Raw genomic sequence first — 55760 nt, 5'->3', positions numbered from 1 at the left:
AACGGCGGACTGATCACCACGCTCGGTGACGAGAAGGTCCGCGCCGGCATCGTCGTCCTCGACCGGGAGCGCCGGGAGGTCACCCGCAACGAACAGTGCCCCGGCGTGCACGGCGAGGCCACGGCCGCGAACGGGGTCGTCGTGTTCGGGTGCCAGGACGGGGTGCTCGTCTACCGGGACGGCGCGGTCACGAAGATCTCGAGCCCGGACGCCTACGGCCGGATCGGCAACCAGGCAGGCGCGGACAGCTCCGACGTGGTGCTGGTGACTACAAGACGGACCGCGACGCCGAACTCGAACGACCGCAGCGAGTGATGCTGGTCAACACGACGACCGCCGTGATGACGCCCGTCGACCTCGGCACCAGCTACACCTTCCGGTCCCTCGGCCGCGGCCCGCGCGGCGAGGCGCTGGTGTTGGGCACCGATGGCATCCTGCACGTGATCGACCAGAACACGGGGGCTGTCATCAACCGGATACCGGTGCTCGGTGCCTGGTCCGAGCCGGAGAAGTGGCAGTCGCCGCGGCCCGCCCTGTTCGTCGACGGCGGCACGGCCTACATCAGCGATCCGGCCGCGAGATCGATCCATGCGGTCGATCTCGCGGCCGGTGCCGTGGTCCGTTCGTCGGTGCTGCCGCAGTCGCCGATCGAGCTGACCGGCGTCGGCGGCCAGCGGTACCGCCTGCCGCCGCGCGGTCGGTCAGCCCGCCGCTACCCAGCTGTCCGGGCCGAACACCTCGTAGTGGATGTGCTCGGCCGGGACCTGGCGTTCCATCAGCGTCTCGCGGACGGAGAGCATGAACGGCAGCGGCCCGCACAGGTAGACCTGGGTGCCCGGCTCGATCCAGATGGCGGACAGGTCCGCCCTACCGAGGTGCGTGGTGTCGCCCGCGGCCCGTGTGCCCAGGTCCTCGTACCACTGGTGCATCATCGCGAACGGGATCCGCTGCACGAGCTCGGCCAGCTCCGCCCGGTGCGCGTGCTGGGCGGGGGAGCGGTCGGCGTGCAGCACGGAGACCGGGCGCGGGTCGCCGGTGGTGGCGAGGTGGTTGAGCATCCCGATCATCGGGGTGCAGCCGATCCCGGCGGACACCAGCAGCAGGGGAGCGTCGTCGTCCTCGAGGACCAGGTCGCCGAAGGGCAGCGACACGGATACCTCGTCGCCCTCGAAAAGGTTGCGGTACAGGTGGTTCGAGACCTCGCCTGCCGGCGCCGCTGAGCCGTCGGGCAGCGTCTGCGCCGGGACCGCCTTGACGCTGATCTGCCACTCGGACTCCGACGGTGCCCCGACCAGGCTGTACTGCCGGATCTGGCGGGCGCCGTCGGGCAGCCGGACGCCGACGGAGACGTACTGTCCCGGCCGGTACGCGGGCAGGGGTTCGCCGTCGACCGGCTCGAGGATGAAGGTGACGGTGTCCGCGGACTGGAGGACGCGTCGGCCCACCACCATCCGGCGCCAGACGTCGCCCGCCTCGACCCCGGACGCGGAGTAGAGGTCCGCCTCGAGTCCGATCAGGGTGTCGGCCATCAGCCAGTAGACCTCGTCCCAGGCGGCCGCGACCTCCGGGGTGACGGCATCGCCGAGGACCTCCACGATCGCCTGGAAGAGGTACTTGTGCACGATCACGTACTGGTCCGCGGTGATTCCGAGTGAGGCGTGCTTGTTCGCGATCCGCGACATGATCAGTTCCGTGCGCGGGGCGTCGGGGCTGACCTGCAGCGCGGCGAACGCGGCGATCGCGCCTGCGAGGGCCTTCTGCTGCTGGCCCTGCTTCTGGTTGCCCCGATTGAACAGATCGCGTTCGAGTTCGGGATGGGCGGCGAACATCTTCGGATAGAAGAGCGCGGTGATGTCCTCGATGGCAGCGCCCACGGCGGGGAGGGTCGCCTTGATGACTTCGGTGGATGCGGGGGAGAGGGTCATGACCCGACGGTATTTAACTTGCATCTGAGATGCCAGTATTGTGACGCACTCCACTACGATGCGTAGTAGGCCGCCTACCTGTGGGTTCGCCGGTATCTCAGGCCGCGTCCGGCAGATCCGTCAGGCAGGACGCGGCGTGTGCGGCCAGGAACAGGTCGGCGTCCTCGTCGTGGCCGGTGGTGGTCAGCAGCTCGGCGAGGGTGTGGGCCTGGCGGAGGTTCGCGGCCCGCGCGACGGCCTCGAGGAAGTCGCGATCCGTGAAGAGGTTCGCGGTGTCGTCCGCGCGCTGGAGGATCATGCAGAGGTCGGTCATCTCGGGCTCCGATCGGTGTGCGGATCCGTCGGGGTGTCCGGCGGTTCGGGTTCTTCCGATATACCGATGGTGGCGGAGATCTGTGAGCGCACGGTGTGCGCTCCTTGGCAATTCGCTAAGGGTTGGGTGGGCCGGTCCGCTCCCAGGCGGACAGGCGCCGCTCGCTGACGAAGCGTCTCGTCTCGCCTGTGTGCGGGTCGGCGAATTCGACCGAGCGGGCCAGGAGTTGCAGCGGGTTCGAATAGTCCTCCGGCGCAACGTCATACAGCAGTGGGTAGAAATTGTCGCCGACGATCGGGATGCCGAGTGAGTTCAGGTGAACCCGCAGTTGGTGCATCTTCCCGGTCCTCGGCAGCAGCCGATAGCGGGCCAGGTCGCCGCGGGCCTCGAGCAGCTCGATGCGGGTGTGGGCGTTCGGTTCTCCCGGTGCCTCGCTGCACTGGAGCATCCCGCGTTCCTTCACGATGCGGCTGTGCACGGTCCGCGGCAGCGTCAGTGCTTGGTCGAATCCGGCGATCGCCTCGTACTCCTTGGTCACCAGTCGCTGTTCGAACAGCAGTTGGTACGCGCGCCTGGCCTCCTGCCGGACCGTGAACACCAGCACGCCCGCGGTCACGCGGTCCAGGCGATGCGCGGGGGTGAGCTCGGGGAGATCCAGGTCGCGGCGCAGCCGGACCAGCGCCGACTCCACGATGTGCCTGCCCCGCGGAGTGCTGGCCAGAAAGTGTGGCTTGTCCACGACCAGCAGGTCCCGATCCCGGTGCAGGATCTCGATCTCGAACGGCACCCGGGTCTCGACCGGAGGGTCGCGGTAGAGGTACACGAACGAGCGGGGCGCGAACGCGGTCGAGGCGGTGACCGGGACCCCGTCCCCGCCCACCACCTCTGCCAGCGCGACCTTCTCCCGCAACCGAGCCGCATCGTCGGGGAACCGGGCGAGCAGATACTCCATCACCGTGCTCCATGGGCCGCGCTCGGGCAGCCTCAGCCGGGTGGGGTTGAGGCCGTCGCGAACGGGGAGTGGGGCAGCGGACACCCCTCGGAGGGTAGGCGGTCGCGCGGTGGCGGGCCAGGATCGGCCGGCTAGGGGGCCTCGACCAGGACGGACCGCCCCTCGCGTGCCGAGCGGCGAATCGCGTCCAGCACAGCCTGTCCCGCGACACCGTCGTGGAAGGTCGCCGCCGCGGGCTCGTTCGGGTCGGGGGCCTGCCCGAGGATGCGCCTGCGGAACGCGTCGGCGAGCCGGGCGTACGGGGCCCGATCCAGTCCGGTCGAGTGCATCCAGTCGTAGGTGGTCTGGAAGAGGTCGTGCGGCGGCGGCTGTGGGGCCGGGTTGGTCAGGTCGGCGGGCATCGGAACCTCGCGCTCGCCCGTCGCGTCGGCGTGAAATACCTTGTCGCCGTTGATCGACAGGGTGCCGAGCGTGCCTGCGATGCGGGTGGTCATCAGCAGCGACCCCCATGCGCCGACCGTGCTCTGCAGCACACCGTCGACGCCGCTGGTGGTGCGGAAGTGCACGGTGAAGGAGTCCTCCGCGCTCTGGCCGCGGTCGGCGACGACAGGGAGCCCGGCGCTGACCATCTCGAACTCGCCAAGGGTGCTGCGGATCTGGTCGATCATGTGGGTGCCCTGCGCGCCGAGCCAGCCGCCGCCACTGCTCGCGTCGGTCCACCAGCCGGGCGCCTCACTGCCCTCGGCGGCGAACAGTGGCAGGTGCATGAGGAAGGTGGCGAGGCGCGGGGCACCGATCGCGCCGCTGCGGATCTGCCGGGACAGCAGCGCCTGGGGGCTCGCGTACCGGAACTCGGTGCCGACCATGTGTACGACGCCGGACTTCTCGGCGGCGGCCAGCATCGCCCTTGCCTCGGTCAGGTCCGCCGCGAACGGCTTCTCGCACACCACGTGCAGGCCGCGCTCGGCGGCCTCGACGGCCAGTGCCGCATGGGTGTGCGGGGGTGTCGCGATGGTGACGGCGTCGATGTCCGCGACCGAGAGGGCCTCGTCGAGGGAGGTCGCGGCGTGCGGTATCCCCATGCGCTCGGCACGGTCCGCCGTGCGGGCCCGATCGCGGCCGACGAGCGCGCGTACCTCGAATCCGGCGTCCCGGAACGCCGGTACGTGGGTGATGCAGCCGAAGCCGGTGCCGATCACGGCCAGCCCAAGTGTCTTGTCCGTCATGCGTTGGCACGATAGTGCGTCGGTCTCCCGGTCGCCGGAACATTCTCGTGGAGCAGGGGCGGACGCGACAGTAGTCTGGCGGTATGGGGAAATGGACAGCTCGCGACATCGCGGACCAGACCGGCCGCACCTTCGTGGTGACCGGCGCCAACAGCGGGCTGGGCGAGGTCGCGGCGCGCGCCCTCGGAGCCGCGGGCGCCTCCGTGATCCTGGCCTGCCGCAACGTCGACAAGGGGGGTGCCGTCGCCGCCCAGATCGGCGAGAACGCGCAGGTGCGGCGCCTCGACCTGGCGGACCTGGCGTCGGTACGCGAGTTCGCCGCCGGCCTCGAGAAGGTCGACGTGTTGATCAACAACGCCGGTGTGATGGCCGTGCCGAAGGGCACCACCGCCGACGGGTTCGAGACGCAGTTCGGCACCAATCATCTGGGTCACTTCGCATTGACCGGGCTGCTGCTCGACCGGATCACAGACCGCGTCGTCACGATGTCGAGCCTCTTTCACCGGCTCGGCAGCATCGATCTCGACGACCCGAACTACCAGCGCCGCACCTACCGCCGCTGGCCGGCGTACGGACAGTCGAAGCTGGCCAACCTGATGTTCGCGTACGAGCTCGACCGCCGCCTGTCCCAGTCGGGATCGGGTGTCAAGTCCGTTGCCGCCCACCCCGGTTACGCGTCCACCGGCCTGCAGGGTCATACCCAGTCGATCTGGGACCGGCTGATGGTCGTCGGTGACCTGATGGCCCAGAGCGCGGAGATGGGCGCCCTGCCCGAGCTGTATGCCGCGACGGCCCCGGACGTGTCGGGTGGCACCTACTTCGGGCCCGACGGGCCCTTCGAACAGCGCGGCTACCCCAAGGTGGTCGGTTCCTCGACGAAGTCGCGCGACAAGACGGTGGCCCGGGCGTTGTGGGGCGAGTCCGAGCGTCTCACCGGCGTCACCTACTCATTCGAAAGCTGAGCACACACATGGCGATTCGCCGACTGAACCATGCCGTTCTGTTCGTGTCCGACCTCGAGCGCAGCCTGGCGTTCTACCAGGACGTACTCGGATTCCGCCCGCTGTCAGGGGGATTCCCGGGTGCGGCCTTCCTGCAGGCCGCGAACTCGGCCAACGATCACGACCTTGGCCTGTTCCAGAGTCCGAGCGGGCCGAACCGTGCCCGCCAGGGCGACGTCGGGCTCTACCATCTCGCCTGGGAGGTGGACACCCTCACCGACCTGGCGTCGATGCGCGAGAAGCTCATCGAGGCGGGGGCGCTGACCGGTGCGAGCAATCACGGGTCGACCAAGGCCCTGTACGCGCGGGACCCGGACGGCATCGAGTTCGAGGTGTGCTGGCTCGTTCCCGACGACCGGGTGGAGGAGGAGCTGGTGCCGGGCATGCCGCCGACGCGCCCCCTCGACATCGACGGCGAGATCGAGAGGTACGGGTCGGACACCCCGAGCGGTCCGCGCACCGATCCCGCCGTGTGGGAACGGATCTTCGCCCGCCGGTCCTGATCTCCTTGCCGGCGAGGACTATTCGTCGGCCTCCGCCACCACGAGGGTGACCTCGATGTTGCCGCGGGTGGCGTTCGAGTACGGGCAGACCTGGTGTGCCTTCGCCGTCAGGTCCTCGGCCTCGGCGCGAGCCAGGTGCGGCAGCGACACCTCGAGGGTGACCTCGAGCCCGAATCCGCCGCCGTCGAGCGAGCCGATGCCGACCCGGGCACCGACCGCCGAGTCGGCGACGTTCGCCTTGGCCTGGCGGGCTACCAGCTGCAGCGCGGAGTGGAAGCAGGCCGCGTAGCCGGCAGCGAACAGCTGCTCGGGGTTGGTGCCGTCGCCGGTGCCGCCCATCGCGGCCGGGATGGCGAGATCGAAGTCGAGCCTGCCGTCCGAGGAACGGGCGTGGCCGTTGCGTCCATCGCCGGTGGCAAGGGCTTCTGCGGTGTAGAGCGCCTTCATCTTTTTCTCCTTGGGGTGGGGTGGGGGAACGGGTTGGTTGGGGTCAGTTTCGGGTGCTGTCCTGCAATGCGTGGGTGACCCGGACCAGGGCCTCCCGGAGGGCTGCCAGCTCGGACTCGGACATTCCGGTGGAACCGGCGAGCCGGCGGGGGATGTCCTGTGCGCGGCCGCGCAGGGCCGCTCCGGTGGCGGTCAGGTGGATCTCCACACGGCGCTCGTCGGTGCTCAGGCGCCTGCGCTCGATGAGTCCAAGGCCTTCGAGCCGCTTGAGCAGGGGCGAGAGGGTGCCGGTGTCCAGGCCGAGCTCCGCGCAGATCTCGCGGACCCCGCGGCCGTCGCGTTCCCAGAGCGTCAGCATCACCAGGTACTGCGGGTAGGTGAGGCCGAGGTCCTCCAGGAGTGGGCGATACGCCGCGGTGGCGGCGCGCGAGGCCGAGTACAGGGCGAAGCACACCTGGCGGTCGAGGGCGAGTTCGTCGGTCACGAGACTGAAGGTAGTGCACAGTTAAGTTGTGCACAACCAAGTGTGACGCGGCTCAAGCGGCTCTCGGAATGTCGGTGGCCGCGCGGTCGTGACTCGGGTATCGTTCGCGTCCGCAGTAGTCGTCCGACCGAGGAGGTGAGACCGGTGTTCGTTGTGGCAACCCGGGTGCTCTCACCGTGTGCGGTCCGACCGGCGTAGGTGATCGCGAGAGCGCCCATCGGCATTCCGAAAGGCGTTCCCATGTCTGCAATCTCATCGCTGTGCCCGCAATCCCTCATCGTCGCCCGGCTGCGCGCCGCCGGCTGCGTCTTCGCGGAGGACGAGGCGCGCCTGCTCGCTGCCGCCGCCGCGACCCCCGACGAGCTCGCGGCCATGGTGGACCGCCGCGTCGCGGGCCTGCCCCTCGAACAGATCCTCGGCTGGGCCGAGTTCTGCGGGCTGCGGATCGCCGTGGACCCGGGGGTCTTCGTGCCCCGCAGGCGCACCGAGTTCCTCGCCCGTCAGGCGACCGCCGTCGCCAACAGTCGGGCGGTCGTCGTCGATCTCTGTTGCGGGTCCGGCGCGGTGGGCGTCGCGCTGACCGCGGCCAGGGGTGACATCGAACTGCACGCCGTCGACGTCGATCCGGCGGCCGTCCGATGCGCGCGCCGCAATGCCGCGGAGGCCCGGGTGTACGAGGGCAATCTCTACGAGCCGCTGCCCCGGTCCCTGCGCGGGCGGGTCGACGTCCTGGTGGCAAACGCGCCCTACGTGCCAACCGGCTCGATCGGGATGCTGCCACCGGAGGCCCGTGACCACGAGCCGATGGTGGCGCTCGACGGTGGTACCGACGGCGTCGACATCCAGCGCAGGGTCGCCGCCGAAGCCACCCGCTGGCTCGCGCCGGGCGGGCACCTGTTGATCGAGACGAGCGACCGGCAGGCGCCGTTGACACTCGACGCCTTCGTCCTCGGTGGACTGACACCCCGGGTCGCCCGCTCGGACGAGACCGGCGCCACCGTCGTGATCGGCACCAGGTGCCCCGACTGAGGGCGCGAGGGTTCGGTGCACCGTCGGTGCTCGATCGTAGGGTCGGCACGACGGGCGGAGCAGCCCGCGGATCAGGAGGAGTGAGGAATGGGGACTTGGGGTTCGGGACCGTTCGAGAACGACGGTGCGCTCGACCTGCTAGCCGCCCTTCGGGCCGGTGACTTCGACATCGACGACTTTTGTCGGCACGCCGACGAGGACTACGTCGAGTCGCACGACGCGGAGGCCGCCATCGCGCTTGCGGAGGTCGTCGCGGTGGCACACGGACTCCGGCCGTCACCGCCGCAGCTCGACGGCATCGATGCCGCAACGTATGTAGGGTCCTTGACCCCGGCGCAGCGTGCCTGGATCGTCACGACGCTCGAACGCGTGATCGCTGACAGCGACATATCGGAGCTGCACGAGTTGTGGGCCGAGAACGGCCCAGAGGATCTCGAGACGTGGCGGTCACCGATCCTGAGCAGGGTGGAGAGCCTCAGGGCGCTGAGCTGAGCGCGGACTCACTGGTCGCGACCGGCCGCGGCCCGGGCTCGGATCGCTGTGATCTGCATGGTCACCGGCCTACCCTGAAATGACCAAGCCAGACCTCGGCCGACGACAGCTTGCTGCCGTCGGGCGAGGTCGGCGGGCAGGCTGACACAGGTCACTCACGTTGGAAACGGCAACTCGACAGGAGGTGCTGCGACGGAATCGCCGCCCCTCCTGTCCTGACTGGAGGGGAATCTCGCTCACCCTGAAGGAATTCCCGAACGGAAGGAATGAGCATGAAGATCGTCGTCATCGGAGGCACCGGTCTGATCGGCTCGAAGCTCGTCGCACGGCTGAATGAGCAGGGCCATCAAGCGGTTCCGGCTGCCCCGAGCACGGGTGTGAACACGCTGACCGGTGAGGGAGTGAAGGAGGTGCTGCGGGACGCGAACGTTCTGATCGATGTCTCCAATTCGCCGTCGTTCGCCGACGACGATGTCATGACGTTCTTCCGGACCTCTACCGCGAATCTGCTCGACGCTGCCCGCGAGGCCGGCGTCGGTCACTATGTGGCGCTGTCGGTGGTGGGCACCGACCGGCTGCCGGAGTCCGGATACCTCCGGGCGAAGGTGGCGCAGGAGGAGCTGATCGAGGGTTCGGGCCTGCCGTACTCGCTCGTGCACGCCACCCAGTTCTTCGAATTCGCCGGGAGCATAGCGGATTCCGCGACCACCGACGGCAAGGTGCGGCTGCCCGGTGCCGGTGTGCAACCGATTGCCGCCGAAGAAGTGGCGGCCGCCGTCGGAGAAACCGCGGTGGGCGCCCCGCTGAACGGCGCCGTCGAGGTGGCGGGGCCGGAGGTGTTCGGCCTCGACCAGTGGATCCGCACCGTGCTGGCCGCACGACACGATCCGCGCGAGGTGATCACCGATCCGCAGGCGCGATATTTCGGGGCGGCGCCGGACCGCGAGCTGCTGCCCGGTGCGGGCGCGCGCCTCGCGCAGACGCGGTTGTCGGAGTGGCTGACCCGTCAGTGACCTGATCGAGGCGATCGGACCCGCGCCCAGTGGCTACAGCAGGCCCGCCACCTGGCCGCCGCCCTCGCCTCCGCCCCGGTGACAGCCGGCTGAGACCTCCGCGGTCCGCCACGCTCGTCACCTGGTTGTTTCGGGGAGCGTCCGGCCGCCACGAAGACTCACGGGAACCGATTCACGATGGCCGAGATGATCTCGCCTGGTGCCTGTTCCTGGATGAAATGCTGTGCACGGGGTAGCTCGACGACGTCGAGGTCGGCGAATGCGTCATGTATACGCGGGAGACACGCTTTCGGGCGGAACACCACATCCCGCATCCCCCATACTGCGAGAGTCGGCTTGTGCCCCAGTAGGGCGGGCACGTCTTGGGCGAGTTGGTCCAACAGCGGACGTGCGGCGCGAATTTCCTTGGGCATGACCGTGAGTCCACGTCGTGCTACCTCCGTGGGTTGCACCATGCGGTAGTGGTCTGCCTCTGCCTCGGTGAGTTTGCCGCCGAGTTCCCCGAGTAGGAAGCGCTCCACGAGGAGGTTCCGCTCGAGTATGCGCCGTTGCATGGGGCGACTGCCCAGAATCACGCTGAAAGCCCGATTCGCCAGTGGCTCGATCGGCCAGAACACCGTGTTGCCCAACACGATCCCTCTGACTCGATCCGCCCGCGCGGTTGCCGCGCCCAGTCCGATGGGTCCACCCCAGTCCTGCCCCATCAGGATGAGGTCGTCCAGTTGAAGATGGTCGATCAGTTCGCCGAGGACCGTCGTGTGTTCGGCGATCCTGTAGCCGAAATCGGCGGGCCGCTCCGACAATCCGAAGCCCAGGTAGTCGATGGCGATGCACCGGTACCGATCGCGCAGGCCCTTCACGATGTGGCGGTAGAGGAAGCTCCACGTCGGGGAGCCGTGGCAGAACAGAATCGGCGGCCCGGCCCCCTCGTCGATGTAGTGCACTCGACCGGCTGACGAGTCGAACCAGCGTGACTCGAACGGGTACAGGGTCTCGTCGGGAACGAAATCGATCAGCATCGGGCACCCTCCTCGTCTGACTACTTTCTCCACGTCGTGCGATAGGGACGGCAACCCGCGCACGGCTGGCGCTACATCTGTAGCGCCAGATGTTCAACACGCTACACCTGTAGCATCGGGTTGTGTCTACAGGAGCAGCCGGTGGCCATGAGCGCCGGGAACTGATCGCCAACAGCGCCATTCAAATCATTGCCCGCGATGGCCTTCGCGCGCTCACGCACCGAGGCGTCGACAAAGCGGCAGGGATTCCACAGGGGGCGACCTCGCACCACGCAAGAACCCGGCTTGCGCTACTCGAACTCATCGTCGACACGCTGGCCGAACGCGCGATAGCTGACGCCAAGCAAGCTGCGGACTCGCTGAACGCAACGTCCCGGAGTGAACGCCAACTGAGCATCGCTGAGCTTGCGGGTGTGATCACCGCACTCGTCGAGACGCTCGCGGACCGCCGCGACGACATGAGGGCCCGCTACGCACTCATTCTCGAACTCGATGACGTACCACTACTTCGAGGAAAGCTGACGACACAGTCCGAAGTCCACGCCATCACCCGAGAAGTGACAGCGACGTTGCTCGCCAGGGCAGGTCTGCCAGATTCCGACGAACGGGTCGAGGAGCTGATCTCCCTCACGGATTCCCTGGTGTTCCAGCGAACGATCATCCGAGAGACCATCTCTCCGGAATCCATCCTCACCGCCTACCTGCGCGGCGTCGCCCTTCCAGCGAGCCCCACCGTGGAGATGTGAGGACGTGACATCGGCCACCTCGGGCTTCCGGTACGGCTCCGCCGACCAGCAGATGGTCACCGGCATGGACACGCTCGCATCAAGGACGGCGTCGTCATCGAGCTCTACACCATCATCACCGGGATCCGTCCGACGTCCGGATCGTGATGGATTCGCAGCCTAGGTGGCCGACGGAGGTCGGCCGATGCCGTCCTCAATCACCGCCGGTCCACCGGGCCAGGATTGCGTCGACATCGTCACCCCCTGGCGGCTCGATGTACCGTGCGCCCGGAAAGTCATGCGTCGGAGCGGTGTAGGTTCCGCGCTCGACGAGGCGCCGGATGTTGCCCCGGTAGATCTCGTCGGCCGCTGCGTGCCTGGCGGGTTCCCGATGGAGCCACAGGTTGGCCGGATGGATCGGCCGGTCGTACATCCGGCGGAACAGTTCGGTGCGGACGTCCTTGAGCCAGTTCGAGTTCAGGTTCATCACCCGGAACTGGCGCAGCGCCTCGATGTCGATCATCCCCGCGACGATGCTGTTCGCGCCCGACGCGGTGTGCCCGATGACCGTGCCGAGGTAGTCGACGACGTGCGAATGGCCGCCGCCGATGTCGAGCGGGTGTTCCGCGTCCGGCGTCGTGTAGACCGGACCGACGTTCGGACACAGCATGTAGACCCCGTTGAACTGGGCGTGCGCCCGATTCTGCAGCAGCCAGGTGCCGCCGGGTTCGTGACCCAGCTGGGTCATCGGCACGGCCTCACTGGGTCGGTACACGACCTCGGCCCCGTTGAAGGCGAGGGCGCGCACCGCCTCCGGATACTCGCCGTCGCTGCAGCAGATGGTCCCGATGTTCCCGATGTCCGGGGTGCGCAGGACCGGGTAGAACGCCTCGATCCCGTCCCCGAAGAGCTCGACCCAGCGGTCGTAGACGTCGTGCGGGGTGCACGAGTGTTCCCGGCACCACACATGGTTTTTCGCCGCCCTGTGCACTATCTCGCCTTGCGGTGAGATCACCACCATCATGTTGAAGAACCGGTCGTCGATGATCTCGGGCCAGCGGGCCTTGCACTGGACGATGATGTAGGTCTCGTACAGCCGGGCGAGGTCAGCGAGCCGATCGGTTTCCGGACCGGGGATGTCTATGAAGAGCTCGCGTGCGCTGCGCGCGTGCGGAAGGTCGAAGACCTCGTCGGTGAAACCTGTGAGCGCTCCCTCCGCCAGCGCGATGATCTTCACCGGCAGATTGATCCCCACCGTCGACACCGCACCGTGGATCGCATCCTCGATGGTGTCGAGGTTGCGGGCGATGTGTTTGCGGGAGCCGATGCCGTGCACGATCGTCGAGAGCCCGACCGCCATGTACGGGGCGATCGGCGCGGGGGACCCGCGCCGATCGCTGTCATTCGACACCGCACCACTCGATTGCCACGAGTGCATATGTTTTTGCTGCGCACATGATTTCGTCAATCGCGCAGCGCTCGTCGACGGCGTGCGCCATGCCAAGGCTGCCCGGTCCGAGGCCGACGGTTGGGATACCTGCGCGGGACAGCCAGGTGAGGTCGGTCGCTGATGGGAACGGCATCACATCGGGCGCCCCGGCGAGCCGCGTGTGCGCGGCCGCCCTGGTGCGTGCGCCGGCAACGGTCAGGCAGAACGGGTGGTCCCCATCGGTGCGGCCACCCGGGTAGTGCATCTGCCAGGTGATCGCCGGCGGATGGGCTCGCATCCACGGATCCCGCGCCGCGGTGCCGGCCACCGCACCCTCGATCTCACCCTGGACGTCGGACAGCTCGGCCGCGGGCGGGTAGAACACCGCGTATTCGAGGGCCATCTCGTCCGGGATGAATGCGACGTTGCGGCTGCCGCCCGCTCCGCCGTCGATCACGTCGAGGCCGATGGTGAACTGACCGGGCGTGAACAACGGATCGATCTTGGTGCTCACCCATTCGGACTCGAGTCGGCGCAACGCCTCGTGCACGGCGAGGCCCGAGTCGATGGCGCTCGAGGCGACCGGGTGGTCGCTGCGCTCGGCGAGCATCCGCGAACGCATCGACGCGTGTGCCGACTTGCCCGTCACGTCGATCCGAAAGACGAGCACCCCCGGGGTGGCCGGCATGACCGACAGGGGCCGCGAGGCACCGGTCGGCTCCGCCACGATCGCGGCATCTCCGAGGTAGCCGCGCTCGAGAACGGCGGAGGTGCCCATGTGGTGCTCCAGGTTTTCCTCACCCGCGACGGCCTGCAGGATCAGGTCACCCCGCAACCGGACGCCCGCCTCCCGCAGAGCACGGGCCGCGAACGCCTGGGCCACCAACCCGCTCTTCATGTCCACCGAGCCGCGTCCCCACAGGTGGTCATCGGCGACGACGGCGGTGAAGGGGTCGTGGGTCCACGCGTCTGCGTTGTCGGCGGGCACGACGTCGACGTGCCCGTTGAAGACCAGTGAGCGACCGCCACCGCTGCCTGCGACGACACCGACGGCGTTGTCGCGGCCCGGGGCCTCACCGAACAACTCCACCTCGGCCCCCGCCTCCCGGTAGATGCCGGCGAGCAGCTGCGAGACCTCGGTCTCGCCGCCGACGAGGCTTTCGTAGTCCTGATCGGCATAGGTGGGGTTGATGCTGCGGATTCCGATGGCGGTGGACAGCGTGGCCAGCAGTTCGTCGCCGAGGGCGTCGATCCGGGCGCTCACCCGGTCGGATGCGGTGTTGTTCATCGCGCCACCGCCGTCGCCTCGTCGGCGGGCGAGGAGAGGTCTCCGCTGTCGTACACGGTGTGCCCGCCCAGCATCGTCCGGAGCACCTTCGTGTCCGCGAGGTCGTCGATATCGCAGCGCAACGGATCGCGGTCGACGATGAGGACGTCGGCCTGGTTGCCGGGAGCGAGCGAGCCCACGTCCGACCACCCGATGACCTTCGCGGCGCCGGTCGTCCACATGGACAGCGCCTCGGCGCGGGTGAGCACCTGATCCGGCCCGTCGTTGCGGTGATCGCAGCCGGCAAAGCGGTGCGTCTGAGCGAGTTCGATCTGCTCCCAAGGGTTCTTGGGCCCCCAGTCGGTGCCACCGCCCAGCTCGAGGCCGGCGTCGACCAGACGCTTGAGTGGTTCGAGGTCGCGCCAGACCTGCTCGCCCATCCGCTCGCCGTACATCTTGCCCTTGCCCCAGGCGAATCCGGCCGAGGTCGTGACCTGGAAGCCGAGGTCGGCGTACCGCCGTACCTGGGCGGGGGTGATGGTGATGGCGTGCTGCAGGACCCAGTTCCGATCGCGGAAATCGTGCTCGCGGGCCACCCGCTCCGCGATGTCGAGGAATTCGTCGTGCTCACGGAACGCACCCATGCACATGTTCGCGCGGATCCCGTGCTCCGCGCAGAACCGGACGAAGGCCTCCTCCTTCTCCGTGGAGAGGAACCGGACGCCGCGGGTCTGTCTCCCGAACGGATTCAGGTGCGGCTGGTAGGTGGCGAAGTAACCGGAGAAGCACGGCCCGCCCGGGCTCATCGTCATCCCGTTGATGCGAAGCATGTCGTCGTCGAGGTTCATCGCCTCGCCCGCGAAATGCCCTAGACGCTCGGTGAATTCGTCGAGGGTGAGCGGATCGAAGGGGTAGAAGATGACCGACTCGACGTCGAAGGTCGCCATCACGCGCAGGGTGAGCGCGTCGCTCGCCCGCAGGTGGCGGTAGAGGGCGATGTGCTCGGGTTCCATGGCGTGGCCCTCGTATACCGTGGTCACGCCCTGGGCCGAGAACCGCGCCATCTCGGCGAGCGTGCCTGCGGCCGCGTTCTCGAGGTTCGGCGGCGGAAGCTTCATCAGGATCTGACCCCAGAACGGGTCGTAGGTGTAGTAGTTGGTGACCGGGCCTCGCAGGATTCCGGTGAGGTCGCCGGACTCGTCCTTCTCCAGGTCCACATCGCAGACCCGATCCGGGATGAAGGCGGTCAGTCCCACGGCACGCAGCCCGGCGCTGTTGAACGCCACCACGTTCGGCATCTTCGGTGCCCACGCCTGGATCATCACCGGATGCGCCTCGGTCGCGCGGTCGAGGGTCCACCGGTCCGGCAGGCGTCGTTCGAGCAGATCCTGCTCCGAGCGACGGATGAAGTAGTGCGGTTCGCCGACCGGCGTGCACATGATCCACTCGCCGGGCGGTGTCGTCGCGGCCCTGGCCCGGATCCGTTCGACGATGTCGGCGTGGTCGACGGCATCGGTGAGATCGACGAGCCCACCGGCGAGGGTGCCGAAGTGCATCACATGCGGGTGCGTGTCGACCAGGCCCGGCATCACGGTGCCGCCCTCGGCGTCGATGCGCTGTGCGCCCGGACCGGCCAGGCTCGTCATCTCATCGGTGGGCCCCGCCGCGAGCACCCGGCCGTCGGCCAGAACCAGCGCCTCGGCCTCGGGAACCCCGGGGTCGAGTGTGAGGACCCGTCCGCCGGTGACAATCGTGTTGGTCATCGCTTCCTCCGCTCCCGACCGGTCCACCCGGTCTGGCATCTGCGAAGCTATGCCGCCGGTCACATCCCGACATCAACCCAACGGATGAGATCGCTCGGGTCGTCCAACCCCGCTCGGCCTGGTCGGAACCGACGGACCGCACTAGTGTGTGTGGACCATGCAGCCGCGGTCCGACATCGACGACCTCGCCCGGTTCAAGTCCGAGGCGATGGGGTTCCTGGCCGGGCTGGTGCCGATTACGGGGATCGTCTTCTACTCGGTCGACACCAACCTGAACCCGGTCGATCACGCCTTTCACCGGATCGAATCGGACCGGAACGAGCGCTACACAGAGTTCTTCCACCGGCTCGACCCGTTCCACCCCCGCAGGTTCGCCGCCACCGGTAAGCGCATCGTCAGCCTGCGCGATCTCCACCAGCGTTATCACGGCGGCGAATACCACCGCCGCTTCATGGCTCCGCTCGGCCTGGACTACGAGGCGGAGCTGTACCTGTACCGCACCGGGCAGATGGTCGGAGGCGTCTCCCTGCACCGCTCGTCGGAGCAAGGTGACTTCACACCCCGTGAACTGGAGCTGCTCGGCAACGCACGTCACTTCCTCGAGCACACCTTCACGACCGGACGGTCCTTCGAGGCGGCCCGGCGGGTCGACGAATGGGGGCTCACACAACGCGAGCGCGACGTGCTTCGGCTCATCCGCGAGGGTGCGGCGAACGCCGACATCGGCCGTGTGCTCTACATCAGCGTCCCGACCGTGAAGACCCATCTGCAGCACATATACGACAAGTCGGGGCTGCGGTCTCGAGCCCAGCTCATCGCGCGGCTCGGCGCGACGGACTGACCGCGGATGGGTGTCGTGATTCTTCTACTCGCCCTGTTGGTTCTGGTCTCGATCGTCGGGAACGTCGTACTCGGCAGGCGCACAAGCACTTCCGGTGCGCCACCGCGAGTCGATCCGCTCGCCGCCGACCCGGAGGCGTACGACCCGCTCCGGATCGGTGAGGGTGACATCGTCATGTACGCCGGTGTCGACCACGTCGTCCGCGGCACGTTCAATTTCGACCAGGAGGGATTTCGCTGGCACGAGCACCTGCTCGACGGCCCGACCGGCCGTCGCCGGCTCACGGTCGAGTACGACGAGGGCGAACTCGAGATGACGCTGTGGACGCGGTGCGAGGGGACCGGCCTCGAGCCCGGCGAAGACGTGGTTCTCGACAAACGCGTGTACCGGCAGGTCAGGTCCGGTGCAGTTCGGTTCGCCGCAGAGGGAGCGACCGGCACGGTGCCGTCCGGATCGATGGACTATGCGGACTACGCGACCGCCGACAGGACCGGGCTGCTCGCGTTCGAGCGGTGGGCGAAGAACGAGTCATGGGAGGTGTCGACCGTACGTACCGTCACCCGCGGCGAGCTCAGGGTCATCCACGCGGGTTCTCTCGATTGAGCGTGCCTCTGCTCGAGGTCGCACCGTCCCACGTCGACATGGCCACGCTGACCCCCGCGGGGATAGCGCGCAAGTAGCGATTGAAGTGCCGGTAACGCGAAGGCGAGCGATCACGTGCCCTGGGCTGGCGCGAGCCCGAGGCGACGCAGGGCAGCTGCTGCATGAGCTGCAGCCTCCGTCGGGTCGGGGCCCGCGCGTAGCCCGAGTAGGCGTTGCCGGTGGGGCTCACCAAGAAGTAGTGCGAACACCGACTGCGCCAACTCGAGGTCCGGTTCGGGCAGCCGACCGTTCAAAGCTGCGATGTATGCCTGCGGTCCGTCTCGGTAGAACCTCGTCGCGAGGTCGGGGAACCTGTGGGCTTCGGTGATCATCAATCGGTGGAGTCCGATTGCTTCGTCGGAGTGCAGGGCGAAGACGATCTCGGTTGCGAGCTCTTCCAGATCCTGCCCGCTGGACGGTCGTCGTAGCGCGCGGAGTCGGAGCCGTTCGACAGCGGCCAGGAAGACCTCGGTGCGGTCCCCGAAGTAGCCGTAGATCGTCCGTTTGGTCACGTGCGCTTCCGCGACGATGTCATCCAGTGTGACCTGGGCGAACCCGCGGGCAACGAACAGGCCGACCGCGGCATCGAGGATGTCGTCGCGTCGCTGCGCTCGTTCCGCATCCGTCGGGCGCCCCTTCTTCCGGGGCGCTGCCACGCCTTCGGCAGCCACTGGCAACTCCTCACGACTCGCCACCATGGTTGCACGCACCCTATAATGAACCGTACCTCGTTTCATTAACTGGTTGCCGCTGCTCGCACACTGTCGAGACCGGAGCGGTGACCCTGCATCCGCGGGTCGTTCCCGACAGATCGGCTCGTGGATGCGGTGCGTCAGGGCGAAAAGGAGAACCCACATGCCCTCGAATACCAAGGCCCCGCGCGCGTCGACCCGGCGCACCGCGGCCACCCCTCCCCGTGGAGGTGCTCTCGAAGATCAGCAACTATTGGGCTTCTACCGGCAGATGGTGTTGATCCGTCGCTTCGAGGAACGCGCTGCCCGGGCCTATACCGAGGCGAAGGTCGGCGGCTACTGCCACCTCAATCTCGGCGAGGAGGCCACGGTCGCCGGCCTCATGTCGGCCGTGCAACCCGACGACTACGTGTTCACCAACTACCGGGAGCACGGGTACGCGATCGCCCGCGGCATCGCCCCTGCGCGAGTGATGGCAGAGCTGTACGGACGCTCCGATGGTGTGTCCCGCGGATGGGGCGGGTCGATGCACATGTTCGACATCGCCTCCCGATTCATGGGCGGGTACGGGATCGTCGGCGGCCAGGTGCCGCTGGCGACCGGCGCGGCGCTGGCGATCGACTACCGCAACGGCTCCGAGGCGGTGGTGTGCCTGATGGGTGACGGGACGACGAACATCGGTGCGTTCCACGAGTCGTTGAACATCGCGGCGCTGTGGGGGCTTCCGATCGTCTACGCCGTCGTCAACAACGGCCTCGGCATGGGCACCACCGTGGAGCAATCCTCGGCGGAACCGGAGCTACACAAGCGCGCCGCGTCCTACCGGATGGCCTCGGCCCGGGTGGACGGCAACGATCCTGTTGCGGTGCACGCGGCGGCCCAGGTCGCGCTCGCCAGCGCACGGAAAGGCAAGCCGTACCTACTGGAGACCGTGTCGGGCAGGCTGAAGGGGCATTCGGTGGTCGACCCGGCGCGCTACCGCAGCCGCGAGGAGGCCGAAGCGCTGAAGGCATCCGATCCGGTCGCCGCGTACGCGGCGCGACTGCACGAGCAGGGATCGCTGACCGACGAGCTCATCGCGCAGATCGACGCCGACGCCGTCGGGACCGTCGCGGCGGCGGTCGAGTTCGCCGACGCAAGCCCGTTTCCGGACGTCTCGACGCTCTTCGACTACACCTACGCCACCCCGGTGCCGAACGATTCACGCCGGCTTCCCGGAGATGCCTTGTTCCCGGCCTCGCCGAGACCGGCGGCGGACGCTCATGCGGAGGTGTCCGCATGAGCGTGATCAGCTACCGGCAGGCACTGCACGATGCGCTGCGCAGCGAGATGCTGCGCGACGAAGACGTATTCCTCATCGGAGAGGAGATCGGCCTGTTCGAGGGCTCCTACAAGATCACAGCCGGGATGCTCGCGGAGTTCGGACCCAAACGGGTGCGCGACACCCCGATTGCGGAGGAGGGCTTCACCGGCGCCGCGATCGGGGCCGCCATGCTCGGACTGCGGCCGGTCGTGGAGATCATGACGATCAACTTCTCCCTGCTCGCACTCGATCAGATCGTCAATCACGCCGCGAAGATCTACGGCATGTTCGGCGGGCAGGCCCGCGTGCCCCTGGTGATCCGCACACCCGGCGGCGGCGGGCAGCAACTCGGCGCCACACACTCTCAGAACATCGAGCTCTACTACGCGTTCGTGCCGGGCATGAAGGTCGTGGCGCCCTCCAGCCCCGCGGATGCGAAGGCGCTGATGCTCGCCGCGATACGCGACGACGATCCGGTGCTGGTACTCGAGAATCTCGCCCTCTACAACACGACCGGCGAGGTCCCCGACCACGACGAGCCGGCACAGATCGGCCAGGCCGCCGTCACCCGCGAGGGCACCGACATCACCGTCGTCGCCTACTCCCGGATGGCCGCCGTCGCACTCCAGGTCGCCGAACGGCTCGCCGACGAGGGCATCGACGTCGAGGTCGTCGATCTGCGCAGCCTCCGCCCGCTCGACCGGGACACGATCATCACGTCTGTCAAGAAGACGAACTGCGCGGTCGTACTCGAAGACGACTGGCTCACGTACGGGATCGGCGCGGAGATCGCCGCGACCATCTCCGACGGCGCGTTCGACTGGCTCGACGCTCCCGTCCGACGAGTCGCCATGGCCGAAGTCCCCCTGCCGTACTCCAAGCCTCTGGAGACCGCCGCGTTGCCTTCGGCGGACGACGCGATCACCGCCATCCGGGAAACGCTCGACGCCCTCGCCCGACGTCACTGAGAGGACACCATCATGATCGACATCCTCATGCCGCGCCTGTCCGACACCATGACCGAAGGCGCCATCTCGGCCTGGCACAAGCAGCCCGGCGACCCCGTCTCCCCGGGAGATCTCCTCGTCGAGATCGAGACCGACAAAGCAATCATGGAACAGGAGGCCTACGAGGCCGGCATCCTCGTCGAGATTTTCGTCGCGGAGGGTGAGAACGTCCCGATCGGCGTACCGATCGCCCGACTCGACAACGGAATCGACATGCCGACGGGCACCGACCCGGCACCCCTCGGAGCCGATCCGTCTCCGGCATCCGCCCCCACGTCCGTGCCCGACGAGAAGCGGCGATCGGACGCGGACAGGTCGGTGTCGACCTCCAATGGACATCCGGGGCGTCGCGTCGCGACGCCGTTGGTGCGCAAGCTCGCTCGGGAACGCGGGATCGACCTCGCGACGGTCTCGGGGACAGGTCCGGCCGGACGCATCGTCCGCGCCGACCTCGATGCTCGAGTCGCAGATTCTCCGATGTCTCGCTCGATCGCATCCGGTGCAGCCTCGGTACCACCGTCGGCGCCGTTGGATGCGCGTGAACCGCAGCCGGTGCCCTTCGACGCGGTCCGCCAGGCGATCGCCACTCGATTGACCCAGAGCGGCACCACCGTCCCGACCTTCACCGTGACCGCGTCCGCGGACGTCGGCGAACTCCTCGAACTCCGCGGCCGAATCAATCACGCGAACGCCGGCACGGACGTGAAGGTGAGCGTCAACGACATCTTGGTCCGCGCCGTAGGTCTTGCACTGCGCGCCCATCCCGGGATGAACGCCTCCTACGCCCCCGACGGGGGCGGCCTGACCCTCCTCCACCAGCGTATCCACGTCGGCATCGCCGTGGCCTCCCCATCTGGGCTCATCGTTCCCGTCGTCCGCGACGCCGACCGCGCCGCTGTCACGACGATCTCCGCCACCACGCGCGGCCTCGTCGGCAGGGCCGCGGACCGGAAGCTGACGCCCGCGGACATGAGCGACGGGACGTTCACGATCAGCAACCTCGGTATGTACGGCATCGAGCACTTCACCGCGATCATCAACCCACCCCAGGGCGCGATACTCGCGGTCGGCGCCGCGCGCGAGGAACCTGCCTTGGACGGAGGCACGGTGGTGGCGTGCAGGCGTTTGCGATACACGATCACCGCCGACCACCGCATCATCGACGGTTCGCTTGCGGCCCAGTTCCTTGCCACGCTCACCGGGCTGCTGGAGAATCCACTGCGGATCGTGGGATGAGCAGCGCCTTCAATCGGGTTCGGTACAGGCTGTAGGCCGCCGGTGTCGACGGAGCTTGTCGGGGTGGCGTGAAATCTCCACGAAACGCCGCCCCGGCACAGCCTCCGGTTATCGGGTCAACCAACCCGGAACGCGCCCTTGCCGCCATTCTCCTTGTGAATCGCCACCGTTGTTGTCATTTCCCGCAGCCGTGACTTGCAGTGCGCCAACTACGGTGACAACCCTTGATCGCGATAGCGGTCAAGATGGTGGGCAATTGTTCGAGAATCCGCCGTGTGAGCTCGGAGGGCCGCAACTCCGCATGACCTGTATGAACTCGTGCAGCGAGCCGGGGATCGATCGCTGCTCGTCCGGCTCGATCCTTCACAGCACGGCCTGCTCCCACTTGTCGGTGCCGATCATGCGGGACTTCGCCGAATCGATCCGCCATCGACTGCTTCTGCGGACGCAGACGAAGATCCACTCGTATTCGTGAACGAACTCGATCGGCTCCAGATGCCGGACGTGGAGCTCACGACGGGAGGCGGTCGGTTCGGTCTCGTCTACGAGCGCGAACTCGGGTGAGATGTCCGGTATCGCGCCGATGGCGGCACGCACGTACCGCTTTCTGGTGGTGCAGTGGGCGGCCGCGATTGCGCCTGCGACCTCGAGCGCCGCGACAAAGCCGTAGCGCTCGCCCTTCGACTCGGCAGCCTGCAGCGCCGGCCAGGCCGCGGCTTCCCACGCGTGAATGGCCCGAATGTAGCTCCAGACCACCTGAGCGGGTGATGCCGTGTCAGGGATCGGAGAACCAAGACCATCGAGTACTTCTGGCTCCCACGTCAGTTCGGGCCAGGGGCGCGCCGTCAACGGTTCCCGAGGTGCAGGGGGAGTTGCTCCCGCCTCGAGCAGGATCGTCACAGCCGCGTCGTTTCGGCGTTTCTCCGCGAGCGAGAGCGCGTTGTGTCCGCGATTGTCCTCCAGCTGAGGGTCAGCTCCCGCGTCGAGCAGCAGTCGGACTACCTCGGTGTGCCCGGCAGAGGCGGCGAGCATGAGGGGAGTGTGGCCCATGAAGCTGTTCGCCGAAACCTCGTTCGGATCGGAACCGTGAGCAAGCAGGACCCTGGCCACCTCGACGTGGTCTTGAACGGCAGCCCACTCCAGCGCGGTGTGGCCGACCGCTGTGCACGACGCCGTGCGATCCGCTCCGCAGGCGAGAAGCCGTTCCACGATCTCGGGATGCCCGGCGATGGCGGCCTCCAAGAGCGGGGTTCGCCCGGTACCCTTGCGCCGTTCTTCGATGTCGTCGCCGGCGTCGATCCGCGCAGACAGCGTGTCGAGATCGCCGCGTTCGGCTGCCTGGCCGAGACGATGATTCGAGTGCATGAGGACCCCTGTTCCGACGGATGGACATGATCGTGCCGGCCGATCAGGTCGTCTGCTCGACGGTCAGGGTCCGGCCGGTTGATTCGCCGATGAAAGCGTAGAGCGCCGCCTTCATCACAGAGGTGTTCGTCTCTGTGGCCAAATCCAAACCGGACGACCAGTAGCGAAACCGCCTCTGAAGGGGCAGTCGCGGTGGTCGTCCGGCCCGGTTCGATGCCGACAAGTGAAAGGGCCAAACACCTCGCAGGGTTGGGAGACATGCCCTATGTGGTCGCCGCCTGGTGCAGACCGAACTGCACGCCCTGGTCGTCGGTGCAGGTGGTGAACCGTCCGAACCCGGGTTCTTCGGGCCGGGGGTCCTCCGCGGTGCCGCCCAGCGCGCGGACGGTCCGCACGGCCGATTCGATGTCGTCCACGGCGAAGTACATCGCGATGCGCGCCTCGGCATCCTGGTCGTGCAACCCGGCCATAGTGCCCGGCGTCGTGATCGAGACCTGGTCGCCGACGCCGGTGGGTGGGAACTCCCATCCGAACAGTCGCCCGTAGAACGCCTGCGCGCGTCCGGAGTCGGGGACGCCGATCTCGAAGAAGGTCAATTCGCCGTGCATGTCAGCTCCCATTTGTCGGTGATTGGTACCGGTCACCGTAGGAGGGTTCGGGGCGCGGGTCTTGGACATTTGTGACGCTCGGACCGATTGGAGGCGCCGTCAGATTCCTGCCATGCCGGAGGCGGCCGGATCCGCGTCCATTCCGGTCAGATATGCCCCTGGAGGGCCGCCGGCCAATTCCCGGAACTCCCGATTGAGGTGGGCCTGGTCGTAGTAGCCGCAGGTCGATGCGATCGCGGCCAGGGAACGGCGCCCGGGTTGGTGCAGCATGTTCACCGCTCGATGAAAGCGCACCAGCCGCGCCATCGACTTGGGCGTGAGGCCGACCTGCTCGCGGAATCGGTCGGCGAGCCGCTTACGGCCCCAACCGGTTTGGTCGTGCAGTGCACTCATGCTGAGATTGCCGCGACTGCTGAGGAGTTGCTGCCACGCGCCGGCCAGCACCGGGTCCACGTCTCGTCCGCGCTGAGCCCGCACCGTCAGAACCGAGTCCAGGAGATGAAATCGTTCCGCCCAGGTAGCGGCCGCGCCGATCCGTCCGACCACCTCCGCTGCCCCGTCCCACAGCTCGGCGAGGTCGACGACGCGGTCGGTCAGGTCCGAGGCCGGCACGCCGAACAACCGTAGGGCCGACAGTGGCGACAGTTGTGCTTCGAGCACAGTCTGGGTTCCGCTGTGAGCGGCCAGAGTCGCTGTGCGACCGACACCAACCAGCACCGCTGAAGTGCTCAGATCGCCGCTGGGGCGGCTGAGGGACAACGGCTCGGCGAGGCTGATCACGAGCACGGGGCTGGGCGACGGGAGCTCGCGACGCAGGATCGGCATCGCCGACACCTCCCGGAAACCCCCGTACCGAGAAACCAGGCCGGCAAGAGTGGGCGCTGGGGTCGCGGAGACTGCAGCCCACTGCAAGTGGGTGCCATTGCCTCGCCTGGTCTCGCCCACGGTGGCCACCGGCCCAGTCTGCCGCAGGCCGTAGTTGACGCCCATCCGCAGGCCTTCAACGGTGTAGACCTGTGATCGCGACGTCCCGGTCGCGGCGACGGTGGCCTTGCGAGGGGATGAACCGAACCCGACGTGATGGGAGTCAATGGGTCGGCGATCTCCCGCTCGCACCTCCGCTCCCGGTGGTTTTCGGCTGCGCGCGGTCCGGTGCGCGAGGGCTCCCGATGGATGGGACACCCCGTAGTCGGTTCTGGCAAAAAGCTGCTTCTGTGAGATGCGACACCCCAAGTCTCGGTCTTCGGCAGACCTGAAGTGGCGTTCCCCACGATGAAAGGCGTTCTCACCCATGCGAATCCGATCTCTTCGACTATCCATTGCGGTGATGGCGACCGCGGTCGCGGCCACGACCGCTACCGCCGGCGTCGCGTCCGCTGATATCGACTTCGGAAGCTCCGGGGGCAGCTCCGGCAGCAGCGACGGCGAAATGGTCATCACCCTGGTGCGCCATGCCGAGTCCGCCGGAAACGTCTCCGGTCTGATCGACACCAAGGTGCCCGGACCCGACCTGACCGCACGCGGCCGGACACAGGCAGACAACCTGGCCATCCAGCTGGCCGACCAGAATTACGACTGCGCCTTCGCGTCCAACATGGTGCGAACCGAGCAGACTGCGGCACCGACCGTCGCAAAGCACGACCTGAGCCTCAACGTTCAGCCCGGTTTCCGCGAGATCGAGGCAGGCGAGTACGAGGGCACCCCGGAGGCTGCGGCGCTGTCCGGGTACCTGCAGGCGCCGATCAAGTGGCTCTCCGGCGATCTGAACGCACGGATTCCGGGCTCCATCGACGGCAACGAGTTCGACGGCCGCGTCGATGAGGCACTGCTCGAGGTGCAGCGCCGCGGCTGCACCAACCCGGTGATCTTCTCGCACGGCGGCACCATCATGTTCTGGTCCATGATGAACGCCAGCAACGCCGACAAGAGCAAGCTCGGCACCGATCCGATGCGTAACGGCGGCCACGTCACCCTCAAGGGCAGCCCGAAGAAGGGCTGGACGATTGTCGACTGGGTCGGCCACCCGGGCCTTGGCTGATTCAGCCTTCCGCGCCCCGGATGTCATCGACACAATCGATGGCGTCCGGGGCGCAGTCGTATCTCAGCCCAGGGGTGACGAATGGCCAACCACGGTGACCATTCACACCCCGGTGTGAACTGCCAACGAAGTCGGCAAATCTCGGAGCCCCGACCTGCGGTGTGACAACTAGCGTGTCAACGCCAGGGCGCGATCGTGGTCATCGAAGTTGGCAATTGTTCTGTCTGATTCCCAAGGCGGCCTTGGATCTCGTCTGCGGTCCACGGCCGACGACCAGGCTGACCCGCGAGACACTGTCGTCAGCCCGCGCACTCCGTCGACGGCTCAGAGCTCGAGGTCTGCCAGGTGTAGCTGTTCAACGGCCTACCCGAAATCTGACTGGTCCATGACAAGGAGACGGCACGAGCGGCTTGCACTGGCGCACCCAGTCGTCCTTCCGTCCACTCACCCGTCGATGATGGTCAGGTTGGCCATGCTGCGCAGTGAGGAAACATCTGTGACGTGTGATCCGGAGAGTTCGAGCATTCCCAGATGCGGCAAGCCGGCCAGTGGCGAGACGTCCGTGATCGAGGTCCCCTCGAGGTCGAGCCAGGTCAGGCCCGTCAGGCCCGCCAACGCAGCCACGTCGACCACCTCGGTCTCCGCGAGTTTGAGGCAGGTGAGGCCGCTCAGGCCCCCCAGGGGGTCGACGTCCCGGAGTGGCGTCCAGCGCAGGTCCAGAAACTCCAGTCCGGTCAGACCGGCAAGCGGGGACACATCACTGACTTGCGTTGCGCTGAGGTAGAGGTGGGTGAGACCGTTCAGGCCCGCCAACGGGGACACCTCCCGCACAGGCGACCAGCGCAGGTCGAGCCTCTGCAACGCGGTCAGCGTCGACAGCGGGCGAAGATCGATCACTACCTCCCCGTGCAATCGCAGTTCGGTCAGGTTCGACAGTTCGGACAACGGGGCCAAGTCCGCCACGGGCAGCTGATCGAGTTCGAGGAACGCAGTCCGGGCGATGGCTTCAGCATCCAGAGGTGTCGAGATCGGACGGTCCAGCTGCGCGTTCACCGCAGCAACCACACCAGCCGCCCCACGCCGCACGCTACGTCTCGGGCTCATCGTTCCGATCCTTCGCCTGTTCGGGACATGGTCCGGCGGGTCACGACACCCTGGTTTGCGGCGCCGATGACCTCCGTGAGGAACTGCACCCGCGGGATCGGGGTTCGTGCCGCTGTGACAACTACCTGTCAAATTGCCAACTACGGTGTCAACTGTGACAACTAGCTGGCAAATTGCCAACTACGGTGTCCGTTCACACCCGCTGTGAATCGTCATCGTAGTTGGCAACTCCCGACGTGCTGATCTGTCGTGTGACAACTAGGGTGACGACAACATGGGGCGGTCGTTGTCATCGAAGGTGGCAATTGTTCGCGGCGGTTCGTTGACCAAATCATGGTGCGATGTCAATTGGCGCTCTGCTGCGACCGCGGCGGGTGGACGGTGCGGTTTGATCGCCACACCGATCGTGCGGTGGCGTCGATCACCGCGCTCTGCGAATCCGGGTGGTGACCTCATGTCCTCCCGAGACATGTTGCCGCCGAGTGGGAGCGGGAGTCAGATGAAGGACTTGCGCTGCTCTGATCGGCGAGGAATGCGTTTCCGCGATCGGAGGCACCACAGCGGCGGCACTGACGTAGCCCTCCTCGAAGGTGAACTCGAGGACATCGCCGGGCCGCCCGGGCCGGTCCGCGCCGACACCGAGGTCACGCGCCACAAAGCCGTGCTGGTGTCGTCAGCGTTCGGATGACGTCACGCCTGAGCGCCCCTTGAAGTCCGGCTCCTGTAGCCGTGTGACCAGCTTCGGGTGCTCATCACGCACCCGCCGGGCGACGTCGACGAACGAGCGGACGAGTGGCGAGTCGGTGTCGCGCGGCCACGCGACCGTGACCTCGCTGTGCTCGACGTCGGTGATCGGCAGTAGTTTCACCCCGGGATGGGGGATCCAGCGTGCGCACGCCACCGACACTGAGATGCAGACGCCGGCCATCACCTTCTGGTACACCTCCAGCAGGCCCGTAGAGCGGGTCACGATCCGTCCGGGACTTCCGCCTCGATGCTCGTCGAGTTCCCAGAACGCGTTCCACACCGGGTCGGTGCTCGCCGCCCCGGACAGCTGCTCGTCGATCAGGTCGGCCGCGCGGACCGAGGTGCGCTCGGCGAGGTGGTGATCGGCCCGTACCAGCGCCACCAATGGCTGGGTGAACAGGCGAAGGAAGTCGACTCGGTCGGTGGTCAGTGGGCGGCGCACGAACGCCACGTCGACCAACCCGTCATTCAGCCCGCAGGACGGATCGTCGTAGTTGAACTGGCGCATCTCGATCGTGGCGCCGGGGTGGCGATCACGGAACGCCGACATGATCGGCTCGGTCAGGGTCAGCGCGGCCCCCTCAACGAAGCCCAGCACCAACCGCGTGCTTTCGGTGCGCTGCATCAAGCGGGCGCGCCCGACCGCGGCGTCCATGGCAGCCAGCGTCGCGGTGGCGTCCTCGTAGAACGCCGCGCCGGCAGCAGTCAGGGCCACGCTGCGTGTGGTGCGCGTCAGTAGCGTGACGCCGAGGGACTGTTCGAGCTGCTTGATCTGTGCGCTCATTGCCTGCTGCGCGACATACAGCTTCTGCGCCGCGCGGGTGAAACTCAACTCCTCAGCGACGGCGATGAAGTACCGGAGTTGACGCGACTGGATGTCTTTTCCCGCTAGCACTTTTCAGCCCCCGTACTCGGCCGTGTGAGCTACGGGCCGTCTACAACTCGCACCTCCGATCGGGCGCCCGAACGCCGGCCTCGCCCTGTCGCCGAGCTCAATCCGGCGGCTTGACAGGCGGTTGGGCCGGTGGGCAAGGGGACGGCACAGGGCGGCCGACCGCGGGTTTCCGGCCTGCCGGAACAGGACTCCGTGTTCCGGCCCACCCTCTCGATGCGCGGACCTCGCGACAGCCGCGACGGTCGATCCACGAGAGAGGCGATAGTGCGAGTGGAAGAAGATCTGAAACAGCAGTCCACGACGAATCGACAAGGCATTGTTGTCATTACGGAGCGCGGTCCGATTCCTTACGTACACCAGAATGCGAACAGCGGATCCTCGCCTTACCCGGGGCATCGGAGATCGGCGGAGGTGCATGCAACGCGGCCTCGACCTCCTCGGCGAACACCTTCTCAGTTCCTCGCCAATCTCCGCCGTTACCGGTGTCGATCCGTCGGCCGATATCGCGCTGTCGTTGGCTCGGCGCATTCGCGGTCCTTCCAGTCAAGGGGGAAGTAGGGTCGGCGCGTAACTGGAGAGGTCACGGCGCGAGCTCTGGCAGAGTCACGATGCACGCGGCAGGTCTGTCCGGGGACTGCTCGACAGCCGCGCGCATGTCGTCGTCGATGCCGATCTCGTACTGGGCCACGGGAGGGTGGGTTGTCGCGAACGCCGCGACAGCGCGCTCCTCGAGTTCGAGCGCCTGCCTGGCGCCGCGCAGGCACACCACTGCCACCGGATCCCACTTCGGTACAGGGCTGTATTCGTCCGCGCACAGCACCACGCCGGTGACCGCTGGCTCGGTGTCGAGAATTGCGGCTACGAGCGCGACCTCTGCTCCGTCGAGCATCGTCATGGTCAGTCCTCTCACATGCGGGGAACGGGGATATCCGATGCGAGGAAGGGCATCTGGGTGATCAGGCGACGTGTTGTCGAACACTGCCCCTGTGCTCCCTTTATCCGACGGGCGCGACGGCGTCGGGCGTGACGGTCACGCCTTCAGCCAGGTCCACGAGTTGGGCATCGGTCAACCCGATGCCACTCCACGCCTGCAACAGCAGCGAATGCGCCCCGTCCGTGTAGTGCAGCGTCCGAGTCCCCTCGTCCACGTTGATCACCGCCGGCGCTCCGTGGACCGAGACCGCACCCCCCTCGAGCGAGGGCGCTGCCGACTCGAGACTGACGAGGATCTTGTCCACGAAATAGTTCGCCGGCGTATTGTCACCCTGCCGGGCCAGAGTGAGGAAACTCGGCGAAGACCCCTGCAGGACAAAACCTTCCGGAACACGACTGATCGTGTATCCCGCCGGCTGATCACCGGTGTATGCAACGAGGCGGACAGTCGACGATCCCACCTGCACGCTCGGGTGATCACCCCCGGCAACCGGCTGAACCTGCTGCCCAGACCCCATGACGCCCGTCGCTCCCACCGTGACCGCTGCGGCGAGAGCGAACGCGACACCGCCCCCAATCGCACCGCGCCGGACACGAATCCGCCGAAGCGCCGCCCGCCCGCGTCGCACATCCTGTTCGATCACCTGGTCACTGACATCAGATGCAGCCTGCACGTTCAACCCGGCGAGTCGTTCCTCGACGTTCATCGAACCGTCTCCTTCATTCGATCCTGCGATTTCGATGTGCTCGCGGTAGCGCTGCCCGACGCAGCGGGCCTCAACAAGTCACGTAATTTCTCCACCCCACGGGACGCTTGGCTCTTGACGGTCCCGGAACTGCACCCCAAGGCGTGCGCCGCCTCCGCCACGTCAAGACCTTCGACGTAACGGAGCACCACGACAGCCCTCATCCGTGGGGGCAATGTCGCGAGCGCCGCCAGCAGCTGGTGATCGACAACCTCGTCCACAAATCCCGTGCGCTGCCCACCCGAACCGGGTACCGCCGCCACATCCGGGACCTCGGCCACGTGCCGCTCACGCCGCATGAAAGGCCTGCGATGATGGTCGATGAGATTGTTGACCAGAACCCTGCGAGCGTAGGCATCGAGATTGGTGCTCCGCGCACGAGACCACTTCAAGTACAAACGAGTCAACGTCGTTTGAACGAGATCCTCGGCAAGGTGCGCGTCACCGCTGGTCAGCAAGGTAGCCGACCTCAACAGCTCCGACCGCCGGCGCCGCACATAGTCCTCGAACTCGGCGTCCCTAAGAGACCCCACGTCCCGGTCACCGCTCGACGACTTTCTCTGGTTCATACCCCACCAACGGATTCCATGACCGAACCGGTTGCCTCCCGTTATGTGACGACCATCACATCGATTCTTGAGCTACCGCGCAACCGATTCGGTCGTGTTTTCCGTTAGTTGGGCATGAACGCTCTCGATCCTGCGAACCAGGCGGGCGACATGAAGTCTGATCGCGACGGCGAGTTCGAAGGATTCGTCCGGCGGCGCCTGGTCAACTTGCTGATCGATCTTCGGCGCGGGCCGTCCGCGCGACGGGCCGGCCCGGCCCCAGACCTGGTAGCGAGGGGAAGTCCTGGGCGGCTGATCGGGCGGTGTTGCCGTCGTACGTGTAATCCGCTCGAACATCACACGCGGTGGGTCGATGTCGCCGGCCGCGCGAACGAGATGGCAAGCGTCGTCGAGTTCGGTCAACTCGAGCACGTCCCAAGCTAGGCCTCGACCCGAACTAGGAGAAAAGCTGGTCGAAGTACTGGTTCATGCCTGCCCTCGATCGCGTTGGCGTGGGCGGCAGCGTGATGGCCGCGACCGCGGCGAGTGCCGACAACATTTGTGGCGATTCCTGGCCTCAGGTGTCAAATTTGCGATCTTCCGAGTAACGAATTTGACGTGCATGGAATGCGCTTCGATCTGAAAGTACGTCCATGCTGTGAATGTATCGATATATGCGCACTTCGATACCCGCCGCATTAACCGAATCGGCTGCCAGATTGACAATAAACGTGGCTGTATCTTGCCTGGAGGATTCGCGTTTCTGTGGTCGAGCCTCGCAGGGGGCCGACGGGTATTTTGATGCAAAAGTGCAGTTCAGGCCCGGTTGGTGGCGTGTTGTAGCTTCGGTGAAGGATGCGCGAGCGCGTCTCGGGGTGGGCTTTGGTTCACCGACAGAACAATTTGTCAAAATTTCCCCCCACGGGCATGCGATCCGTATTACGGTAACCGCGGAATTCATCCAGTCGATCGTTCAGATCGTACGAGAAAGGGAATATTTATGTTGAAGCACCCGATCAAAGTTGCCGTGCTCGCCGGCCTCATTGCCGGGGGGTCACTGATGACCGCCGCTCCTGCGATGGCCGCTCCGGTTACCACTTCCCCCGCACCGCACAGCGCCAGCGCCGATGGCGGCGGCAGCCTCGCGAACATCCTCGGCCCCAACTCCCCCCTCGCGCCCCTCCTGAAGCTTCTTCCGACCGGCTCCCTCGGTACCGACAAGGTCGTGGATGTGAAGACGACGCTCGCGGGTCCGGCTACGGCGAAGGCCGGTACGAAGGCGTCGTTCACGGCGACCGTCACACCCTCGTCCTCCACAGGCAAGGTGCAGTTCAAGGTCGACAACAAGGCGGTCGGAGCGCCGATCCCGGTCGTGGGCGGCACTGCCAAGACGGACCTGACGTTCGACAAGGCCGGCGCGAAGTCGGTGACTGCGGTGTTCGTCGGTGCTGACGGCAAGGAGTACGCCTCGGCACCGCACACCGTTACCGTCACCAAATGACAGGCGCTCGATGACGAGAGCCTGACGTCGCGGCGTCGGCTGCAATACGGCGGGTGGGTGTTGATCGAGCCGATCGCACCCACCCGCCTGGCGTCCTTCGTCGTGCGCGCCCGACGCGAGGCATACGAGGAGAGCCCTCATGATTTCGCAGTGGTTACTGCCGTCCCCGCCTCCTTGAGGTTGACCCCCGCGGTCGAAGGTCAGGGTGAGGTCGATGCCTTCGGTTTCGCCGAGCCAGCCTTCGTCATGTGCGCGTTGGTGAGGTTGCTCAAGGTCGGTTTCACTGAACTTGGTTGCGACTCAGACTCGCTCGAACGTCGGCGCTGCGGGTTGGGCGGGCGCGCGGGGTGTGAATCGTCATCGTAGTTGGCAACTCCCGACGTGCTGATCTGTCGTGTGACAACTAGGGTGACGACAACATGGGGCGGTCGTTGTCATCGAAGTTGGCAATTGTTCGCGGCGGTTCGTTGACCAAATCATGGTGCGACGTCAATTGGCGATCTGCTGCGACCGCGGAGGGTTGACGGTGCGGCGGTGCGGTTTGATCGCCACACCGATCGTGCGGTGGCGTCGATCACCGCGCTCTGCGAATCCGGGTGGTGACCTCACGTCCTCCCGAGACATGTTGCCGCCGAGTGGGAGCGGGAGTCAGATGAAGGACTTGCGCTGCTCTGATCGGCGAGGAATGCGTTTCCGCGATCGGAGGCACCACAGGGCGGCACCGAAAAGGGGGAGTCCCCAGACCGCCAGCAGCCAGAGGGCACGGTGTCGGCGGGGCAGGGAAGTGGCGGTGACGATGGATCCGGTGACTGCCGCTGCAAGGGAAAGCCACACGATCACCGCGATTGCGACCACCGCACCTCCGACAAGGAAGGCGCCGAATCCCGGCATACAGTCGGGCCCGTCGTTCCTGGCGCATTCGCTGAGTCCGGCCTCTGCCACATCCGTGATGTCGATACGGCGAGGCATGAGCCGACTGTACCGGCCAGCAGGGGCATCGGTCGGTGTGTAGTGGCTGATCCGAGTCGGACGAATGTCCAAATATTCCGTTACGGTCGGCGAACAAGTTGGTACCCTCCGGGACCACGAACGCGGCCGGGGTGGGCTGCGTAGCAGACCTGCCGCACCGCTGCAGGTGATCTACAGGGGGAAAATTGGTGGTCGCCATCGTGCTCATTGCTGGGTTTTTCGTACTCCTTGCCGGCGGAACAGCTCTCATCGGACGGTGGGACGGACCGGATCCCGGGGAGTCGGACGAGAAGTGGATGTCCCGCGGGCAACCCGAGGATCATCCCTAGCTTCATCGCAACGCCGGTTCTGGCGAGGCGTCAACGGCGTCCCTCCGGCGAGACCACCTCGGGAGTGGGATGGCACCGGGGAGGGTGTCGGCCCTCGTGCGCTCTTCGGCTATCGCCCGGCAGGGCCCTGGGAGATGTGTTCCCGTAGGCGGTGCAGGAACCGCTCGCGATGTCCGTGGAGTAGTTCCGCCTCGGCCGCATCGATGGCTTCCTCGTGCTGCTCGACTCGGCGAAGTTCGAGTGCGCGTGTGACGCGCGCCGGGGTGGTCTGCTCCTGCAGGCGACAGGCTCGAGCGGCGGCCGACTCGTCATGGAGCAGGTAGGCGGCAGCGCGATCGCAGTCGATGAGGATTCGCTCGTATCCCAGGCGCAGTGGGGACTCTGCGGGGAGTCGCATGATGGCGACGTCCTCGATCAGTTGGAGCGGTAGGCGTGCGAGCCGGTAGTTGAATCGACCAATCGCCAGGGGAGGCCAAGCACGGTTTGATCGTATCGGTAGCGCGGCGGGGCTGTTTGTGGAGATCGCTGAGGAATTCCCTCGTCCTCTTGTGGTGGCGGTGGTCTAGGTGGAGCCTGGTTCCTGGACCGCGCGTGCACGGCGTTGGTCGCACTCCCTTCGGCCGTGCATGCCTGCGAGAGGCCGCCGGTGTGTCAGGACGCCGACGGCCTCGCTCATGAAACGAGCCCTGCCGAATGGTGTGCATCCGGCAGGGCTCGTGTGCCACACACAGGGGGATGGGAGTGGCACATTCTGAAAATCGAGTACTCAGGGCGTCGCGTTACCGCCATGCGCCGGGCCGCGGCCGCAAGGTGCGCGGTGGAACGTGGAGTAGGACGCTGCCGCGCTGCCGCGGGTGCGACTCGCCGCACGCCGGTATCGGAATGGGCCTCGCCGCGCGACTGGGGGAGCGGCGAGGCCAACGCACCGTCGGAGTGGTCGGCTACCCGGGCCCGGGAGCGATCCCGAAGGTCTCCCGGAGCTGAGGGTGGAGTTCGCGTGTGCCCCGCTGGAAGGTGACCGAGGCGGAGGAGAGTGCATCGAACGCCGCCCGCCTCGGTTCCGGACCGAGTTCAGGAAGTTGGCATCGAAAGATAGTCCAGTCCGCCGACATAGATCGTGTGGCCCGTAGCGTCGTTACTGCGAGTGGCATCGGCGACTGCGCGGGCGAACTCCTCGACCGTTGGAAGTGGTCCTTGATCTCGACGCGCCTCGACGGCGTCGCTGTTCCGGCGTTCGAGTAGTCGCACGATGATCGTGCCGTCGATCATGTCGCCCGACACAACAACAAGCTCGATTCCGCGATCAGATAGCAGCGGGATCAGGTTCCGCAGCGCGTCTTCTCCGGCGCGCTTGCTCTCCGCAATGGGTTCGTACTCCGCCGGCACGGGTTTGCGGCCATGAAAATGTGCTTGATGGCTGGTCACGAACACGATCCGAGACCCAGATGGCATGAGCGGCAACGCCAACTGGACGAGTCTGAGCTGCGCGTCACGGTTGATTCTCATCGGATAGTCCGGGCCCGCACTGAGTTCGAGGCCACCGGACGCGCTCAGGACCAGCACATCCAGGCGCCCGAACTCCTTGGCCACCTTGGCGATCAAGCGGTTTGCCGCGGCTTCGTCGGACAGGTCGCCGCCGGCGACCGATGCGGTCCCTCCTGCTTGAGCGATGCCGTCGGCAATCGCCTGCGCGCGCTTCAACTTCTCTCGATAGTTGATGATCACGTGATCGCCGTCAGTCGCGAGCGCCTGCGCGGTCTCGGCGCCAATCCCGCGCGATGCCCCCGTGACCAGTACGACCCGCCGACCGTCAAGGTCCACAGCCTCGCTCATGACGCCCCCTCCTGATTCCCCAAACGCTTCTGATTTCGAATCACTATGATGGTTCGAAATGAGAAGTGCAAGAGAACCGGAACGGTCCCGACAGCTGAGCGAGCCCTCCGCGCAGCCGATTCTTGCGGCGATGGAGCTTCTTGGACAGCGCTGGGTCTTGCGTGCGCTCTGGGAGCTCGAGCCGGGCCCGTTGGGCTTTCTCGAGCTGCGACGACGGATGGGAAGCTGCTCGTCGAGCGTGCTTTCGGAGCGGCTGCAACAACTGCAGAACGCCGGGGTGCTCGAGAAGCGGACCGATAAGAGCTACGAGTTGACCGTCGCTGGCATGGAGCTCGGCACAGCCTTGAAGCATGTCTGGGGCTGGTCTGAGCGCTGGTCCGCCGATCTACGTTCCACTCGTTGAGCTGTTGGCCAACTCATCCGACCATTGGCCAACTAAGTTGGCGATTCACAGACGCGGGGGGGACCGTCATCCCAGTTGGCATTTGCCAGGGCTCTGACCTGCGGTTTGACAGCTAGAGTGACGGCCTTCGGCCGCGATCGTGGTCAAGATGGTTGGCCGTTGTTCGCGGGCCGCCGCGAGACGCGAGCGGTCGACAGCGATCATCCGTAGACAAGGACCCGAAGGGGCAATAAGCGGCTGACGTACCGTGGCTTCGTATGACCGATTCCGAGACCGAGGTCTCCGTAGAGCTGGTCCGCGATCTCCTCCAGGACCAGCATCCGGAGCTTGCGGGGTTGGCCATCCAAGAGGTAGCGGGCGGCTGGGACAACCACAAGTGGCGCCTAGGGGATGAGTTGGTCGTGCGCATCCCTCGCACGGAACGTGCACCGGATCTCCAGCGCAAGGAGCGCCGGTGGTTACCCGTTCTGGCTCCACGCCTTCCGCTCCCGATCCCGACCCCTGTGCGGATCGGCGAACCGTCCGCCCGCTTCCCGAAGCCCTGGACCATCATGACGTGGGTCCACGGCACGCCGCTTGACTGCACCTCGATCAGCCGCGCCGACCATGCGGCTGACACCCTCGCGAGCTTCCTCACCGCCCTCCATATGGAGGCGCCCGCCGAGGCACCGTCCGGTTTGGACCGCGGCGCTCACCCCAAGGACTGTGCGGCCAGCTTCGAGAAGCTGCTCGAAGCCGTTGCGCCCGGCGGCTTTTCCGCCGACTTCCAGGGCATCTGGGGCGTCTGGGATGAGGCCGTTGCTGCCCCCGATTGGGATGGCCGGCCGGTCTGGCTACACGGTGACCTCCATCCCGCGAATGTCGTCGTCTCGGACGGAACGCTCTCGGGCGTGTTCGACTTCGGGGACATGTTCGCCGGCGATCCGGCGTGGGACCTCGCGGCCGCATGGCTGCTGTTGCCCGATGGTGCGACCTCACGGTTCTTCGCGGTGTACGCGCAGGCGGACGAGTCGACGATCCGCCGCGCCCGAGGGTTGGCGGCACTGAAGAGCTTGTTCCTCATCCGCATGGGCCAGAACGGGAAACAGGGCTTTCCTGGCGGCAAGCCGACATGGGGGCCCGCAGGTCAGGCGGCGCTCCGTCGTGTTCTGACACCAGGATAGAATGCATAGCGCTACCGACTCGTATGCCGCCTCGCGGCCGTCCTAGCTGCTCGATCGGAACCACCCGATCCTGCCCCTCGCCCGGGCCCAGCATCGCCGAGCCGGGGCCGCTGTGCCAACTATCTGGCAAACTGCCAACTACGGTGTCCGTTCACACGAGGGAATCCGTCACTGGTATATGGGGGTCGAGTGAGTTCGGGTAAGCCGCTGGTGATCGAGGCAGCGATCAATGGGTCGACATCAAAGGTAGCCAATCCCAACGTTCCGCGTACGGTCGAGGAGATCGTCGTGACGACTCTTGCCTGTGTCGACGCAGGCGCATCCATCGTGCATAACCACAACGACGAGCCGAACTTCGGTGAGCCGAGCGTGCATTCGGCTGATCCTTACGAAGTGGCGTGGCGCCAAATCTGGGCGACTCGCCCCGGTTTGCTGCTGCACCCCACGACATCGGGTGAGCGCTCATCTGCGATCGCTGATCGTTTCTCGCATATTGCAGAACTCCATCAGCGCGGCGCCCTCACCATGGCCACCACAGATGTGGGCTGCCTTTCGCTTGCGACCGACGGACCCGAAGGGCCGATGGCCTTGCCGGTCTTCGGCAACTCCGCTGCCGACGTCGACTGGTTGTTTGGGTGGTGTCGTGAGGCGGACCTGCCACTTCACGTGTCAATCTACGAGCCCGGCTTCCTCCGGCTTGCCCTCGCGCACCACAAGGCGGGCCGGCTGCCGGCACGGACGAAGATCCAGCTGTATTTCGGTGGACCGACGGCACTGTTCGGCCTGCCGCCGACGCGGACCAGCCTGAATGCCTACGTCGAGATGATCAGCGACGTAGGCATTCCATGGATGGTTGGGGTGCCGTGGGGAGACGTGCTCGGATCAGGGCTCGCCGAGGCAGCCCTGCAAGCGGGCGGCCACGTCCGAGTCGGTCTTGAGGACTTCGCCGGACAGGGACAGCCAACGAATGAGGAGCTGGTGGCGCAGGCGGCCGACCTCGGGGCGCAGCATGGTCGCCCCCCAGCCGGCATGGATGACGTCATGGCCGCACTCTGGGGCTAGGTTTCGGGTGGAGCCTGGTTCCGGACTGCGTGTGATGGCGTAGGCCGCACTCCCTTCGGCCGGTTCTTGCTTTCGAGGGGTCGCCCGCTTCGGCCACCGCTCGGGTCCGTCAACCTGATCAGGATCGGCTCGCGACGGTCTGGGCAGCAGAGCTGACCGATACGTTCGTCCGAGGCAAATTGCCAGTGGCCAACTATCCTGACGATTGGCCAACAATGTTGACGAAATGGCCAACTATCTTGACGATTGGCCAACAAGGGTGACCATTCACACCCGCGCGCGGGGCGCTGCTACAGTGGCGCCCATGCAGCGCGCATATTTCTGGTTTAGCAGGCTGGCCCCGGGTGGGCCGGTCGGCGTAACCACGCGCTGACTTCCTCCACCCCGAGCCGCTATCGACCGGCTCGCGGGTGTGCACGCATTCTCCTGGGTCGGCCTGAACGAACAGGACACCCATGACACTCACTCTCGACACCGATGTGCTCGGCCTCGACGACCAGCGCACCGTCTCGATCAGCCCGTTGGCCGCGCCGGCCGAACTGCGGCGCGAATACGCAGTGGACCCCGCCGTCGCCGCGACGGTGCGCGGCGGGCGGGATGCGACCGTGAACATCCTCGACGGCCGCGACGACCGCCTGATCGTGGTGGTCGGTCCGTGCTCCGTGCACGACCCGGACGCCGCGATGGATTACGCGCGCCGGCTCGCGGAGAAGGCCGAGCAGCATCGTGACAACCTGCACATCGTGATGCGGGTGTACTTCGAGAAGCCGCGCACGACGCTCGGATGGAAGGGTCTGGTCAACGACCCGCACCTCGACGGCAGCTTCGACATCAACACCGGCCTGCGGATGGGACGCAAACTGCTGCTGGACATCTCGTCGCTCGGCCTGCCGGTCGGCTGCGAGTTCCTCGACCCGATCACCCCGCAGTACATCGCGGATCTGGTCAGCTACGGCGCGATCGGCGCCAGGACCGCCGCGAGCCAGGTGCACCGCCAGCTCTGCAGCGCGCTGTCCATGCCGGTCGGGATCAAGAACTCGACCGAGGGTGACGTGCAGGTGGCGGTCGACGGGACCAGGGCGGCGGCGGCGAGCCACGTGTTCCCCGGCACCGATCTCAACGGGCTGTCCGCGCTGATCCGCACCGCGGGCAACCCGGATTGCCACGTCATCCTGCGCGGCGGAACCGACGGCCCCAACTACGACGCCGCGACCGTCGCCGACACCATGGCGCGGCTGGCCAAGGCGGGCCTGCCCGAGCGGGTCGTCATCGACGCCAGCCACGGCAACAGCCGCAAGGACCACAACAAGCAGGTCGACGTGGTCACCGACGTCGCCGCGCGGATCGAGGCCGGCGAGGCCGGCATCTCGGGGCTCATGCTGGAGAGCTTCCTCGTCGCGGGCCGTCAGGACCTGACCCTCGGGCGGGCGGACGAGCTCACCTACGGGCAGTCGATCACGGATGCCTGCCTGGACTGGGACACCACCGCGGCGCAACTCGACCGGCTCGCGGGCGCGGTCAGCGCACGCCGCGCGTCCGGAACTGCACGCTGATCCGCGGCCCGGTGGGGCGGGTGCTCTTGGGGACGGCGTGCTCCCAGGTCCGCTGGCAGGACCCGCCCATGACCAACAGGTCGCCGTGGCCGAGCGAGTATCGGAGGGAGGCGCCGCCGCCGCGGGGCCGCAGGGCCAGGGTTCTTGCGGCGCCGAGGGAGACGATCGCGACAATCGTGTCCTCGGTGCCGCCGCGCCCGATGGTGTCGCCGTGCCAGGCGACACTGTCGGTGCCGTCGCGGTAGTAGCAGAGCCCGGCGGTGGCGAACGGCTCGCCGAGTTCGCACCGGTAGTGCGCGTCGAGGGCCGTCTTGGCCTCGGTGAGCAGTGGGTCGGGGAGCGGGGCGTCCTCGGCGTAGAAGCTCACCAGTCGCGGGACGTCGACGACGCGGTCGTACATCTGCCTGCGCTCGGCCCGCCACGGGACCTGGTCGACGAGATCGGCGAACAATTGCTCGGAGCCCTGTAGCCAGCCGGGGCGCACGTCGATCCAGGCGCCCGCGGTCAGCGCACGCCTGCGGACGCTGTCGCCGAGCGGCTCGAGCCGAGCGCCCTCGGTCGGGTCGTCGAACAGCGACGCCTGCACCGCGATGTCCACGCAGACAATCCTACCCAGCATCGAACAAATGTTCTAGTTGGCTCCGCTATTCGGCGGTGAGCTCCGCGAGCTGCTCGGCCGCCGTGGTGTTTCCCAGGCCGGCGAGGCGGCGCAGCTCGTCCAGGTCGTCCCGCTCGGTGGCGAGTTCGATGAGCTGGTCGGCCGCATCGGCGTTCCCGCCGTCGGCCAGGCGTCGGAGCTCGTCCATGTCGCCGAGTTCGCCTGCGAGCTGGATCAGCTCGTCGACCGCGTCGGTGCTTCCGCCGTCGGCGAGGTGTCGGAGTTCGTCGATGTCGCCCCGTTCGACGGCGAGCTCGACCAGCTCGTCGATGGCCGTTGCGTCGCCGTTCTCGGCGCGCTCCCGCAGGGCGGGCAGGTCGTGCTCGGTCATGATCGGCAACCTCTCAGTTGTGGGGAGCGGGAAGTGCTCCCGTTCGGCGGAGTTCGTCGCGACGGGTGTGCCATTCGTCCAGCAGTGTGGGGAGCCGCTCGCTGAGGAACTCGGCCAGTGCGACCATCTCCTCGAGGGGTGCGCGACGGTCGGGCGGGGCATCGGCCAGCAGCGCCAATCCCTCGCGGAACAAGGCCGCATGCTCGCGGTGGATGGCGGAATCGAAGTTCTGGGGTTGCTGACTCGCGGGGTCAAGGCTGACCCGGTCCACCCGTTCGCCCGCGACGCGGGTCCGCCGTGCCATCCGATAGCTCTCCAGCAGCTTGACCGCGCCGGTCACGGCGCTCCGGCTGGCCAGCATGGCATCGCCGAGCTCGTCGATCGTCTGCTGTGGCGGATCGCAGACGAACAGGTACCCCAGCAGTCGCCCCGCCATCGGCGGGAACCCGTACTGGCGTGCATAGAAGCGGCCGACGTGGTCGGCGAAGATCAGCTGCGCGTCGTGTGGCACCCCTCGAGGGTAACAGTTATGACTGAGATGACACAGATATGTGTCATCTCAGTTGGGTGGCCAGTGGTGCTCAACTGGCCCGCGACAACGGCCTGCGCCCCGTGCGAACCTCATCGCCATGATCACCGGCGCGGCAGTTCTCGGGGTCTCGGCGGTCGCACTGGGCATGGTGCTCACCCCCGGGCCGAACATGATGTACCTCGTCTCGCGCAGCGTCACCCAGGGCAGGCGCGCGGGCCTGATCTCGCTCGGCGGCGTCGCCGTCGGCTTCGCCTGCTATCTGGCGGCCGCGACCGCGGGGATCTCGGCGGTCTTCGTCGCGGTGCCGCAGCTCTACCTCGCGGTGAAGCTCGCGGGCGCGGGCTATCTCGGGTGGTTGGCCTGGCAGGCGCTCCGGCCGGGTGGGGCCTCGGTGTTCGCGCCGCGCCCGCTGCCAGCCGATTCCGCCCCGCGACTGTTCACGATGGGGCTGGTCACGAACCTGCTCAACCCGAAGATCGCCATCATGTACCTGGCGTTGATCCCGCAGTTCATCGATCCGGGGGCGGGGCGGGTCTGGGCCCAGAGTCTCGGTCTCGGCGCCGTGCAGATCGCGGTGGCGTTGACGGTGAATGCCGCGATAGTCGTTGTCGCGGGCTCTATTTCGAGCCTTCTCGCGGCCAGGCCGGGCTGGCTGAAGGTGCAGCGCTACCTGATGGGATCGGTGCTCGGTGGGCTGGCGCTGACCCTCGCCCTCGACAGATCCCGCCCGGCGGTCGCCTGACCGGCGGCGATGCGCCCCTGATTCCTTTGTCCGTTGATGGTCGGCGGGGCTTCCGGCTGCCTATGATCGACACAGCGGTAGCCGAGCGCGGATGGATCGGGGTGTCCAGATGCAGATAGCGGATGTGTTGCGGAACAAGGGCCAGGCGGTGGCGACGGTCGGGCCGGGGATCACGGTCAGCGTGCTGATCGGCGAACTCGCCAGGCACAACGTGGGCGCCCTCGTCGTGGTCGAGAACGACGAGGTGGTCGGCATCGTGACCGAGCGCGACGTGGTGCGCCGCATCCACGAGCGCGGCGCCGACCTGCTCGATGACCTGGTCGGGGACATCATGACAACGGCGGTGTTCGCCTGCCTGCCGACCGACAGCGTGGACAGTCTCGCCGAGACCATGACCGAGCGCCGGATCCGGCACCTGCCGGTGATCGTGGACGGACAATTGGTCGGCATCGTCAGCATCGGTGACGTGGTGAAGAGCCGGATCGGTGAGTTGCAGGGTGAACGTGACCAGCTCGAGGCCTACATCGAACACGGTTGAGGGGAGCCGACCATGGTGGAGACCATGCGCGCCGCACGATTCCATGCCGACTCCAAAAAGACTGTGGTGGAGGATGTCCCGATACCCAGGCCGGGGCCGGGGGAGGTGCTCGTCAAGGTCGAGTACTGCGGGATCTGCCACTCCGACCTGAGCCTGATCAACGGAACCTTCCCTGCGCTGCTGCCGGTCGTCACCCAGGGCCACGAGTCCTCGGGAACCATCGCGGAACTCGGTGGGGGAGTGGCGGGCTGGGCGGCGGGCGATCGGGTCATCCCCTCCGCGGGCAAGGCCTGCCTCCGGTGCCGCAACTGTCGGCGCGGGGATCTGACCAACTGCCTGAACATCCAGCTGATGGCGTTCGCCTACGACGGCGCCTGGGCCGAGTACACCGTGGCGCAGGCGGGCGGGCTGACCCGGATTCCCGACAACGTCCCGTTCGATCAGGCGGCGATACTCCCCCAAGGACTACGTCCAGGGCGGGACCCCCAGCCGACGCGGTGTCCACGCCCTACGGCGCCGTTGTTCGCACGGGGGAGGTCACCGTCGGTGAGGTCGTCGGTGTGTGGGGCGTCGGCGGCATCGGCACCCACATCGTGCAGCTCGCGCGCCTGGTCGGTGCGGTCCCGATCCTCGCGTTCGACATCAACCCGGTGGTCAGGGAGCGGGCCCTCGAACTCGGCGCGGATTACGCCTTCGACTCAAGGGACCCGGATCTGAAGCAGAAGGTCGCCGAGGCCACCGGCGGCAAGATGCTCGATGTCGCCTTCGACTCGGCCGGTCTCGCGGTCACCTTCTCCCAGGCGCTGGACTGCCTCGCCGTCGGCGGCAGGCTCATCCTGGTCGGGCTGAGCGACCAGGAGGCGGTGCTGGGCACCACCACCGCCTTCGGGTTGTCGAAGAAGCAGGTCAAAGGCCATCTCGGCTACAAGAACGTCGACATCGAGACCTTGGCCGAACTGCTCTCCCGTGGTCGCCTCGACGTCTCGCGCTCGATCAGCGAGATCGTCTCGCTGGAGGACGTCCTGGTCGGCATCGAGAAGCTGGACAAGCACGAGGGCGATCCGATCAGGATCCTGGTCAGGCCCTGAGTCCCTGACCCTGTCGGTCCCCGGTCGTACTGTCGCCACATGGGATACGAATTTCAGGTGACAGTGGACGCCGCCGACCCGCACACGCAGGCCAAGTGGTGGGCGCAGACTCTCGAATGGCGGGTCGAGCCGAGCGATGAGGACTTCATCCGCGGGCTGGTCGCGGCCGGGCACGCCGCCGAGGAGGACACCCAGGTCTTCGAGGGCACCCTGGTCTGGAAGGCGGGGGCCGCGATCAGCGACCCCGAGCACCAGGATCGCCCGCGGGTGCTGTTCCAGCTGGTGCCCGAGTCGAAGTCGGTGAAGAACCGGCTGCACTTCGACGTGCGCGTCGGCGAGGACAAGCAGGCGGTGGCCGACGCCCTCGTCGCCCGCGGCGCGACGATCCTGCATCGCGGGCAGGTGGGCCCGAATTGGTGGATCACGATGACCGATCCCGAGGGCAACGAATTCTGCGTCAGCTGAGCGCCGACGCGGCGCCTAGCGGTACGCGCCGGGGGTCTCCCCGGTCCACCTCTTGAAGGCCCGCCGGAACGCGCTCGGCTCGGAGAACCCCAGCCGCGCCGACAGGTCGTCGACGGACTCGCCGCGGCCGAGCCCGGAGATGGCCGCGTCGCGGAGCACCTCCTCGCGGAGCTGATTGAGCGAGGTGCCCTCCTGCCGCAGCAGCCGGCGCAGGTGCGGGACGCTGATCGAGAGCATCTCCGCGATGTCGTCGGCGGTGGAGGTGCGGCCCTTGACCCCGGACTCGAGGACCTTGCGGACCTGCGCGGAGGCAGTGCTGTCGTAATCCCGTTCGGAGAACAGCAGATTCGGAGACTCCCGCAGGTAGTCCTCCAGCGTCTCCTCGGTCTGGATGATCGGCGCACGCATGACGGCGTTGTCGAATTCGAGCGCGGCGACGTCGGCGCCGAAGGTGACCTTGACGCCGAAGATGACGTCGTAGTTCCTGGCCAGCAAGGGATCCGGAGCCGGATACGGCACCTCCACCGAGATCAGCTTGACCCGCTTGCCGACCAGCCAGGCCGCGAACCGGTGCAGGAGTATCAGCTCGAAGTCCGTGAGCAGTCGGTCGGCGGCGTCCGCGGTGGCCGCGGGCAGCGCGTCGTCCCGAGGGGGGATCACGACCTGGAGCCGGGTGGTCGACTCCCCGGTCCGGATCCGCAGCGGCGGCGGTCCGGGGAGTGCCCGCATGACGTCGGCCATCCGCTCGAGCGCGCTGCCGAGGTCGGGGGTGTGGATCAGCGACAGGCAGACGAGCTTGAACGTGCCCCTCGGCACCGGTGCGGCGCCGAGGCCGAACAGTTCGTCGCCGGTCAGTTGCCAGGCCGCCTGGGTGAACACCGTCAGCTGCTCGGCGGTCAGCAGCGCCTTCTCGTCGCTCAGCATGGGGAGGGTGATGCCCGCGGCCGCAAGGGGGATGGACATGTCGAACCCGCCGCTCGCCGCCAAGGCGGCGGCCCTGCGCACGAAGTCCGCCGGAATGGTGCGCTGATTCACCGGTGCCTCACCACCGCCGCGCCAGCCGCAGCAGGCGCTCGGCGGCCTCGGCGAGCACCTCGTCGCGCTTGCAGAATGCGAAGCGGACCACGTGGTTCCACGGCGTCTTGTGGTCCGCGAAGACGCTCACCGGGACCGCGGCAACCCCGATCCGTTCCGGCAGCGCGCGGCAGAACGCCTCGCCGTCGGTGGTGCCGAACGGGGTGATGTCCGCACACACGAAGTAGGTGCCCCCGCTCGCGTGCACCCCGAACCCCGCCTCGCGCAACGCCCCGCTGAGCACATCGCGCTTGCGCTGCAGGTCCTCTCGCAGCCCCGTCACCCAGCTCTGCTCGTGGGTCAGCGCATGCGCGACAGCGGGCTGGAACGGGCCGCCTGCGACGAAGGTCAGGAACTGCTTGGCCGAGCGGACCGCATCCACGAGTTCGGCTGGTCCGCACACCCAGCCCGTCTTCCATCCGGTCACGCTGAAGGTCTTGCCCGCGCTGGACACGGTGACCGTCCGGCCCGCCATCCCTGGCAGCGCTGCCAGGGGGGTGTGGGTGCGCCCGTCGAAGACCAGGTGCTCGTACACCTCGTCGCTGAGCACCAGCAGGTCGCGCGAGGTGGCGAGCTCGGCGACGGCCCGCAGTTCCGCGTCGGTGAACACCGTGCCGGTCGGGTTGTGCGGGGTGTTGAGCACCAGCATCCGGGTGTTCGGGCCGACCGCCGCGCGCAGCGCGTCGAGATCGAGGGCGAAGCCGTCGCCGTCCGGGACCAGCGACACGGACCGGCGCACGCCACCGGCGAGCGCGACCGCCGCGGCATACGAGTCGTAGTACGGCTCGATGAGCACCACCTCCTGGCCCGGTTCGACCAGGCCGAGCAGGGTCGCGCTGATCGCCTCGGTGGCGCCCACCGTCACCAGCACCTCGGTGTCCGGGTCGTACTCCAGCCCGTACCGGGCGGCGCGGTCCGCGGCGATGGCCTCGCGCAGTACCGGCATCCCCGGCCCCGGCGGATACTGGTTGAGGCCGTCGGCGATCGCGGACCTGGCGACCTCGAGCATCGCGGTCGGACCGTCCGTGTCGGGAAAGCCCTGGCCCAGGTTGATCGCGCCCGTCCGCACGGCGAGCGCCGTCATCTCCGCGAAGATGGTCGAGCTGAACGGTTGCAGTCGCGAGACCGTCTGCGAATGGCGTGCTGCGGGCATCGTCACAGCTTATTCGCCGTCCGGGCGGGTTCCGACCGCGTGGTCGACGAACGACCGGCGCCGCGAGTCGGGAAACCGCAGCACGGCGTGGCCGGACCGTTCTACCGTCGATGCATGAGCGCCGCGATCGAGATCTCGAACCTGGTCAAGACCTTCGGCCGGACGCGGGCCCTCGACGGCCTCGAGCTCCAGGTGCGAACAGGGGAGGTGCACGGCTTCCTCGGCCCCAACGGGTCGGGGAAGTCCACCACCATCCGGGTGCTACTCGGTCTGCTCCGCGCCGACAGCGGTGACGTGCGACTGCTCGGCGGCGATCCCTGGCGCGGGGCGGCCGGACTCCACAAGCGTCTCGCCTATGTTCCCGGGGACGTGAACCTGTGGCCGAACCTCTCCGGCGGCGAGGTGATCGACCTGCTCGGACGGTTGCGGGGCGGCCTCGACGAGCGGCGCAGGGCCGAGCTGCTCGAGCGGTTCGACCTGGACCCGACCAAGAAGGGCCGGACCTACTCCAAGGGCAACCGGCAGAAGGTGGCGCTCGTCGCGGCCCTGTCCTCCGACGTGGAACTGCTGATCCTCGACGAGCCCACCTCCGGGTTGGACCCGCTGATGGAGGCGGTGTTCCAGGAGTGCATCGCCGAGGTGACGGAGCAGGGGCGCACGGTGCTGCTGTCGAGCCACATCCTCGCCCAGGTGGAGGCCCTGTGCGACCGGCTCACGATCATCCGGCTGGGAAAGTCGATCGAGACCGGCAGCATGGCCGACCTGCGGCACCTCACCCGTACCTCCATCGCCTGCGAGACCAGGAGCCCGGCGACCGGCCTGACCGAGCTGGCCGGGGTGCACGACCTGGTGGTGGAGGGGACCAGGGCCCGGTTCCAGGTGGACACCGGCGAATTGGACGAGGCGATCACGCATCTCACCCGTTTCGGCATCCGCACCCTCACCAGCCAGCCGCCGACCCTGGAGGAGCTGTTCCTGCGGCACTACGGCGACGAACTCGCGGCGGCCGGGGTGGAGGAATCGTGACCACGCTGACCGGCACCGCGACCCTGACCCGGTTCGGCTTCCGGCGCGAGAGGTTCGCGCTGGTCCTGTGGGCCCTCGCGGGCGTCTTCGTGTACTACTCGCAGGCCGTCGGGGTCGACATCGCGTATCCGACCCAGCCGGAGCTCGACGCGGTTGCCGCCAGCATGGAGGGCAACGCGGCCATGATCGCCATGGCGGGACCGCCGCGCGCCCTCGACACGATCGGTGGCCAGGTGGCCTTCCAGGCCAGCGCCTTCGGGATGATCGTCGCGGGCCTTATGAGCATGTTCGTGGTCGGACGGCACACCCGAGCCAACGAGGAAACCGGCCGAGACGAACTGATCCGGTCCTCCGTCGTCGGCCGCCACGCCCCCTTCGCCGCGGCGGCGATCGTCGCGACGGCCGCGAACGTGCTCTACGGCGCGGTGGTCGCGCTGAGCCTGATCGCCTACGGCCTGGCCGCGGCGGGATCGCTGGCCCTCGGAGTCGGCGCCACCTGCGCGGGCCTGGTGTTCACGGCGATCGCGCTGTTGGCCGCGCAGATCACCGAGAACACGAGGACGGTGTACGGCATCACCGGGGCCGCGATCGGCGTCGCATACGTGCTCCGCGCGGTCGGCGACGTCGGCAGCGGCGCGCTGTCGTGGCTCTCCCCGCTCGGCTGGGGCCAGGCGATGCGGCCGTACGACGGCGAGGTCTGGTGGCCCGCGCTGCTGTCGCTTGTCGTCGCCGTGGCCGTCGGCCTCGGCGCGCTCCGCGTGCTGGACCATCGTGACGTCGGCGCAGGCGTGGTCCCGCCGCGGCCGGGCCCGGCTCGGGCTCCGCGGGGATTGCTCGGCGAGTTCGGGCTGGCCTGGCGGCTGCAGCGGGGCACGCTGGTCGGCTGGTCGATCGGGTTGTTCCTCGGCGGTCTGGCATTCGGGACGATCGGCAACGACGTCGGCGACCTGCTCGGCGACGTCGACATCGGCGAGTTGCTGGGGCAGGAGGGCGCGAGCATGGTCGACGCGTTCTACGCGATGGCCGCCGCGATGCTGGCCATGATCGGGTCCGCGTACGCGATCTCCTCCGCACTCCGGCCGCGTTCGGAGGAGGCGGCCGGGCATCTCGAGCCGCTGCTCTCCACCGCGCTGACCCGGATCCGCTGGATCGCTGGCCACGCCGTGATCACGCTGGCCGGTTCGGCCCTGGTGCTGGCGTTCGCCGGTCTCGGCATGGGGCTGATGTACGGGATCATCGCCGACGACATGGCGCAGGTGCCCCGGATGGTCGGCGCGACCCTCGTCTACCTACCGGCGGTCTGGGTCCTCGGCGGGCTCACCCTGCTCCTGTTCGGCCTGCTGCCGCGGCTCGCCTCCGTGGCCTGGATCGCCTTGGCCTTCTGCTTCTTCGTGCTGATGTTCGGGACGACACTCAAGTTCCCGGACCGGCTGATGAGCGTCTCGCCGTTCGAGAACCTGCCGCTGGTTCCCGCGGTGGACTTCCGGGTGGCACCTCTGCTGGTCACCACCGTGGTCGCGGGCGCGCTGTGCCTGCTGGGGACGGCGGCCTTCCGGAGGCGCGACCTACAGATGAACTGACGGCTGTCACGTTTTCCCGGGCTGTCTCGTCCAAGGGATAGGCGGCACGAACGGCCGCCGAAACGCGAAACAGGAGGGCGTCATGACTCGAATCCAGCCGGTGGCTCCGAAGGATGCCGGACTGCTGATCAAGGTGGCCTACAAGTTCGCCAGCCGCAGGTTCGGCGCGGTGCCCGAGCCCTTCACCGTGCTGGCGAACCATCGCAAGCTCTTCGTGGCCTGCGCCCGGCACGAGATGGCGGCGGAGAAGGCCTCGAAGGTGCTGCCCGCGAACGTCCGAGAGCTGGCGGTGTTCCGCGTCGCGTGGACCGTCGGATGCTCCTGGTGCGTGGACTTCGGCACCATGCTGCAGCGCCTCGACGGCCTCGACATCGAGCGGCTCCAGAAGATCGGCGACTACGAAAACTCCCCGCTCTACAGCGAGGACGAGCGCGCGGCGATCGCCTACGCCGATGCGGTGACGGCGACTCCCGGCACCGTGACCGACGAGCAGGTGGCGGACCTGGAACGCCGGTTCGGCAAGGACGGGGTCGTCGAACTGACCTATCAGATCGGGCTCGAGAACATGCGGGCCCGGATGTACTCTGCGCTCGGGATCACCGAGCAGGGGTTCAACTCGGGAGATGCGTGCCGGGTGCCGTGGGCCGATCAGGCGGTCACGGGGCAGGCCGGTCCTGGAGCCTGATGCCCGCGAACTTCTCCGGGTTCGCGATGTCATAGGCGGCGCTCACCTTGCCGTCTCGGACCGTGAAGCCGCCGACGCGCGACGGGAAGCCCGGGTGTGTCTCGTCCCCGGGCGACCCGTGCGTGAAGAAACCGAGCTGGCCGTTCACCATGGCCGGTTCGATCGCCAGGAAAGCCTGCGCCCCATAGCGATTGATCAGGCCGAGGAAGAAGCGGGCGAACTTCTCGGACCCGTGGATGACATTGACGGCCGTGCGGGTGGTGCCGTTGGCGTCGCCGATCACCAGGGCGTCCGGGTGCAGCGCGTCCAACACGGCCTGGAGGTCGCCGGTCGCCATCGCGGCCATCAGCCGGCCCACCGCCTCCGCGTGCTCGTCGTCCGGGGTCGGCTTCTCGGCGCCCGCCACCGCGCGCCGTCCGCGCGACGCCAGTTGCCGGGTCGCGGCGGTCGAGGTGCCGAGAATCCCCGCGATCTCGTCGAACGGGACGCCGAACCCGTCGTGCAGCACGAACGCGGTGCGCTGATCCGGTCCGAGGGTGTCGAGTACGACCATCGCAGCCAACCGCGCGTCCTCCTCGCGCACAACGGCTTCCAGTGGGTCGATCGACCCCGAGGACTCCAGGGGCATCACGATCGGCTCCGGAAGCCACTGCCCGACATAGCTTTCGCGCCGGACGGCGGCGCTGCGAAGGTGGTCGAGACAGATCCGTCCGACCACGGTGGTCAACCAGGCGCGCAGGTCGCGGACGGAATCGGTGTCGGTCTCGCTCAGCCGGAGCCAGGCCTCCTGCACGGCGTCCTCGGCGTCGGACACGCTGCCGGTCATCCGGTAGCCGACCGACAACAGGTGACGGCGGTGGGATTCGAAGGTCTCGGCGAGTGCGACGGTGCCCATGGCATCGATTCTACGAAGTGGTTCGACTTAAAACCCCGGTGAACCGAACTGTTCCCGATGGTCGCGGCGTCCGTCATCTTTGACGAACCATCCAGTCGCCCAACCCGAGGACTCAGACCATGGCATCACCGACGCCCAAGAGACGATCAACGCAGCGACCCCTGCGCGCACTCGCGGCCCTTGCCGCGCTCCTGACGATCGGTTCACTGGTCGGCGCCTGCTCGGGGTCGTCCGAGGCCGAGCAGACCGCGGACGGCAAGGCCGTGCTGCGCTACCAGGGTGCGGCCGGACAGGTCACCTTCCCGGAGTTGGCGGCGGACCTCGGCTACTTCGAGAGCATCGAGCCGAAATGGGTGGGTGACACCACCAGCGGTCCACAGGACATCCAGTCCGTGGCCACCGGGCAGACCGACTTCGGGATGGCATTCAACGGCGCGGTCGTCAAGCTTCGCGCCGCGGGTTCCCCGATCACCTCGGTGGTGAGCTCGTACGGCGCCGACCAGGGTGACTTCACCGGGTACTTCGTGCTCGACGGCGCGCCGATCGCAGGCGCGCGGGACCTGATCGGCAAGAAGGTCGGCATGAACACCCTTGGCGCCCACCATGAATTCGTGGTGCGCGAATGGCTGGCCCAGCAGGGACTCTCGCCCGACGAGATCAAGCAGGTCGAGTTGATCGTGGTTCCCCCGATCAACACCGAGCAGGCGCTGAGGGAAGGTCAGATCGACGTCGCCGCGCTCAAGGGCGTCTTCCGGGAGACTGCCGTCGGCCGCGGCGGCCTGCGCCCGCTCTTCACGGATTCGGCCATCTTCGGCGACTTCAGTTACGGCACCTACGTTCTGCGTGACGACTTCATCGCCAAGAACCCCGAGGCGACAAAGGATTTCGTACAGGGCACCGCGCGGGCGGTCCGATGGACCCAGACCACGCCGCGGGACGAGGTCGTGGCCAGGTTCAGGGAGATCATCGGTAAGCGCGGTCGCAACGAGAACACGCAGCTCACGGACTACTGGCGCAGCCCCGGCATCCCGGTCGCGGGTGCGGTCATCGCCGACCGCGAGTTGCAGACCTGGGTCGATTGGCTGGTCAGGAACGGCGAGCTGAAGCCGGGTGAGTTGAAGGCGGCCGACCTGTTCACGAACGAGTACAACCCGTATGCGAACGGCGCCTACGCCGCCACCAGCGGCGCCGACGGGCAAGCGTTGGGGGCAGCGAAATGACCGCCGAACCCAAACTCCGGCTGGACCGGGTCAGCAAGCACTTCGGTATCCGCGGGTCCGACGCCCGGTTCACGGCGATCGAGGACATCAGCATCGACGTCGCGGCCGGTGAGTTCCTGGTCCTTGTGGGTCCGAGCGGCTGCGGCAAGTCCACGCTGCTGGATCTTCTCGGTGGCCTGACCACACCGTCGTCCGGGCGGATCCTGCTCGAAGGTCAACCGATCACCGGTCCCGGCCTCGACCGCGGGATCGTCTTTCAGCAGTACGCGCTGCTGCCGTGGCGGACGGCGCTGCACAACATCGAGTTCGGTTTGGAGGCAAAGGGTCTGCCGAAGCGGCAACGACGGGAGATCGCCGGCCATTATCTCGAACTGGTCGGGTTGCACGGGTTCGGCGACCGGTACCCGCACGAACTGTCGGGCGGGATGAAGCAGCGGGTCGCGATCGCGCGGAGCCTGGCCTTCGACCCCGAGGTGCTGCTGATGGACGAGCCGTTCGCGGCGCTCGACGCCCAGACCAGGGAATCGCTGCAGGACGAGTTGCTGCGGATCTGGCGCGCCACCGGCAAGACCATCCTGTTCATCACGCACGGCATCGACGAGGCCGTGTACCTCGGCCAGCGGGTGGCCGTGCTCACCTCGCGACCGGGTCGCGTGAAGACGGTGGTCGACATCGACATCGACCGCAGCGCAGAGGATGTCCGCTCCGGCCCGCGATTCCGGGAGTTCCGGCATCACATCTGGAGCCAATTGCAGGGCGAGGTGGCGCGTGCTCAACACCAGGAGCTCGAGGCGCCTGGTGCCGTGAAGAAGGAGGCGGCTCATGTCTAGTGTCGAACTGCTCGTGCCGCCGGTCGCCGCCGGTCGGGTGCCGCGCTCCGCGCCGGCGGCGCCGCCGCGCCAGGGCACTCTCGCCCGCGGCGGCCGGGCGGCTCGCGCCGCGGCCTGGCGGATACTCAAGCCATCGCTGGCGATCGGCCTGTTCCTGCTGCTGTGGGAGCTCGCCCCCAGGCTGGGCCTTGTCGACAAGGTGTTCCTGCCGCCGTTCTCCGTGGTGGCCGGCGCCTTCGGTGACCTGGCCGCCAGCGGCGAGCTGTGGAACCACGCCTCCGCGAGCCTGAGCAGGGCGCTGACCGGGTTCGCGATCGCCATCGCGATCGCCATCCCGCTCGGTGTCGCCATTGCGTGGTACCGGCCGGTGGCCGAGTTCGTGAACCCGATCCTCGAGCTGCTCCGCAACACGGCGGCGCTGGCGTTGCTCCCGGTCTTCGTCCTCGTGCTCGGCATCGGCGAGACCTCGAAGGTCGCCCTTGTGATCTACGCGAGCACCTTCCCGATCCTGTTGAACACCATTTCGGGAGTCCGAACGGTGGACCCGCTACTGGTCAAATCCGCACTGTCGCTCGGCCTCACGCCGATCCGGCTGTTCCAGAAGGTGATCCTGCCCGCGGCCGTCCCGACCGTCTTCACCGGCATCCGGATGGCGGCCGCGTCCTCGATCCTCGTCCTGATCGCCGCGGAGATGGTCGGCGCGAAGGCAGGACTGGGCTATCTGATCACCGCCTCTCAGTACAACTTCCAGATCCCGAAGATGTACGCCGGGATCATCGCGATCTCGCTTCTCGGCCTCGTCTTCAACGGGATCCTCGTCCTCGCCGAGCGCCGCCTGTCCCGCTGGCGTGTCGGTCCGATCTAAGGAGTTCATCGCAATGTCTCAGCGGTCCAAGCAGTTTCATCTCAACGCCTTCCTCATGGGCGTCGGCCATCACGAGGCGGCCTGGCGTCATCCACGTACCAACGCCGACGACGTGCGATCGGTCGGGCATTTCGCCGAGCTCGGCCGGATCGCCGAACGCGGCAAGCTCGATTCGGTGTTCTTCGCTGACGGGCTCGCGGTCGGCCCGCGCATCAAGCACAACGCGTTGGCCACCTTCGAGCCGGTCACCCTGCTCACCGCGATCGCGGGCGCCACCGAGCACATCGGGTTGATCGCGACGTCCTCGACCACGTACAGCGATCCGTTCACCACCGCCCGCAAGTTCGCCTCGCTCGACCACATCAGCGGCGGCAGGGCCGGTTGGAACATCGTCACGAGCGCGGGCGAGGACGAGGCAGCGAACTTCGGTCTCGACGCCATCCCCGACCACCTCGGCAGGTATCAGCGGGCCGAGGAGTTCGTCGATGCCGCGGTCGCGCTCTGGGACAGCTGGGAGGACGATGCCGTCGTACTCGACCCGGACACGGGCGTGTTCGCCGACCCGGACAAGGTGCACGCGATCGACCACGCCGGCGCGCACTTCCGGATCCGTGGCCCGCTGAACTCACCGCGCTCGCCGCAGGGCCGTCCCCTGCTGGTGCAGGCGGGGTCGTCCGAGAGCGGGAAGGACTTCGCGGCGCGTTACGCCGAGGCCGTGTTCACCGCGCAACGCACGCTCGCCCAGGGTCAGGAGTTCTACCGGGACCTCAAGGCGCGGGTGACCGCGCACGGCAGGCACGCGGACGAGCTGAAGGTGCTGCCGGGGATCGTGCCCTTCATCGCGCCGACCGAGTCGGAGGCGCGGGAGCTGGAGCGGGAGTTCACGGAGCTGATCTCGCCGGACTACGCGCTTCGGCAGCTGTCGGCCATACTCGGCGTCGACCTGACCGCGCACTCGCTCGATGCGCCGCTGCCGCCGCTGCCGTCCGTGCACGAGATCCAGGGCAACAAGAGCCGCTACGAACTGGTCAAGGAACTGGCCGAGTCCGACGCACTGACGGTGCGCGAGCTGATCGGCCTGCTCGGGGGCGGACGCGGGCATCGGACTTTCGCGGGCACCCCGGAGCAGATCGCGGACGAGCTCCAGCTGTGGTTCGAGCAGGGGGCGGCCGACGGCTTCAACATCATGCCGCCCTACCTGCCGGGGGGTCTGACCGATTTCGTCGACCAGGTCGTGCCGATCCTGCAACGCCGCGGGCTGTTCCGTGCGGAGTACACGGCGTCGACCCTGCGCGGGCACTACGGGTTGGCGCATCCGTCCAGCCAGTTCGCCGCGTCGCGGGCCAGGAACAGTGCATGAGCGAAGCCTGATGGGCGGGCCGGCTCCTCGGTAGGATCACCCCCATGCGTTTCGGGATGTTCGTACCGCAGGGCTGGCGTCTGGATCTGGTTGGCATCGACCCGGCCGAGCAGTGGGACGCGATGAAGTCGGTCACGCTGCGGGCCGAATCCGGACCGTGGGAGTCGGCCTGGGTGTACGACCATTTCCACACCGTGCCCGCGCCGACCGACCAGGCCACCCACGAGGCCTGGTCGCTCATGTCCGCGCTCGGTGCGGTGACCTCCACCATCCGCCTTGGGCAGATGTGCACCGCGATGAGCTACCGGAACCCCGCCTACCTGGCCAAGATCGCCGCCACCGCGGATCTGATCTCGGGTGGCCGCATCGAGATGGGCATCGGCGCGGGCTGGTACGAACACGAATGGCGGGCCTACGGCTACGGATTCCCGTCCGCCGGTGAGCGTCTGGCCCGTCTCGACGAGGGCGTGCAGATCCTGAGGCAGGCCTGGACCACCGGGTCCGCGACCCTGGACGGCGCGCACTATCGGGTCGACGGAGCGATCGTCCGCCCGCTGCCGCTGCAGGAGGGCGGGATCCCGCTGTGGATCGCGGGCGGCGGCGAGAAGGTGACCCTGAAGATCGCGGCGAAGTACGCCCAGTACACCAATTTCGACGGCACCCTCGAGGGCTTCCCCCAGAAGTCCGCCGTGCTCAAGGAGCACTGCGCGGCGGTCGGCACCGACTTCGATGCGATCGTGCGCTCGGCGAACTACAACGTCGCGATCGGTGCCACCGAGGCGGAGGTCGAGGACCGCCTGGCCGCGACCAAGGCCAGGATGGCGAGATTCGTCGGCGAGGACCTCGCGGAGGCCTCGATGGCGGCGTTCCGCGGGATGCCAGGGGTCGGGACGCCCGAGCAGATCATCGACAACCTGACCGCCCTGCGTGATCAGGGCCTGAGCTACGGGATCTGCTACTTCCCCGAGGCCGCGTACGACACCTCGGGGATCGAACTGTTCGAACGCGAGGTGATCCCCGCGCTGGCAGGGTAGGTACGCGAGGCAGGAGCTGGCATGTTCGTGGAATCGCTCAACGACGAGGGTCTGTGGCTGACGCCGCCTGGACCAGGCGACGTCGAGTCCATCGTCAGGTGCTGTCAGGACGAGGCGGTGGGGGAGTGGACCACGCTGCCGGTGCCGTACACCCACGACGACGCGCAACGGTTCGTCGAGCGGGTGGTGCCCGTCGGGTGGGCGGACCGCAGCCCCACCTGGGCGATGCGGCACACGCCCGCGGGCGCCGTGGTCGGGATGATCGGTCTCGCCTGCCGCGACGACTCGGCCGCGGACATCGGCTTCTGGTTGAACCAGGCGGTCCGTGGCCGCGGCCTGATGGCCAGGGCGGTGAACCTGGTGTGCGACTTCGGTTTCCGCCCGGACGGGATGGCGCTGGAACGGATCGAGTGGCGCGCCTATGTCGGCAACAAGCAGTCCGCGTCCGTGGCGCGGCGGGTGGGCTTCCGATTCGAGGGCACGCTGCGCGCGGGCGGTCTACAGCGCGGGCGCAGGCGCGACGAGTGGGTAGCGGGCCTGCTCTACGAGGATCCGCGGGCGCAGGCCGAGGGCTGGCC

57 protein-coding genes and 2 pseudogenes (2 of these 59 only partly in view) are annotated in these 55760 nt (G+C 67.5%); 31 read left to right on the top strand and 28 right to left on the bottom strand.

The window, feature by feature from the left end; all coding sequences use genetic code 11:
* Nucleotides 1–671, top strand: a pseudogene (gene aztD / locus RM1_RS11810) (zinc metallochaperone AztD); its annotated part reaches 573 nt to the left of the window's first position; the annotation flags it as partial.
* 30 nt (nt 672–701) lie between these two features.
* Here aztD and RM1_RS11800 read toward each other — a convergent pair.
* The 4 genes from RM1_RS11800 to RM1_RS11785 all read right to left on the bottom strand — a co-directional run bounded on the left by RM1_RS11800 (nt 702) and on the right by RM1_RS11785 (nt 4416).
* Complete coding sequence (locus tag RM1_RS11800) at nt 702–1925, bottom strand: globin domain-containing protein (RefSeq protein ID WP_072751525.1); 1224 nt, start codon at nt 1923–1925, stop codon at nt 702–704.
* Between the two features lie 97 nt (nt 1926–2022).
* A complete protein-coding gene (locus tag RM1_RS11795; RefSeq protein WP_072751524.1) occupies nt 2023–2238 on the bottom strand; it encodes a hypothetical protein in 216 nt (71 codons plus the stop codon).
* A gap of 115 nt (nt 2239–2353) precedes the next feature.
* A complete protein-coding gene (locus RM1_RS11790) occupies nt 2354–3274 on the bottom strand; it encodes a pseudouridine synthase (protein ID WP_072751523.1) in 921 nt (306 codons plus the stop codon).
* Nucleotides 3275–3321: 47 nt separating this feature from the next.
* Nucleotides 3322–4416 carry a Gfo/Idh/MocA family protein gene (locus RM1_RS11785; RefSeq protein ID WP_072751522.1) on the bottom strand — a complete coding sequence of 365 codons (1095 nt, stop codon included), beginning with the start codon at nt 4414–4416 and terminating at the stop codon, nt 3322–3324.
* Nucleotides 4417–4499: 83 nt separating this feature from the next.
* On the opposite strand from RM1_RS11785, the gene RM1_RS11780 reads away from it, so the two are divergent.
* The gene (locus RM1_RS11780; protein ID WP_072751521.1) at nt 4500–5378 is read left to right on the top strand and encodes an oxidoreductase; all 879 of its coding nucleotides are present in this window, start codon (nt 4500–4502) and stop codon (nt 5376–5378) included.
* 8 nt (nt 5379–5386) lie between these two features.
* Nucleotides 5387–5920 (top strand): VOC family protein, encoded by a 534-nt coding sequence (locus RM1_RS11775; RefSeq protein ID WP_072751520.1) that lies wholly within the window; start codon nt 5387–5389, stop codon nt 5918–5920.
* Between the two features lie 18 nt (nt 5921–5938).
* Here the strand turns inward: RM1_RS11775 and RM1_RS11770 are convergent, their stop codons facing one another.
* Nucleotides 5939–6367, bottom strand: a complete 429-nt coding sequence (locus tag RM1_RS11770; protein WP_072751519.1) for an organic hydroperoxide resistance protein — start codon at nt 6365–6367, stop codon at nt 5939–5941.
* Nucleotides 6368–6410: 43 nt separating this feature from the next.
* Nucleotides 6411–6851, bottom strand: coding sequence for a MarR family winged helix-turn-helix transcriptional regulator (locus RM1_RS11765; RefSeq protein WP_072751518.1), 441 nt, complete (start codon nt 6849–6851; stop codon nt 6411–6413).
* A 240-nt stretch (nt 6852–7091) separates the two neighbouring features.
* Between RM1_RS11765 and RM1_RS11760 the strand changes: the two genes are divergently transcribed.
* The 3 genes from RM1_RS11760 to RM1_RS11750 all read left to right on the top strand — a co-directional run bounded on the left by RM1_RS11760 (nt 7092) and on the right by RM1_RS11750 (nt 9385).
* A complete protein-coding gene (locus tag RM1_RS11760) occupies nt 7092–7880 on the top strand; it encodes a putative protein N(5)-glutamine methyltransferase (protein ID WP_072751517.1) in 789 nt (262 codons plus the stop codon).
* 87 nt (nt 7881–7967) lie between these two features.
* Nucleotides 7968–8372, top strand: a complete 405-nt coding sequence (locus RM1_RS11755; protein ID WP_072751516.1) for a DUF4259 domain-containing protein — start codon at nt 7968–7970, stop codon at nt 8370–8372.
* A 272-nt stretch (nt 8373–8644) separates the two neighbouring features.
* Nucleotides 8645–9385 (top strand): SDR family oxidoreductase, encoded by a 741-nt coding sequence (locus tag RM1_RS11750; protein WP_072751553.1) that lies wholly within the window; start codon nt 8645–8647, stop codon nt 9383–9385.
* 158 nt (nt 9386–9543) lie between these two features.
* Here RM1_RS11750 and RM1_RS11745 read toward each other — a convergent pair whose 3' ends face one another.
* Complete coding sequence (locus tag RM1_RS11745) at nt 9544–10404, bottom strand: haloalkane dehalogenase (RefSeq protein ID WP_072751515.1); 861 nt, start codon at nt 10402–10404, stop codon at nt 9544–9546.
* 122 nt (nt 10405–10526) lie between these two features.
* Here RM1_RS11745 and RM1_RS11740 point away from each other — a divergent pair, with 122 nt between their 5' ends.
* The gene (locus tag RM1_RS11740; RefSeq protein ID WP_072751514.1) at nt 10527–11150 is read left to right on the top strand and encodes a TetR/AcrR family transcriptional regulator; all 624 of its coding nucleotides are present in this window, start codon (nt 10527–10529) and stop codon (nt 11148–11150) included.
* Between the two features lie 193 nt (nt 11151–11343).
* Here RM1_RS11740 and RM1_RS11735 read toward each other — a convergent pair whose 3' ends face one another.
* From RM1_RS11735 to RM1_RS11725, 3 genes are read right to left on the bottom strand one after another with little or no spacing between them, the layout of a single operon-like run.
* Nucleotides 11344–12540, bottom strand: a complete 1197-nt coding sequence (locus RM1_RS11735) for a nitrilase-related carbon-nitrogen hydrolase (protein WP_072751513.1) — start codon at nt 12538–12540, stop codon at nt 11344–11346.
* Nucleotides 12530–13846: an ArgE/DapE family deacylase gene (locus tag RM1_RS11730; protein WP_072751512.1), complete on the bottom strand. Its 1317-nt coding sequence runs from the start codon at nt 13844–13846 to the stop codon at nt 12530–12532. Before RM1_RS11730 ends, RM1_RS11735 begins: the two co-directional genes overlap by 11 nt.
* A complete protein-coding gene (locus RM1_RS11725) occupies nt 13843–15588 on the bottom strand; it encodes an amidohydrolase (protein WP_169922312.1) in 1746 nt (581 codons plus the stop codon). The genes RM1_RS11730 and RM1_RS11725 overlap by 4 nt, the downstream gene beginning before the upstream one ends.
* A gap of 157 nt (nt 15589–15745) precedes the next feature.
* Between RM1_RS11725 and RM1_RS27040 the strand changes: the two genes are divergently transcribed.
* Complete coding sequence (locus RM1_RS27040; protein WP_143069438.1) at nt 15746–16429, top strand: helix-turn-helix transcriptional regulator; 684 nt, start codon at nt 15746–15748, stop codon at nt 16427–16429.
* A gap of 6 nt (nt 16430–16435) precedes the next feature.
* Nucleotides 16436–17032 (top strand): DUF4178 domain-containing protein, encoded by a 597-nt coding sequence (locus tag RM1_RS26115; protein WP_072751509.1) that lies wholly within the window; start codon nt 16436–16438, stop codon nt 17030–17032.
* 110 nt (nt 17033–17142) lie between these two features.
* Here the strand turns inward: RM1_RS26115 and RM1_RS11710 are convergent, their stop codons facing one another.
* Nucleotides 17143–17742: a TetR/AcrR family transcriptional regulator gene (locus RM1_RS11710; RefSeq protein WP_218019696.1), complete on the bottom strand. Its 600-nt coding sequence runs from the start codon at nt 17740–17742 to the stop codon at nt 17143–17145.
* A gap of 184 nt (nt 17743–17926) precedes the next feature.
* On the opposite strand from RM1_RS11710, the gene pdhA reads away from it, so the two are divergent.
* Genes pdhA through RM1_RS11695 form a run of 3 tightly spaced genes read left to right on the top strand, consistent with a single transcriptional unit; the run spans nt 17927 to nt 21309 of the window.
* Nucleotides 17927–19045 carry a pyruvate dehydrogenase (acetyl-transferring) E1 component subunit alpha gene (gene pdhA / locus RM1_RS11705; protein ID WP_072751507.1) on the top strand — a complete coding sequence of 373 codons (1119 nt, stop codon included), beginning with the start codon at nt 17927–17929 and terminating at the stop codon, nt 19043–19045.
* Complete coding sequence (locus RM1_RS11700; RefSeq protein ID WP_072751506.1) at nt 19042–20034, top strand: alpha-ketoacid dehydrogenase subunit beta; 993 nt, start codon at nt 19042–19044, stop codon at nt 20032–20034. Before pdhA ends, RM1_RS11700 begins: the two co-directional genes overlap by 4 nt.
* A 12-nt stretch (nt 20035–20046) precedes the next feature.
* Entirely contained in the window at nt 20047–21309 is a 1263-nt protein-coding gene (locus tag RM1_RS11695) for a dihydrolipoamide acetyltransferase family protein (protein WP_083576674.1), read from the top strand.
* A gap of 363 nt (nt 21310–21672) precedes the next feature.
* On the opposite strand, the gene RM1_RS11690 is transcribed toward RM1_RS11695, so the two are convergent.
* From RM1_RS11690 to RM1_RS26395, 3 genes are all read right to left on the bottom strand, one after another.
* Nucleotides 21673–22674: an ankyrin repeat domain-containing protein gene (locus RM1_RS11690; RefSeq protein WP_072751505.1), complete on the bottom strand. Its 1002-nt coding sequence runs from the start codon at nt 22672–22674 to the stop codon at nt 21673–21675.
* A 263-nt stretch (nt 22675–22937) separates the two neighbouring features.
* Complete coding sequence (locus tag RM1_RS11685; RefSeq protein ID WP_072751504.1) at nt 22938–23282, bottom strand: VOC family protein; 345 nt, start codon at nt 23280–23282, stop codon at nt 22938–22940.
* 99 nt (nt 23283–23381) lie between these two features.
* Complete coding sequence (locus RM1_RS26395; RefSeq protein WP_072751503.1) at nt 23382–24272, bottom strand: helix-turn-helix domain-containing protein; 891 nt, start codon at nt 24270–24272, stop codon at nt 23382–23384.
* Nucleotides 24273–24609: 337 nt separating this feature from the next.
* Between RM1_RS26395 and RM1_RS11675 the strand changes: the two genes are divergently transcribed.
* Nucleotides 24610–25320, top strand: coding sequence for a histidine phosphatase family protein (locus RM1_RS11675; protein ID WP_245816240.1), 711 nt, complete (start codon nt 24610–24612; stop codon nt 25318–25320).
* Nucleotides 25321–25764: 444 nt separating this feature from the next.
* Here the strand turns inward: RM1_RS11675 and RM1_RS11670 are convergent, their stop codons facing one another.
* The 6 genes from RM1_RS11670 to RM1_RS26110 all read right to left on the bottom strand — a co-directional run bounded on the left by RM1_RS11670 (nt 25765) and on the right by RM1_RS26110 (nt 30725).
* Nucleotides 25765–26373: a leucine-rich repeat domain-containing protein gene (locus RM1_RS11670; protein ID WP_092667806.1), complete on the bottom strand. Its 609-nt coding sequence runs from the start codon at nt 26371–26373 to the stop codon at nt 25765–25767.
* A 724-nt stretch (nt 26374–27097) separates the two neighbouring features.
* The gene (locus tag RM1_RS11660; RefSeq protein ID WP_083576672.1) at nt 27098–28066 is read right to left on the bottom strand and encodes a LysR family transcriptional regulator; all 969 of its coding nucleotides are present in this window, start codon (nt 28064–28066) and stop codon (nt 27098–27100) included.
* Between the two features lie 580 nt (nt 28067–28646).
* A complete protein-coding gene (locus tag RM1_RS11655; protein ID WP_072751499.1) occupies nt 28647–28961 on the bottom strand; it encodes a hypothetical protein in 315 nt (104 codons plus the stop codon).
* A 100-nt stretch (nt 28962–29061) separates the two neighbouring features.
* Complete coding sequence (locus tag RM1_RS11650) at nt 29062–29706, bottom strand: hypothetical protein (protein WP_072751498.1); 645 nt, start codon at nt 29704–29706, stop codon at nt 29062–29064.
* Nucleotides 29703–30314: an RNA polymerase sigma factor gene (locus tag RM1_RS11645; RefSeq protein ID WP_083576671.1), complete on the bottom strand. Its 612-nt coding sequence runs from the start codon at nt 30312–30314 to the stop codon at nt 29703–29705. Before RM1_RS11645 ends, RM1_RS11650 begins: the two co-directional genes overlap by 4 nt.
* A gap of 72 nt (nt 30315–30386) precedes the next feature.
* Complete coding sequence (locus tag RM1_RS26110; RefSeq protein ID WP_143069436.1) at nt 30387–30725, bottom strand: hypothetical protein; 339 nt, start codon at nt 30723–30725, stop codon at nt 30387–30389.
* 568 nt (nt 30726–31293) lie between these two features.
* On the opposite strand from RM1_RS26110, the gene RM1_RS11635 reads away from it, so the two are divergent.
* Entirely contained in the window at nt 31294–31794 is a 501-nt protein-coding gene (locus tag RM1_RS11635; RefSeq protein WP_072751496.1) for an Ig-like domain-containing protein, read from the top strand.
* A gap of 1407 nt (nt 31795–33201) precedes the next feature.
* On the opposite strand, the gene RM1_RS11620 is transcribed toward RM1_RS11635, so the two are convergent.
* Both RM1_RS11620 and RM1_RS11615 read right to left on the bottom strand, forming a co-directional pair.
* Nucleotides 33202–33489: a hypothetical protein gene (locus RM1_RS11620; protein WP_245816238.1), complete on the bottom strand. Its 288-nt coding sequence runs from the start codon at nt 33487–33489 to the stop codon at nt 33202–33204.
* 674 nt (nt 33490–34163) lie between these two features.
* Nucleotides 34164–34925 carry an SDR family oxidoreductase gene (locus tag RM1_RS11615; protein WP_072751492.1) on the bottom strand — a complete coding sequence of 254 codons (762 nt, stop codon included), beginning with the start codon at nt 34923–34925 and terminating at the stop codon, nt 34164–34166.
* A gap of 130 nt (nt 34926–35055) precedes the next feature.
* On the opposite strand from RM1_RS11615, the gene RM1_RS11610 reads away from it, so the two are divergent.
* The 4 genes from RM1_RS11610 to RM1_RS11595 all read left to right on the top strand — a co-directional run bounded on the left by RM1_RS11610 (nt 35056) and on the right by RM1_RS11595 (nt 39106).
* Nucleotides 35056–35328, top strand: coding sequence for a winged helix-turn-helix transcriptional regulator (locus RM1_RS11610; RefSeq protein ID WP_083576670.1), 273 nt, complete (start codon nt 35056–35058; stop codon nt 35326–35328).
* A 257-nt stretch (nt 35329–35585) separates the two neighbouring features.
* On the top strand, nt 35586–36491 hold the full coding sequence (locus RM1_RS11605; RefSeq protein WP_072751490.1) for an aminoglycoside phosphotransferase family protein: 906 nt from the start codon (nt 35586–35588) through the stop codon (nt 36489–36491).
* A gap of 189 nt (nt 36492–36680) precedes the next feature.
* The gene (locus RM1_RS11600) at nt 36681–37553 is read left to right on the top strand and encodes a beta-keto acid cleavage family enzyme (RefSeq protein ID WP_169922310.1); all 873 of its coding nucleotides are present in this window, start codon (nt 36681–36683) and stop codon (nt 37551–37553) included.
* A gap of 455 nt (nt 37554–38008) precedes the next feature.
* Nucleotides 38009–39106 (top strand): 3-deoxy-7-phosphoheptulonate synthase, encoded by a 1098-nt coding sequence (locus RM1_RS11595; RefSeq protein WP_027500997.1) that lies wholly within the window; start codon nt 38009–38011, stop codon nt 39104–39106.
* On the opposite strand, the gene RM1_RS11590 is transcribed toward RM1_RS11595, so the two are convergent.
* Genes RM1_RS11590 through RM1_RS11580 form a run of 3 tightly spaced genes read right to left on the bottom strand, consistent with a single transcriptional unit; the run spans nt 39072 to nt 40606 of the window.
* Nucleotides 39072–39725: an alpha-ketoglutarate-dependent dioxygenase AlkB gene (locus RM1_RS11590; protein WP_072751489.1), complete on the bottom strand. Its 654-nt coding sequence runs from the start codon at nt 39723–39725 to the stop codon at nt 39072–39074. The genes RM1_RS11595 and RM1_RS11590 overlap by 35 nt on opposite strands.
* Nucleotides 39726–39750: 25 nt before the next feature.
* Complete coding sequence (locus RM1_RS11585; RefSeq protein ID WP_092667805.1) at nt 39751–40095, bottom strand: hypothetical protein; 345 nt, start codon at nt 40093–40095, stop codon at nt 39751–39753.
* A 13-nt stretch (nt 40096–40108) separates the two neighbouring features.
* A complete protein-coding gene (locus tag RM1_RS11580; protein ID WP_072751488.1) occupies nt 40109–40606 on the bottom strand; it encodes a GbsR/MarR family transcriptional regulator in 498 nt (165 codons plus the stop codon).
* 118 nt (nt 40607–40724) lie between these two features.
* Between RM1_RS11580 and RM1_RS11575 the strand changes: the two genes are divergently transcribed.
* From RM1_RS11575 to RM1_RS11560, 4 genes and pseudogenes are all read left to right on the top strand, one after another.
* A complete protein-coding gene (locus RM1_RS11575) occupies nt 40725–41369 on the top strand; it encodes a LysE family translocator (protein WP_072751487.1) in 645 nt (214 codons plus the stop codon).
* A gap of 109 nt (nt 41370–41478) precedes the next feature.
* Nucleotides 41479–41907, top strand: coding sequence for a CBS domain-containing protein (locus tag RM1_RS11570; RefSeq protein WP_027500993.1), 429 nt, complete (start codon nt 41479–41481; stop codon nt 41905–41907).
* A 12-nt stretch (nt 41908–41919) separates the two neighbouring features.
* A pseudogene (locus RM1_RS11565) lies at nt 41920–42995 on the top strand (zinc-binding dehydrogenase).
* Between the two features lie 39 nt (nt 42996–43034).
* A complete protein-coding gene (locus tag RM1_RS11560) occupies nt 43035–43460 on the top strand; it encodes a VOC family protein (protein ID WP_027500991.1) in 426 nt (141 codons plus the stop codon).
* Nucleotides 43461–43475: 15 nt separating this feature from the next.
* On the opposite strand, the gene RM1_RS11555 is transcribed toward RM1_RS11560, so the two are convergent.
* Both RM1_RS11555 and RM1_RS11550 read right to left on the bottom strand, forming a co-directional pair.
* Nucleotides 43476–44495: an AraC family transcriptional regulator gene (locus tag RM1_RS11555; RefSeq protein WP_072751486.1), complete on the bottom strand. Its 1020-nt coding sequence runs from the start codon at nt 44493–44495 to the stop codon at nt 43476–43478.
* A 7-nt stretch (nt 44496–44502) separates the two neighbouring features.
* A complete protein-coding gene (locus RM1_RS11550) occupies nt 44503–45687 on the bottom strand; it encodes a pyridoxal phosphate-dependent aminotransferase (protein ID WP_072751547.1) in 1185 nt (394 codons plus the stop codon).
* A gap of 114 nt (nt 45688–45801) precedes the next feature.
* Here RM1_RS11550 and RM1_RS11545 point away from each other — a divergent pair, with 114 nt between their 5' ends.
* The 3 genes from RM1_RS11545 to RM1_RS11535 all read left to right on the top strand — a co-directional run bounded on the left by RM1_RS11545 (nt 45802) and on the right by RM1_RS11535 (nt 48978).
* Nucleotides 45802–46713 carry an ABC transporter ATP-binding protein gene (locus RM1_RS11545; protein ID WP_072751485.1) on the top strand — a complete coding sequence of 304 codons (912 nt, stop codon included), beginning with the start codon at nt 45802–45804 and terminating at the stop codon, nt 46711–46713.
* Entirely contained in the window at nt 46710–48293 is a 1584-nt protein-coding gene (locus tag RM1_RS11540; RefSeq protein ID WP_072751484.1) for an ABC transporter permease, read from the top strand. The genes RM1_RS11545 and RM1_RS11540 overlap by 4 nt, the downstream gene beginning before the upstream one ends.
* Before the next feature lie 82 nt (nt 48294–48375).
* A complete protein-coding gene (locus tag RM1_RS11535) occupies nt 48376–48978 on the top strand; it encodes a carboxymuconolactone decarboxylase family protein (RefSeq protein WP_072751483.1) in 603 nt (200 codons plus the stop codon).
* Here RM1_RS11535 and RM1_RS11530 read toward each other — a convergent pair.
* A complete protein-coding gene (locus RM1_RS11530) occupies nt 48950–49873 on the bottom strand; it encodes a sigma-70 family RNA polymerase sigma factor (protein ID WP_072751482.1) in 924 nt (307 codons plus the stop codon). The genes RM1_RS11535 and RM1_RS11530 overlap by 29 nt on opposite strands.
* A 119-nt stretch (nt 49874–49992) precedes the next feature.
* On the opposite strand from RM1_RS11530, the gene RM1_RS11525 reads away from it, so the two are divergent.
* The 6 genes in view from RM1_RS11525 to RM1_RS11500 are tightly spaced (at most 44 nt apart) and all read left to right on the top strand, a layout consistent with a single transcriptional unit that may run on beyond the window.
* Complete coding sequence (locus RM1_RS11525; protein WP_072751481.1) at nt 49993–51093, top strand: ABC transporter substrate-binding protein; 1101 nt, start codon at nt 49993–49995, stop codon at nt 51091–51093.
* Nucleotides 51090–51923 carry an ABC transporter ATP-binding protein gene (locus tag RM1_RS11520; RefSeq protein ID WP_072751480.1) on the top strand — a complete coding sequence of 278 codons (834 nt, stop codon included), beginning with the start codon at nt 51090–51092 and terminating at the stop codon, nt 51921–51923. The genes RM1_RS11525 and RM1_RS11520 overlap by 4 nt, the downstream gene beginning before the upstream one ends.
* On the top strand, nt 51916–52788 hold the full coding sequence (locus RM1_RS11515; RefSeq protein WP_072751479.1) for an ABC transporter permease: 873 nt from the start codon (nt 51916–51918) through the stop codon (nt 52786–52788). Before RM1_RS11520 ends, RM1_RS11515 begins: the two co-directional genes overlap by 8 nt.
* 13 nt (nt 52789–52801) lie before the next feature.
* Nucleotides 52802–54148, top strand: coding sequence for an LLM class flavin-dependent oxidoreductase (locus RM1_RS11510; RefSeq protein WP_072751478.1), 1347 nt, complete (start codon nt 52802–52804; stop codon nt 54146–54148).
* 44 nt (nt 54149–54192) lie between these two features.
* The gene (locus tag RM1_RS11505) at nt 54193–55182 is read left to right on the top strand and encodes an LLM class F420-dependent oxidoreductase (protein WP_072751477.1); all 990 of its coding nucleotides are present in this window, start codon (nt 54193–54195) and stop codon (nt 55180–55182) included.
* Between the two features lie 21 nt (nt 55183–55203).
* Nucleotides 55204–55760 carry the 5' portion of a GNAT family N-acetyltransferase gene (locus RM1_RS11500; RefSeq protein ID WP_072751476.1) on the top strand. Its footprint extends 13 nt past the window's final position, so the window shows 557 of its 570 coding nt (coding positions 1–557); its start codon is at nt 55204–55206; its stop codon lies beyond the right edge, outside the window.

Origin of the sequence: Rhodococcus maanshanensis NBRC 100610, assembly GCF_001894865.1 — a bacterium.
Classification (GTDB): domain Bacteria; phylum Actinomycetota; class Actinomycetes; order Mycobacteriales; family Mycobacteriaceae; genus Rhodococcus_G; species Rhodococcus_G maanshanensis.
This window is presented reverse-complemented; position numbering and strand designations above follow the sequence as displayed.

Coding starts and splice junctions, on each gene's coding strand:
- RM1_RS11690 (WP_072751505.1), bottom strand. CDS start 22,674: ATGCACTCGAATCATCGTCTCGGCCAGGCAGCCGAACGCGGCGATCTC.
- RM1_RS11505 (WP_072751477.1), top strand. CDS start 54,193: ATGCGTTTCGGGATGTTCGTACCGCAGGGCTGGCGTCTGGATCTGGTT.
- RM1_RS11725 (WP_169922312.1), bottom strand. CDS start 15,588: ATGACCAACACGATTGTCACCGGCGGACGGGTCCTCACACTCGACCCC.
- RM1_RS11525 (WP_072751481.1), top strand. CDS start 49,993: ATGGCATCACCGACGCCCAAGAGACGATCAACGCAGCGACCCCTGCGC.
- RM1_RS11700 (WP_072751506.1), top strand. CDS start 19,042: ATGAGCGTGATCAGCTACCGGCAGGCACTGCACGATGCGCTGCGCAGC.
- RM1_RS11645 (WP_083576671.1), bottom strand. CDS start 30,314: ATGAACCAGAGAAAGTCGTCGAGCGGTGACCGGGACGTGGGGTCTCTT.
- RM1_RS11685 (WP_072751504.1), bottom strand. CDS start 23,282: ATGCACGGCGAATTGACCTTCTTCGAGATCGGCGTCCCCGACTCCGGA.
- RM1_RS11560 (WP_027500991.1), top strand. CDS start 43,035: ATGGGATACGAATTTCAGGTGACAGTGGACGCCGCCGACCCGCACACG.
- RM1_RS11605 (WP_072751490.1), top strand. CDS start 35,586: ATGACCGATTCCGAGACCGAGGTCTCCGTAGAGCTGGTCCGCGATCTC.
- RM1_RS11575 (WP_072751487.1), top strand. CDS start 40,725: ATGATCACCGGCGCGGCAGTTCTCGGGGTCTCGGCGGTCGCACTGGGC.
- RM1_RS11590 (WP_072751489.1), bottom strand. CDS start 39,725: ATGCTGGGTAGGATTGTCTGCGTGGACATCGCGGTGCAGGCGTCGCTG.
- RM1_RS11745 (WP_072751515.1), bottom strand. CDS start 10,404: ATGCTGATCGATTTCGTTCCCGACGAGACCCTGTACCCGTTCGAGTCA.
- RM1_RS11585 (WP_092667805.1), bottom strand. CDS start 40,095: ATGACCGAGCACGACCTGCCCGCCCTGCGGGAGCGCGCCGAGAACGGC.
- RM1_RS11760 (WP_072751517.1), top strand. CDS start 7,092: ATGTCTGCAATCTCATCGCTGTGCCCGCAATCCCTCATCGTCGCCCGG.
- RM1_RS11785 (WP_072751522.1), bottom strand. CDS start 4,416: ATGACGGACAAGACACTTGGGCTGGCCGTGATCGGCACCGGCTTCGGC.
- RM1_RS26395 (WP_072751503.1), bottom strand. CDS start 24,272: ATGGGCGTCAACTACGGCCTGCGGCAGACTGGGCCGGTGGCCACCGTG.
- RM1_RS11545 (WP_072751485.1), top strand. CDS start 45,802: ATGAGCGCCGCGATCGAGATCTCGAACCTGGTCAAGACCTTCGGCCGG.
- RM1_RS11695 (WP_083576674.1), top strand. CDS start 20,047: ATGATCGACATCCTCATGCCGCGCCTGTCCGACACCATGACCGAAGGC.
- RM1_RS11595 (WP_027500997.1), top strand. CDS start 38,009: ATGACACTCACTCTCGACACCGATGTGCTCGGCCTCGACGACCAGCGC.
- RM1_RS11730 (WP_072751512.1), bottom strand. CDS start 13,846: ATGAACAACACCGCATCCGACCGGGTGAGCGCCCGGATCGACGCCCTC.
- RM1_RS11775 (WP_072751520.1), top strand. CDS start 5,387: ATGGCGATTCGCCGACTGAACCATGCCGTTCTGTTCGTGTCCGACCTC.
- RM1_RS11510 (WP_072751478.1), top strand. CDS start 52,802: ATGTCTCAGCGGTCCAAGCAGTTTCATCTCAACGCCTTCCTCATGGGC.
- RM1_RS11750 (WP_072751553.1), top strand. CDS start 8,645: ATGAAGATCGTCGTCATCGGAGGCACCGGTCTGATCGGCTCGAAGCTC.
- RM1_RS11550 (WP_072751547.1), bottom strand. CDS start 45,687: ATGCCCGCAGCACGCCATTCGCAGACGGTCTCGCGACTGCAACCGTTC.
- RM1_RS26115 (WP_072751509.1), top strand. CDS start 16,436: ATGGGTGTCGTGATTCTTCTACTCGCCCTGTTGGTTCTGGTCTCGATC.
- RM1_RS11530 (WP_072751482.1), bottom strand. CDS start 49,873: ATGGGCACCGTCGCACTCGCCGAGACCTTCGAATCCCACCGCCGTCAC.
- RM1_RS11615 (WP_072751492.1), bottom strand. CDS start 34,925: ATGAGCGAGGCTGTGGACCTTGACGGTCGGCGGGTCGTACTGGTCACG.
- RM1_RS11675 (WP_245816240.1), top strand. CDS start 24,610: ATGGCGACCGCGGTCGCGGCCACGACCGCTACCGCCGGCGTCGCGTCC.
- RM1_RS11755 (WP_072751516.1), top strand. CDS start 7,968: ATGGGGACTTGGGGTTCGGGACCGTTCGAGAACGACGGTGCGCTCGAC.
- RM1_RS11780 (WP_072751521.1), top strand. CDS start 4,500: ATGGGGAAATGGACAGCTCGCGACATCGCGGACCAGACCGGCCGCACC.
- RM1_RS11655 (WP_072751499.1), bottom strand. CDS start 28,961: ATGACGATGCTCGACGGAGCAGAGGTCGCGCTCGTAGCCGCAATTCTC.
- pdhA (WP_072751507.1), top strand. CDS start 17,927: ATGCCCTCGAATACCAAGGCCCCGCGCGCGTCGACCCGGCGCACCGCG.
- RM1_RS11650 (WP_072751498.1), bottom strand. CDS start 29,706: ATGAACGTCGAGGAACGACTCGCCGGGTTGAACGTGCAGGCTGCATCT.
- RM1_RS11515 (WP_072751479.1), top strand. CDS start 51,916: ATGTCTAGTGTCGAACTGCTCGTGCCGCCGGTCGCCGCCGGTCGGGTG.
- RM1_RS11795 (WP_072751524.1), bottom strand. CDS start 2,238: ATGACCGACCTCTGCATGATCCTCCAGCGCGCGGACGACACCGCGAAC.
- RM1_RS27040 (WP_143069438.1), top strand. CDS start 15,746: ATGCAGCCGCGGTCCGACATCGACGACCTCGCCCGGTTCAAGTCCGAG.
- RM1_RS11570 (WP_027500993.1), top strand. CDS start 41,479: ATGCAGATAGCGGATGTGTTGCGGAACAAGGGCCAGGCGGTGGCGACG.
- RM1_RS11770 (WP_072751519.1), bottom strand. CDS start 6,367: ATGAAGGCGCTCTACACCGCAGAAGCCCTTGCCACCGGCGATGGACGC.
- RM1_RS11620 (WP_245816238.1), bottom strand. CDS start 33,489: ATGCGACTCCCCGCAGAGTCCCCACTGCGCCTGGGATACGAGCGAATC.
- RM1_RS11610 (WP_083576670.1), top strand. CDS start 35,056: ATGGAGCTTCTTGGACAGCGCTGGGTCTTGCGTGCGCTCTGGGAGCTC.
- RM1_RS11535 (WP_072751483.1), top strand. CDS start 48,376: ATGACTCGAATCCAGCCGGTGGCTCCGAAGGATGCCGGACTGCTGATC.
- RM1_RS11635 (WP_072751496.1), top strand. CDS start 31,294: ATGTTGAAGCACCCGATCAAAGTTGCCGTGCTCGCCGGCCTCATTGCC.
- RM1_RS11800 (WP_072751525.1), bottom strand. CDS start 1,925: ATGACCCTCTCCCCCGCATCCACCGAAGTCATCAAGGCGACCCTCCCC.
- RM1_RS11520 (WP_072751480.1), top strand. CDS start 51,090: ATGACCGCCGAACCCAAACTCCGGCTGGACCGGGTCAGCAAGCACTTC.